This window comes from Levilactobacillus huananensis, assembly GCF_003946145.1.
In the GTDB taxonomy this organism is placed as follows: Bacteria; Bacillota; Bacilli; order Lactobacillales; family Lactobacillaceae; genus Levilactobacillus; species Levilactobacillus huananensis.
This window is the reverse complement of the sequence record NZ_RHOC01000002.1, coordinates 173,014-230,684: the sequence shown is the minus strand read 5'-3', so window position 1 is coordinate 230,684 and position 57,671 is coordinate 173,014. Positions and strand designations below refer to the sequence as shown.

Below are 57,671 nucleotides of genomic sequence, written 5' to 3'. Positions count from 1 at the left end.
ACATGGTCAGTTCCATCTATTCTCATTCGCACTGGGGACGGGGAGCAGCTTAGTGCCACTATTGACCTACTACGTTATCAGTCCTTACAATGTGCTCATCTTCCTATTACCAGCTGCGCAGTTGCCAACCGCCGTGGCCTTAATCATGATTTTAAAAATTAGTACGATCGGCCTCACAATGGCTATTTTTCTGCGGCGAGCCTTTCTTAAGAGTGGCTGGGCCCTCCTCTTGTTCTCGACGGCCTTCAGCTTGTGTGGCTTCGTCGCGATGTATGACTACGACATCATGTGGCTCGACGCTCTCATCATGTTGCCATTGGTTGCGCTAGGCTTGCACCGCATCGTCAGTGTCCATCACTTTGGCCTCTACACATTGAGCCTAACGATTACCATCTTAGCCAATTATTATCTCGGGTATATGACGTGCCTTTTTTCCGTCTTGTACTTTGCCTACCTCATCATCGAACATCAACGAACCGCCACTTCCTTCAAGGAAATCTGGCGTGTCCACCGCCCTGCAATCCGTCAATTCATTATCGGCTCATTACTAGCGGGAATGATGGCTATGGTCGTCTTGATTCCGACCGCCATGGGGATGCTCCGGACAGGTAAAGGCAACTTCTTTGTGACCAACTTCCTGCCAACCCCCCTCTTTGGCCCAGAAGTTCTGGCCCAATTTGGTCCTGGCACAACAACTTTCGTCTCACACCTATACCACGCACCGAGCTTATTTATGGGAACCCTGATGTTCCTGTTACTCATCGTGTACTTTGTCTCTCCCAAGGTCCAGTCAATCGAAAAGCACCGAGCGATGTGGCTACTGATCACGATGGGTCTTGGACTCTTCTTAACGCTATTCAATACCATCTGGCACATGCTCCAACAACCAGCCGGATTTCCATTCCGTAACGTCTACTTCTTCACTTTTCTCGCACTGATCATTGCCTACCGTGCTTGGCAAACGCACCCCGATCAGACCATGAATGATCCGCAAAAGGTCCTCGCGCTAGTCTGGGGAGCAGGCCTGCTCGTCATCGGATTTCTATCTGCTCGCGTCTTTCCACGGCTCTGGGCCTTCATGCTTCCTAGCTACGACGCCAGCCTCTATCAACAGAGTCAGCCACCCTTCCATCTGGTTTGGTGGGCCCTGGGACTGTTGTTACTCAACACCATGCTATTATTCATCAGTGAGTGGCGCCCTATTCGTATCGGTTTAATGGGCCTTCTAATCTCATGTGAGCTCGGGGGTAACCTTCTGGTGGCCAGTCGCGGCATGGACTTTGGATCCCAAACAAAATTTGAAAAATACTTTAAAGCCGACACGGCAACGTTGAAACAGTTCAACGCTTCCTCGACCAAGGCCAATTTCTACCGAACTGACTTCCTACATTCTCGGATCGGCAAAGCCTACGATGAGGCTTACAACCACTACAATGACCCCTTGTTATTCGACTACGCGGGACTGAGTTCTTATTCTTCAACCTTGGAGGAATCGGCCCGGGTCTTCCAAAATGACCTCGGTTACTTCAGTAGCAACGTTCGTCGAATCAGTGCTCAGGGTAGTACGAGCCTAACCGACACACTACTCGGCGTTAAATACCGAGTCAACGTCAACCGAGATCCCAAGGTCACAGAGCTCAACTCATTCGTAGGTATCGGCTTTGCCGTTCCAAAACAACTTATCAGTTTACAGCTTGATGATCAGAATGCCTTGGGTAACCAGCAACGCATTCTGACCGCCTTAGGCGCACCAAGTGACACTCTGGCTCATGCCTCTGTCCTCAATGTCTTTAATCGTCGCGCTACCGTCGATGACTTGCACCTCGTGCCGAAGAAGACCCTGTTGCCCCAACAACGTTACCAGCAGACGTTCAAGCTCAAGGTTAACGCAACGGGAACGCTTCATGGCTTCTCACCATCCAATACCTTAATCTACTCGACCTTACGCATTAATGGTCAAGCAGCTGGTCCCACAGTTCGTGCCGATGGTTACCGCTACGTTATGAATTTAGGCTACCATCACAAGGGAGATGTGCTGACGGTAAGCTACCTCACGCCGGCACCAGCCGCTGGTTACAGCAACGAATTCGTCTCGTTGAACCAAGCGCAATATCAAAAAGCCGTCACCCATCTAAGACGGCAACAGTTCCACCTCTCCAAGCAGAGCAGCGTGACCGCTTTATCTGGCACCGTTGTTGGGAGCACCCAACGATCTTACCTTTACCTCTCCGTACCGAATGCGCCAGGATGGCATGCCACCGTCAATGGTCGAGCGGTCAAGGTCCAACCGGCCATGCACGCCCAGTCGATCACGCCAGTCATTAAGAATTATCCGGGAATGATGGCCGTACCACTCAAGCCAGGCAGAAACCACGTTGTTTTCCATTACACGACGCCGGGCTTAAAGGCGGGAATCATCACGTCAATTATCGGTGTCGTCTTGTTTGGTCTCCTGTGGTTCGGGGGCGAATGGCGCCGCGTCGTTCGGCAACGTCATCAATAAATTTGTTTAGTGAGCGTTCGGTGCATCTTGCCGAACGCTTTTTATTTGGCGCTTGCTTTCCTCCTACTTAGTACTAACGAAATCTCTTCGATAATTTTCGCCTATTTTGGCGAGAAATCATACCATCCGATAAGATGATTAGGGGGTCTATCTGGGATCTCACCTCTTATGTGGAATGCCTCTCTCTCGCTTGATTTGAAGCCACACCCAGAACGCAAGTCTTCAAAGTCACTGTTCCAGGAACTGATAAAAAGTATCAGTTAACACTAGCGTCATCCCTGATCAGAGCGATCGTTAAATGCGTCATAATGGGCTATTCTTCCAGTGTCCACTTCAATCGGAATTTCACCACATCAAAAAATCCATTCTCTTGCTATTCATGCGGTAACAGCAAGAGAATGGATTTTTCGATTAAATATTACAGGAATTTCATTCAGTTTAAGCCAACAATTAACGGCTTTTAAGTACGTCTGTGTCAATCACCTTGCAATGTTCTTCCAATCGACTAGTCATGACCTTCTTTTTTTGAACAAGATGATTAGAAGCAACGTACACGTGATAAGCGGGCCAAATAGGATTAGTAAGGCACTCATCAATAGATGTTCACAGAATACGTAGATAAGACTAAAGATTTCACCAATACTTCGCGTACTCCCTACTGCGTATTGCCACGGGTACGACGTCATACCATTTGCTGTCAATTCTCTATTTTTATGTTTTACTGACTTACCTTGCCGATGCCGATCCATATCATGGGGGTCATACGATCCCTTTCTCTTATCATTCTTAATGAATAAGTAGCCTAATTTTTCCCTTAACCATGGATAACATAATAACCAACTAAAAAATAACCATGCTGTATATGGCGTTATCGAAACCGTCCAACCGTTTTTCGTGTTCCAAGTAAGTAGAATCACCATTGAAACTACCCCATAGAGCAAGAATAACAAATATCGCAACACTCTTTTCGCCATTTCAATCCCTCCCTCCAAAAAAAGATCACCTAATTTTCCGACATATCACATGCCATTTACCCATTTGGAAATATTTTTTAGTTTCTGCATCAATTCTCACACTGCTCTCAAATTATATCACATAGCAAATCATTCAATACTCGCCCCAAATACCAGACAAACCAGAAGGGGAACCACTTACTCTAGATTAGTTCTAGCCAGTTTCAATATTGGACTGATTAATGGTCCAACCAAAAAGGTCCAGCAACTACCCAAAATGGCTGGTTACTGGACCTCATGGTATCTTACTTTGAAAACTAACTTATTCTAAGCACTTGGACGCACCTTAGAGACATCCGCTTCGCCCTTACGAACCCGGTTAACGGTAACCCGTAACAAGAATGGCGCAACTAACGTGGCAATAATAATCGCCGCCACAATGGCCGAATAACGAACCGGTGACATAAGTTTGGCTTGGAATCCGATCTGGGCAATGATCAAGGCCATCTCCCCGCGTGAGACCATCCCGGCCCCAACAGCAGCCGAACTGTCCCAGGAATAGCCGGCCAATTTGGCCCCACCACCGGCCCCCAACAACTTGGTGAGAATCGCCACGATGGTCAGAACCACGATGAACCCAGTCTGATGACCCAAGCCATGGAAGTCCATGTTCAACCCAATGCTGACGAAGAACACAGGGATAAACAGCGCGTACCCAATGGGTTCAATATGCCGATCGACTGTGGACAAGGCTGACGTCTGCGCAATGGCGATCCCCGCGAAGAAGGCGCCCACGACGTCACTTAAACCGACAACTTCAGCCAAGAAAGCCATCCCAAAACAAAGGATAATGGCCATGAGCGTTTGACCCATTGGAATCAATAACCGTTCCCCAATCTTGGCCATGTATGGTGCCACCCAGCGAACGACGAAGTAAATAGCGGCAAAGTAGGCAATCTGTTCCAAGGTCGTGATAAGCAGGTCACTCGAGCCACCACTCCCACCCACAGCGGTCCCGGTCGTCGAGACTAGCACACTCAAGATGACCACAGCCAAAACATCGTCAACTACGGCGGCCCCAAGGATAGTGGTCCCTTCACGGCTACTCATGGCATTCATTTCCTTCAAGACCTCTACGGAGATGGAAACCGATGTGGCAGCGAAGATGACACTGATAAAGAGACTCTCGACCATGCCTAAGTTATAAACCATCCCCACGAGGTACGTTCCAATCATTGGGACGATGACCCCTAACAGCGCCACAAAGACGCTGGGCTTCAAATAACGTTTCAGAAGTTGCAGGTCACTTTCCAACCCCGCAATAAACATCAGGATAATAACCCCGATCTCCGCGTAGCTTTCCAACACATGGGTCAGGCTGACCCAGCCTAATACCGCAGGTCCAATGATAACCCCCACCAACAACTGTCCAATTACCGCTGGAATTCCAATGCGGGTACTATAGTGTCCCACCACAGTCGTTGCCAGTAGAATCAGTGTCAAGCTCATTAATAAGTTCACGAGTAGCCTCCTTTTCAACAAAAAAACGACCGCTTCAAAGATGGTCCCCCCAACCCAAGGGAAACACTATTCTTGAAAGCAGTCGCTTCAACCGTCTTTTAATTTAATTACAGCGTATTATACAGAAATCCCCTCGTATACGCAACCTCTCCGCCTTGTCACAACAATTATTTAACCGCTTACACAATCTTAACTACCGCAACACGGGTGCACGTGTTAAAATGGGTAATGATTGTGAGGTGACGCGTGTGAAGTGGTTTTTCTCTAACTTGATCGTGGTTATTTGGGCCGTTATTTTCGGTGAAATCATCGGCTATATTGGAAGTACGCTAGAAAAAATGACGTATGATTGGATAACTGTTGGTGCCATTACAGCCGTTGCAGCATTCGTTGCAGTGAACGGTATCTGGTTCATGAACCGCGAAGGCCGTAAGCAAGCTTCAAGTGCCAAGTAACGTCAATATAAACATGATCAACAAACCAGCCTTGGCACTTGCCAGGGTTTTTTATTTTGCGCTCAAAACTTGAGGCACAGCTGGGATTGCTAACTCCCCCCACTATTCGGTCGACCTGTCATTATCCGCTCGAATCTGGTTCTTAATCGCGTTCATGTCCTGATCAAGCTGGTGAACGAGTTCGGCTTTCGCCACTAACTCCTGACGCAGTTCATCCTGATGCGCGACATTCTTTTTGTAGTTGAGTTCGTGTTCCAATGATGCCCAGAAGTTCATGGCAATGGTTCGGATCTGAACCTCCACCGTAACCGCTTCGACCCCGGCATTTAGAAATACCGGCACAGCTAAAATCAGGTGCAGACTCCGATATCCATTAGCCTTAGGCTTGGTGACATAATCTTTACGTTTCAGAATCCGAATATCTGGTTGTTTTTCCAATCGCCGTTCCATCGCCACGATATCATCTTCAAAACGGACAATGATTCGAATACCAGCAATATCATGCATCTGGTCCGGCAGAGTCGCCAAATTAAAGTCTAAATGCTTGCGTTGCACTTTTTCCAAAATACTTTCTGGCGATTTGATCCGTGATTGAAGACTGTCAACCAGTGAATGCCCATGCTGGATCTGGTATTCCTGATCCAAGTATGTAATCTTCGTTCGTACCACCCGCACGGCACTCCGATAGTTCAACATTAATTGTCGAAACCGATCAACTGCCGCTAACGAGGTCGGGTCGTTTGGAAACGAGGTCGGTAAATTTTCGTTTGCCACTTATATTTCCTCCTATGCGTGTTGCTGCCGAAATTGACGAATCTCTGGGACCAACCACCACAACAAGCCAAAGTTCACAAGTAACGTGATAGCCGTAAAAATAAAGACCCCATTGTAGTTAAACATATTGGCAACAACGCCACCAAATAGGGAGCCAAACATGCTCCCCAGGGCTTGAAATGATTGATTCCAGCTAAAAACCGTTCCCGTCAAGGACTGCGGTGAATTCTTAGTCAATAAGGTTTGGACGGCCGGAAACAGCGCTCCGTCTGAAACCCCAATCATGAACCGTAAGATCCCTAGTAGCCAGACACTGCTGACAAAACCTTGCGGAAAATACATAAGGACCGCAAAAACATAGCCGAAAACCAAGACACGACTGGTTCCATGACGGTCACCGTATTCGCCTAATTTTGGCGCCGCTAACAAGGTCGATAGACCCGGTAGCGCCGCAACAATCCCAGCAACCAAGGTAATTGGACCGACGTTGTGCATCAACTGCTTCACATACAGACTAATAATTGGGGTAATGGAATTGTTTCCCATTTGAATAATCATCGTTGAAACCAGTAACACCAAAATTAACTTTGGGTTCTGAACTTGTTTCAGCCAGCTCCCCTGACGAGCCTGTTGTGCCCGACTCACTGGCGTAAAATGCTCGTGCACTAACGTCGCGCTAAGAAAGAAGACAATCGTTAAAAAAATCCCGGTCAGAATAAACGTCCAACGAATGGAGAAAACCTGTGCGAGAATACCGCCAAGAACAGGGCCAATCAAATTACCACTGACATAACCAGTCGTGAGAATTCCCAACGCGTTACCGCTCTTTTCTCGCGGCGTCTCCGACGCAATCAAGGCACTAGCGTTGGGAATATAGCCCGCAAAGAAGCCTTGCAAGAATCGCAAACCAATAAGTTGCCAAACAGTCGTTACAAATCCCATTAGTCCAATCACAACGGCCATCCCCAGAGAGGACCGTAGCAGCATCACTTTACGCCCCTTTTGGTCTGCCAGCTTGCCCCACAATGGGGACACCAAGGCAATGACGAAGAAGGTCACGGCATACGTGACCCCACTGTACATCGTCAATTGTCCCTGAGTAAATGTCCCCAAGCCATCTACATATAACGATAGAAATGGCATGATTTCACTAAACCCCATGCCAGCTATGAAGGTTCCTAGCCATAAAACAGCTAAATTTCGCCGCCATTGGTCATTCTTTTGTGTGCCCACGATGTCAATCGCCTCTCTACTTTTATCTCTCAAAACGCCTTGATACCCAGTTTAGCACACCTTTTTTGTTCCCGAACTTTTTAGCCATTTAAAAAATAAATGAAAAAAATTTACAAAATGACTAGCATTTTTGATCGTTTTGTTACATAATAGAGCCATAGACATGTGACAACATTCACTTACAATTCAGGAGGTAATTACAGATGGCTCATCGTTTAGATGGTAAAGTTGCAATTGTTACAGGTGGTACTTTAGGAATTGGGTTGGCTGTTGCCAACAAGTTCGTTGAAGAAGGCGCCAAGGTTATGATTACCGGTCGTCACGCTGACGTCGGCGAAAAGGCTGCTAAGAGTGTCGGCGGTTCTGACGTTATCCAGTTCTTCCAACACGATGCAACTGATGAAGACGGTTGGGTTAAGTTATTCGATGCTACGGAAAAAGCCTTTGGCCCCGTATCAACTATCGTTAACAATGCCGGTATGGCCGTTAACAAGAGTGTTGAAAACACGACGACTGCCGAATGGAAACAACAACTTGCCGTTAACTTAGACGGTGTATTCTTCGGTACCCGTCTTGGTATCCAACGGATGAAGAATAAGAACCTCGGCGCTTCAATCATCAACATGTCTTCAATCGAAGGCTTCGTTGGTGACCCTAACTTAGGAGCTTACAACGCTTCTAAGGGTGCCGTTCGGATCATGTCCAAGTCAGCCGCTATCGACTGTGCCTTGAAGGACTATGACGTTCGTGTTAATACTGTTCACCCAGGTTACATCAAGACGCCATTAGTTGACGATCTTCCAGGTGCCGAGGCTGCTATGTCAGCTCGTACCAAGACGCCAATGGGCCACATCGGTGAACCTAACGATATCGCCTACATCTGTGTTTACCTTGCCTCTAACGAATCCAAGTTCGCTACTGGTTCAGAATTCGTTGTTGATGGTGGTTACACCGCTCAATAAACCAATCATTTTAAATTTAAGGACGACCGTTCAATACGGTCGCCCTTTTTCTTTTTGAGATAAGTCTACTGGTTGCCGCGGTTTCTAGGACTGTCACCGGCTAGTTGCGCTGATTGAACTACCCGGTAAACTTGAACACCGACCCTCGAACTAGAGGTATTATCAGGTCATTTACCTCTAAGTCCCCGTATTTTAAAACAATCAAAATAAAAAGGCGTTGGCAGAGTTTTCCACCAACGCCACCGATTCAAATTTAATCGCCATGAACCCCGATAAACAAGGCAAAAAGTAAGATGAGCAGCACCAAAGTCGTAATCGCCACGTACAGATGGTCACGTTCCTTATAGAACGCATAGATGGAAACTATCACCCGCAAAACGGGTGTCAGGATCAAACAATACGTTCCCAACATCATAATGGCATAGGCCTTGAGATGCCAAGTACCGACTAGGATCGCTCCCATACTCAGCGGCATAGTGCTTCCGGGATAACCGGATTGGCCAGTTATCAAGAAGATGACTAGCCCAATCAACATCACAATAGCAGAAACAATGACCCCTACCTGAAGAATCCGACCAATAATCGTTTCAACCTGTGCCATCTCTTTAGCCGTTGCTGTTTGTTTTTCTTGCATTAGAAATGAACCCCCAATCCCTTAAAGAGCATCTGCAGCCCAATGTAGAGAATAATCGGAATGAACACGATTCGAATCCAACGGGATGGCAAAATCTGCATGACACGTGAGCCAATGACGGCTCCACCAAGAATTCCCAGTGCCATCGGAACTGCGATACCGGGCAAAATCGACCCGTTAAAGAAGTACACCGTTGCACTGGCCGCCGCGGTAACCCCCATCATCAGGTTAGACGTCGAACTCGACGGTTTCAAAGGCATCTTCATGAAGGTATCCATTGCCATCACCTTGAAGGCTCCGGAGCCGATTCCCAACAAGCCGCTGGCAACCCCGGCGCCAAACATCACGGTAAACCCAGCCGGCACATTTTCAACTTGATAATCCACGTTTTTCATTTCGGCTTTGTCGTAGTATGTTCCGTTGAGCTTCAGTTTTGTCGCAATTCGATCGGGTTCCACACGTTGGAGAACTTCCTGTCCGCGCCGCAATTTGCGATACATATTCCACCCGGAGAAAACCAACAAGCACCCAAACAACAGGTACAGGTACTTGGGATCCAAGACCCCCGTCAGTAAAGCCCCGGTAATGGCCCCAGTGGTCGTCGCAATTTCCAGAAACATCGCCACCCGTAAATTCAACACATTGTCTCGCAAATAGGCAATTGTCGACCCCGAACTGGTCGCAATGACAGCGATAATGCTGGCCCCAATGGCATATTTGATATTTAGACCCATTCCCAGGGTCAGGATGGGCGTGATAATCATCCCACCACCGATGCCTAAAATCGACCCGGCGATACCGGCAAAGATACCGACCCCCATCATAATTAAGGCTGTTTGGATCATGATCTCTATTTCCTCCTCGTCAATCAATCTACGCCCTTGATTATCAACTTTTATTGACGCCGAGGCAAGCCGGTGTAGCTGGCCTAGTGGCAACTTTAAGAATTATTTTCACAATATTTGTTCCTGACATTGAAGCATTTATACTACGTTACTCTTTTTCATTGTGATTAATCACTCAATCGAGTGTTACCACCCCTGATCACGATCCCCTAAACAGCCATTCCCCTAAAACCGTGGCACCACTTGAAATAAAACGGTTACAGATAAACACGGCACTTCCATACAAAATAAATATGGGAGTGCCGTGTAATTTGTATTTCAGATATGACTAATAACTGTCAATGAAGCGTTGAACTAGTGGGCTAGGCTCACGGTTAGCCGGCCAGACGACCTGAAGTGTCGTCCGCCATGGCCGATACTTTATCGGATAAATGGTCGTCTGCACCCCACTAAGCTGGTCCGCCACAGAACGAGGCACCAACGCCACCCCCATCCGGGCGTCTGCCCACTGAACGGCCGTCCGTGCATCATCACAGGTACAGGCGATGAAGGGTGTCAGAGCCTTCTCCGCGAAGGTTTTGTCAAAAATATGGGTAAAGCGCCGATAGATAATCAAAGGCACTTGCGCCACGTCTTCGACCCGCAGCGTTGCGGTCTGGAAATGGTCATATTTGCGCGGGACGACCGCTACCATGGCCTCACTAGCCAGCGGCTTGCTGGATAAATCTGGCGCACTGAAGGGTGTTCGAACGATAGCCACGTCGATCAACCGCTTTCGTAGCTGGTCCAAAAGACCATAGGTGTTATCCTCCACTAGGCGAATCTGAAGTTTGGGATAATGCCGTGTCAATGTTTGCAGCTTAGCATTGGGTGTAGCCCCAATGGATGAAGACACCATTCCAACTGCCAATGTCCCTGCCAGGCCTTGGCCCAAGGCCTTAACTTGGCTATCAGCCTGAGAACGCAAATCCAATAACTGTTGTGCATAATCCTGAAGCAGTTGCCCCGCTGGTGTTAAGGTCACCCCATTGACGGAGCGATTGAACAATGTCACTCCCAGTTCGACCTCTAATTGCTTAATCTGATAACTAAGTGGCGGCTGGGCGATATGCAACTGCTGAGCCGCAGACGTGATTTGACCGGCCTGTGCCACTGCCAAAAAATATGTGAGTTGTCGAAAATTCACCACCATCACATCCGTTTCGTTTTACAATTATTATACCAAAGTCTATGGCAGACCCGTTTCACCGGGATCTGAATTAGCATTCCGTGACTGTTTGGTCGGCGGTGTGTAGCGATCCTTAGCCGGCAAGACTTCTTGCAAGATGTACTGTCGAATCAGGAGAACAATTTGTCGATTTTGCGGCAGATCCGAATGCGTCGTATTATCCCCGGTCACTGTGATCTGGGTATAATGTGCAACTTGATTTTGAAAGACGTACTTGCCTTGGTTGACACTATTAGCCGGTACCGTGCCGTCACTCGAATACGTCTCAGAACCCGCAACGGAGTAGACAATTAGATTTTTAGGCAGGTTCTTGCGGCCATTAATCAAATCTTTTAAAATTGCTGTTTGTGTCGTCGTACTAGTCGACTCCATATTGTAAGGCGTCGCAATTGTCATGAGTTTATCGGCTGTGACTGACTTAATCTGAGGTAAATAATTTTCCATGAAAAGACTCAAGGCCAGTCCCCCATTGGAGTGACCCAATGCGGAGAAGTGATTAAACCGATAGGTCTTGACCAAGTCCTTAAAGGCTAGGTTCAACCAGGCGGCCTGCTTCACGATGTTCGTGTAACCATCGCGATTGTTCTCAAAGGCGATCACAATGAACGGCTGGTTATCGCCTCGTTTGATACTCCCAGTATAGGATAACTGACCGTCTTCCATGACCTTAACCTTAAGAACACTGTGTGGCACCTTAGTTTCTTGCCGCAACTGCGTAATCAACGTATCAAACCGATCTTGACTGGCACTTGATCCCGGCACCATAATGATGGGATTTAATGGCGTTCGATAATCTGATTTATATTGGCTGATCCGTTTGGATAGCCAGGCCTGACTAGGTACAAAGACCGCCACAATGACAATTGCTAAGACTAGCCAGCGCCACCAACTATGCCGCATGGTCCACACCCCCTTGCAGATTCAATAACCGGACGAATGGCAGGTAAATGAGGACGGATAAGGTCAAGCAGACCAGACTCAAGACCAGTGCTCGCCAGTCACCCCCCGTGCCCAGAAAAGCTACGAGTGGCCCCGGTGTCGTCCGTGGAACCGGATAGACGATCGGTGGCACTAATTTCCACGAAATCGCGGTCCAGGCCACCGCAATATTGACGGCTGGTGCCAGGACAAACGGAATCAACAAAATAGGATTGAAAAGTACCGGCAATCCCAGCAGGGTTGCTTCGTTAAGGTTCACTAAATTAGGCAATAGCGTCTGCCCAGCCACACGGCGATAACGTGCCTGATGTGATCCAATACCGATGGCAATAATGAGCGCCAAGGTCATCCCGGCACCCCCGAAGTTGGCATAAGCATCTCCTAACGTATGTAAGGTAATGGGATGTGGGGCTCCCCATCCAGAGCCATGCTGGATGGCATACGCCAAATTCTGTAGTGAGGTCACCGAACTGTTTCCGGCCACGTCAATGGGCCCAATCAGTCCTAACCACCACAGACCATTACTGATAGCCGTCACAGCTAAGATTCGCAGACCATGGTGTCCCAGGTTGGTATTTAAGGCCTGAAAAGTTAGATAGACCAAGGTATTCAAGCCACCAGTATTCAGCCAGCTCAGGGCGTACCCAATACTGACTGTGACCAGGAGAATGAGGCTGAGAGGCATCGCAATCCGTCCCGTCCACGACAAGGGGGTTTGACGATGGGCTAGCCACCAACGACCAAGGTTCTTCATCATATGGCTCGCTAGCCAGCCAACCACGAGACCAACGACAATCGCCAAAAAGATCCCTTGTGGCCCCAAGTTACCCTCGATAAATTGTGAGGGGCCCGTGGCACTGTTTCGATTGGGATCACCCAAAGCCATGTAATTCACGTTAAGTGTTAGAAACGCCAGCGCACTGGTCATACCAACCGCCAAGGCATCAGATTGGTAGGTCCGTGCCAAATAGTGCCCCGTGGTAAAGGCCACCATGACCGCGACTAACCCATTAATGACGATGCCAATCGCTTGGACTAGCTGTTGCCACAAATCAACGGCAGGTAGCCACTGTTTAACATGATAAATCTGATAGAAAAAACCGGTCTTCGTCAACCACCCCTGGCCCAAAAAGTCGAGTAAAGCCATGACTAATATAAACGGGTAAGCCACCCGCAAGGCTTCCGTGATGGCGCGCATGGCCCGCCATTGGTTGATTCGTTGATTCAAACGCCATAATACCCGCATTATTATTCCCCCTAAAGCGCCTTGATCACGTCATCGATAGCCACGATTTTCCATAACAACTATCGTTAACTTCCAATCAAAACGTTATCACGTAGTCCTTGATGACCACGCACCGTCCACTTTCTTTTTATTATACGAGCTTCATGCGACGATGGGGACTTCAACACCTATAAATTTTATTATATTAAGCCCATTCCACCTCAATAAGTCAAACGAAACACTGCTCAAATGGCAGTGGCAATGTTATACTGGCCCCGAGACAAACTGGTTGTCTACCAGTTTGTCTGGCATAACCTACCATAACTTAATCTCCACAAAAGAAGCCACCGGGATCTCTCGGTGGCTTCTTCTCGTTTATTTTGATTTTTTCTGGCCACCAAGTGGTTGGGACAGCACGACCGGTCAGACCGGGAGCACGGATAAGCACAGCTAGTCCTGCACTCTCATCCCAGATAATGGAAGTCTGGATCACGACCAACACGGTAGCACGCAAAAGATGCCGTCAATTCATTGTGAAAAGTCACCAAGATTGCAGGTGTTGCCCAAGTAGAAGCTGCCCAAAAAACGGTATCATCGGGCTCACGATTATCATTCGGGTAGCGATGATAACCGACTTCTTCATCCCAAATGGTTCCTTGCGTGTTGAGCCAGTCCTCGGCCAACCCAGCCTGAACAACCGCCATGACGTCTTGATTATCCCGAATCAAAGCCGCCAGCTGATCCCAGTCTAGTTGCCAGTCGTGTTCCTTAGGCGCCTGTCCCCGCGTACCTAGCGGTGTATGACGCAACGCAATCGGTTTCAGATCAACAAAATCCATCTGACTAACCTCCTCATAACTACCCCATCATACTGCATTTCCACTCGATACGCAGCGGATAGCGGCTAATTGCAATGTCTGATAACGCCCGGACGCTAACTGAATTACAATTTGGTCCTCATCCACGCCCGCGACTTGACCATCGACCGTCACTGCCACTTGATTAGCATCCCAGACATTTAGCTGGAGGTGAACGGACTTCTTGCGCCGCCAGGCAGTTGCTAAGCGCCGACTGACCTCATCCTGTGTTTGACGCGTCTGAAGGGGTTCGACCTGTTCAGCCGCGTGCATCTTCGTAAGGGCGCTTGTATGGTCTGACAGGTAAAAGCCACCCCATTTCAACATGCCTCGGTCGTGATAATCCCGTTGGAAAAAGGTATTCGCCAGCCGATCATTATCCACATGATGTAAGTACATCGCCTTTCACTTCCTCAACGGACCCACCGTTGACTCTCAGGCCAACGAACACGACCAAAGTTGACAAAATTCAATGACAGTTGCGTATGCTTTTTAAGTGCTACGACAATTCTTTCCAAGACAGCTAGATCCGTGGCGTGGACCGTATGCAGAGGAATCGACCGTTCCCGATGATCTTTGTGCCGAATATCCAAAAAAAAGTTAAAGGCTGACCCATATTGGTTGTTGACGATATCGATGCGATACTGGCAATGCCACTGTGCCGTGAATAACGGATCCAGCCGATCTGCAATGATACTGGCCTCTTGATCACAATTAATCAAAACTGTTCCCTCCATTATGACCGCCAACTAGGGAAGCCCGCCGTAACATGGTTCCCCCGGGCATCAAACTACTAGCTGGAATCACCGCGGTCTTCCCAAACTTATCGCGTAAACCATCGATGACCCGGTCGAATTGATCATTTTTAATCTGACGCTCAGGTTCCTGAAATAGGTCTAGCTGAAGATTCCGACAATCACTAAGTCGCGAGAGCCCCACCCCAATATTTCGCACCGGTTGATCCGCCCAGTTCTTCCGAAAAAGATGGCGCAGTGTCACCACAATTTCCTGAGCATTATCAGTGGGCGCAATCCGACAAGAATGATCAAATCCAGTTCGTCCATCATTCTCCGTGTCCGCTCGCGCAAAACCAATATACAGACTAACACAACCTGCTTGCTGGTGATGATGCCGCATCCGTGAGGTCACCTGCTGACCAATTTCTCTAATCACCAACTCAATCTCCGCTTGCACTCGATAGTCACGCGGTAAAACCTGCGAGTTACTCCAACTCTTCTCCTTGGGTGGCCGTATGTGATGAAGTTGGCTACGATCGATGCCCCACGCCAAAGCAAACAGTTGGGCCCCAATTGTCCCCATTTCAGATCGTAACTCATAAGGATTCACATGCGCCAGGTCATCCATGCTGTGAATGCCCAGTCGCTTCAGATGGGCAGCCGTGCGATGGCCAATGCTCCAAACCTTTTCTAAATTTGTAATTGGCCAGATATGTTCCGGAAATGAATCGTAGGTCAGCCGACCAATTAACTCATCGTCATGCTTAGCCTGTAAGTCTAACGCCAATTTGGCCTGAATTGGATTTTCTCCGATCCCAACCGTGGTATAGAGTCCCAGCTCGTGGCGAACCTTCACTTGAATCCGACGGGCAACCTCTTCCGGTGTTTTGCCAAACAACCGCCAGGAATGCGTCATATCCAGAATGGATTCATCAATTGAATAGGGAAAAAGATCGTCATCTGCGACGAACTGGCGAAAAATTTTATTAATCATCAGATTCTTTTGGATGTACAAATTCATCCTGGGGGGCACGACTAAAATTCGTGAATCATGCGGAACTTCATATTGGCGTGAAACGTTACTAATTCCAAATTCCTTTTTTGCCATTGGTGATGCTGCCAGCACCAACCCACTCCCTGTGTTGTCCGCCTCAGACATCACAATAAGGACTGATTTCAAGGGATTTAGCCCGCGTTCAACGCTCTCGACGCTAGCATAAAAGGATTTGTTATCAATCATCAGAAACATGCCATGCGGTTCTTGTCGGTAATCCATCGCCATCACCTCCCGTCAATAATTGCTTTTATTATACGAACGTTTGTTCGATAAAGCAAGCTCTTTTTCGAATAAATTCAGTGATAATCGGAAAATTAAGGCACCGCGCACACTTAGAGATGGTCAGCCAAAATCAGTCTCACTCTGTAAACTAGTTCACTTAACCAACCGCGGACAGGCTCCTCACAGTTCAGCCACTGAATCCTCTGATAACTTAATTAAAATAGTTTGGTTTAACAGGTAGCTTTTACCCCATCAACGTGATAGAATGTACTTGTGAAGTTAGCCCTAGTCAACTAGCTTCCTCAACTTTTTAAAAGCAGAAACAGTCTTGCCGCACTTAAAAACGGTTAGACTGTTTCTGTTTTTTGGTTAAAAATTAATTTATTACATATATGTTACATTTTATTGCAAGTGTAACTAAAATCTTATTGTTATCAGTTGTCGTACCGATTAATTTGGACATTAATTGTCGCGTTATCGCACATAAAAAGAACGGTCGGAAAAAATTTCGACCGTCCTTTTTAGCTACTGATTTAAACCGGCGTAAATGCCTGACGCATCTGAGTCACCGCTGCAACTGGATCCGTACTCCGCGTGAGCATGGTAATCACGGCTGCTCCTGCGGCACCAGTGTTTGCTACAGCCGGCATCGTGTCCACCGTCAGACCACCAATGGCCACGACGGGAACTCGGGATTGTTCGACTAACTTGGCTAACCCTGCCGTTCCAATCACCGGATCGACATCGGCCTTCGAGGTCGTCGGAAAGATAGGTCCACTTCCTAGATAAGCAATTCCCGCCACCCGATTGGCTGCCACAACTTCTTCGGATGTTGAACACGACAATCCCACAAACATGTCGCGCGGTTTAACCGCATCCAGGACCTGTTGAACCCCGGCATCGCTCTGACCCACGTGAATCCCATCGGCATGTAGTGCCAAGGCTAAATCCACATCATCATCCACAATAAAAGGCACACTCGCTGTGCGGCATTGCTCCCGCAGATCGCGACCCAAGGCAACCCGTTCCATTGCCGTTAAGGTACTGGCACCCTTATCTCTGAATTGAAAGGCCGTGATTCCAGCCTTAAGCATGGTTGCGAGCACATCTCGCAGATCCCGACCAGGAACATCTTGACTGCCCGCTACAAAATAAGCTCTTAATAATCCTGATTCGAACGTTACTGACATCGCTATTCAGCGCCTCCCTGCCGATAAGCCCAATGGTTCAATGGTCCGTGACCATTGCCAACCGCAATCGGATGAACAATGGCGGCCGTCACAAATTGTTTCGCAATTCGAATAGCCGTTTCAAAATCTTGGCCCTTTGCCAACTCCGCCGTAATACAAGACGATAATGTGTCCCCCGTTCCGTGTGTCCGAACGGTTTCGACGCGTGGCGCTTCCAACCAAAACGACCGACCATCTAAAAGTAAAACGAAATCACGGGCAACGCTAGCATCCCCATGACCACCCTTAATCACGATATTCTTGGCCCCTAGATTCCGCAGAGCGACTGCAGCAGCTTCCATGTCCGTCTCATTGTCAATCGTCAGCCCTGTCAATCGTTCAGCTTCCGGTAAATTAGGTGTTAACACATCAGCCAATGGAAGCAATTCATCACGAACCGTTGCCACGGCATCGTCAGCCAATAACGCTGCACCACCCTTAGCAATCATTACTGGATCGACCGTTAGTGGCCCAAAGTCAAATTTTTTTAAATTTTCCACCACACCATGAACGTGGCTGGCATCCGCCAGCATCCCCGTCTTGCAGGCACGGATTTTCAAATCCGCAGCCAATGACGTAAATTGTTCATCAATTAGTTTCTGGGGGAGTGCCATGAAGTCCTGAACCCCTAATGTATTCTGCGCGGTCACCGCAACAACGACAGCGGTCCCAAAGACGTTGCGCTCTTGCATCGTCTTAAGATCGGCCATGACACCGGCCCCGCCACCACTGTCCGTTCCTGCAATCGTCAGGGTCTGTGGAAATTCATTTGCCATACTAACTCATCCCTTCTCCAACTGGTAGGCCGCGATCTCTTCAATCTCGGCCACTGTTGTCATTTGTAACCCGTCCATCAACTGAACGGTAAAGCTACCGGCCGCCACTTGGGGCTGCCGGTGGACCACTAACTGGCCGATGGCCGCGAAGACCATGCAGGCTGTTTGGGCCGCTTCAAAATAATCTGAGGTCACGGCACAGAAAGCCGCAACGATACTTGATAGCATATCGCCAGAGCCCACGTGGACCTGGAATAAAGACGTGCCATTCATCACTTTAACTACCCGATCACCATCGGTAATGACGTCGGTAGGTCCTGAAAGAATCACGACACAGGCTAACTTCTTTGCGCAAGCCGTAGCGATGGCAACAAGATCGCCATCACCCTCACCAGCATCGATTCCCTTAGCCTGCCACGCAACACCGGCTAAGGCCGCAATTTCCCCAGCATTTCCCCGAATGACATCCGGGTGGAAGTCAGCTAACAGATCCTCAGCGACCTCTCGACGATAGCTGATTGCGCCTACAGCCACCGGATCAATCACGAGGGGTTTGCGTTGCTGATTAGCAATCCGACCCACGGTACGAATCTGTTCGATCTGTCCCTGCGTGAACGCCCCTAGGTTCAAGCAAACGGCTCCAGCCAAGCCGACCATTTCTTCGGCCTCAGCAACCTCCTCAGACATAATGGGTGATGCCCCCAAGGCATTCAACCCATTCGCGACGTCCTGAACCGTAACAAAATTTGAAATATTAAACACAATTGGATTCTGTTGACGCAGCGTTTCTAGCAAGGCTAATTTCATAAGTCTTGTTCCCCCTTAGGTCTGATCGGGCCACTCCTTACAACTCGTCCTTAGAGATCTAAAAGACGGGTTACCAGCTCACAATGTGGGTGAACCGGTGACCCGTTACGGTATCACGACACATTCCCTTCGCAAGTGTGAACTTGACAGGTTCCAAGGGATCGCGTGCAACACGCATCTCAGCCCAACTCGTGGACACCCCTAGTGTTCTGGTTACTTCCAGCATAACAGGAAATGCACAATCGTCAACGCTTCTTAGATCACCGGATGACTTGTTTGGCGGCAATACTAATTAATCCCCACATCCGATCGATGGCGCGATCCGAGAGAAAACGACGAACAAATAGGATCTGACTCCCGGCCCCCGCTGAGTAACGCGTCTTAGGTCGCCGTGACAAGGCCGCACGATCAACTAGTCTCGCAATCACGCGTGGTTCACTGGAAAAACGTTTGACGACTTGTAGAATCCGTCCCGCATCCGCAGCAGCCTCTTGATAAGGCCCGTTCGCAGAAGTTTCTTTGAGGTGGTCGGTAGCGATATCCGCCCAAGCCGACTTGATCGCCCCGGGTTCGATGACTGATACATGAATCCCCTTAGGCGCTAGCTCTAAGCGCAAGGTATCTGAGAGCCCCTCTAAGGCGAACTTAGACGCAACATACCACCCAGCTAAGGGCTGCGCCACTCTGCCGTCTACCGACGTCACATTGATAATCCGACCAGAATGTTGTTGACGCATCATCGGTAACACTGACTGAATCAACCGAGCGACTCCAAAGAGATTTACCGCAAATTGGTCTTCTGCTTGTTTTAAGGGAACATCTTCCACCGCCCCCATCAGCCCGTATCCAGCATTGTTAACCAGAATGTCGATTCGACCGGTTTCACTAACGATTCGATTGACCACGGATGCTACACTCTTCGCGTTCGTCACGTCTAGTGACAGTGTCGTGATGCCCAAATCGTCCAGATCATTCATGCGGCTAACTCGCCGTGCTCCGGCATAAACAGTGACACCATTTCGATGGAAACTCCGGGCAATGGCCTTGCCAATTCCCGATGACGCTCCGGTAACCAGTGCTACTTTTCGATGTGTCATAACTTTTACACCCTCCTAATTTGATGGAACTTGTAACTGTTTGCGTTCATTATAGAAGCCACGATAGGCCCAGTAACAGGCCAGAACCGATCCAATACTCGTCGCTGACATGAGCATAAAGGTCACCATAATTTGATACTTGATCGCCCTGACCGGATCGACACCGGCAAAGATTAAACCAGACATCATCCCCGGTAGACTCACGATCCCCACCGTTTTAGCGGAATCGATCGTGGGCTGCATGCCTGTCTTGATGCTCGCCCGAACGATATCTCTCGAAGCATCCTTCAGATCAGCTCCTAAAGCCAGTTTTTCCAGCACTGCCTGCCGTTCCTGCTTGAATTGCGCATTAAGGTTACGGTAACACAGTCCGATCGCCACCATGGAATTCGACGCAATCATGCCGGAGATCGGAATCATTTGCGACGGAATAAATTTAATCGCCCCGGCCAGCATCAATACGCCCAGCGTGACGCTAGTACTAATGAGGATTGCCCCGACTGAAATGGGTAACGCCTTAGGAATACCACCACTCCGTTGCTTGGCATTATAACCGGCATTAAAAATAATAATGAGAATCAAAATCGCCGTGAGCCAGATGTTGGCAATCCGAAAGACATACTTGAGCAAATATCCCACCACGAAGAGTTGGATGACTGCCCGTACAACGCCAATAATCATATCACGATCAATCCCCAGCTTCTCTTTCCAACCGATCACTAGGGCAATCATGACTAATCCCAGCGCCAATACTAAAGATTGATTATTCACCGCAAGGTTCATGAGGCACCTCCTGGAACAATTTGACCGTCGACAATGGTGACCAATCGCTTAGCTGCTACAATTTCGGACTGATCATGTGTGATCGTGAGAATCGTGATGCCATCGTCTTGGTTAAAGTGATCGATTAAGGACCAGACAAACGCCTTGTTCTCAGCGTCCAACCCAGCCGTCACCTCATCCAAAATCAGCACTTCAGGATAAATCATGACATTACGCAAGAGTGCCACCCGCTGTCGTTGCCCCCCCGAAAGGTCAATCACAGCCTTATCCAAATCGGCCGCTACGAGACCCACGTACTCGAGGGCCGTGTCCGCCCGCTGCTCATCGAAAGGAAGCTGACGAATCTGATAAGGAAAAGCCAGGTTATCTCTAACCGTCTCCCCGAATAGTGTGGGTTGTTGAAATCCATAAGAGACCCGTCGCCGATAGGCAATCGGATCATAGCTATCGATCGACTGACCATCAAAGATCAAGTCCCCACTGGTGCGGCTTAAAAGTGACGCGATGATCCGCGCCAAAGTAGACTTACCACTACCAGATGGTCCGGCAAAAGTTACCCACTCGCCAGCATCAATGTTCAAGCTGATATCCCGCAAGATCTGCTGTTTTCCTACCTGATAGCCCACATTTTTCAAGGTCAATAGACTCAAAGTTAACGCTCCTTTCATCTAATAGTCACTGCATACCATTATTGTACTCAAATCCTATAGCCTTGCCTATGGAAGCGACTTCATTTTCGCCGAAATTTCAGGGACCCCCGAGACCCTCTAAAGTTTGGTATAATGTTCAGGACCGTATTCATTCGGTAAGGTGGCTTTTAGCCACCTTAAGCAGATCAAGTCAATGGCTAGTTAGCCATCACCCAAGACAACCTTTATAGGAGAAAATATGGCAAATTACGAGTCACAAAATCATTCTAACCGGTACCATCAAAATAACCATCGTCAGCGTCAGGAAGAACCCCGTGTACAGGTTGAGGTTGGTCAACGCTTCCCTCTAACCATCAAACGCATGGGTATCAACGGAGAAGGGATTGGCTATTACAAGCGAATGGCTGTCTTCATCCCCGGTGCCCTAACCGGCGAAGAGGTCGTCGCTGAAGTTACCAGTGTCGCTCAACGTTTCTTACGTGCTAAGATTCACCGGATTCGTTTAGCCAGCCCCCATCGAGTTGACCCCCGCGACAGTTATGCCGATGAGGTCGGTGGCTTCGAGTTAGAACACTTGGCCTACCCTGAACAATTGAAATTCAAACGCGATATCGTCGCCCAATCCCTGGAACGGTACCAACCTGTTGGCTTTAAGCATTTCGACCTCCGCCCAACTTTAGGTATGGCCGATCCTTACGGTTACCGTAACAAGGCCCAATTCCAAGTTCGCCGTAACGCCGACGGTCAGATCGAAGCTGGACTGTACGCCGAACGGAGCCATGATTTGGTCGATCTCCCAACCTGTTCCGTTCAAATGCCGGTCGTGATGACCGTTATGCGAGCCGTAGTCGCGATGCTTCAAGATCTGGACATGCCCATCTATGACGAAGAACAATCGTCTGGTATCGTAAAGACGCTAGTTGTTCGAGCCGCTGCCAATACCAACGATGTGCAGTTGGTCTTCATTACCAACTCACAAAAGCTCCCTCGTAAACGGGAATTGTTAGAACGGATCGCTAAGGAATTACCGCAAGTCACTTCCGTCATGCAAAACATTAATCCTGGTAAAACCTCACTCATCTGGGGCGAAGAAACCAAACATTTGGCAGGGGCCGAAGCCATCACTGAAAAGCTAGATGGCTTGTCCTTCAAGCTTTCCGCACGCGCCTTTCTACAACTTAACCCTGCTCAAATGGAAGTGCTGTACGCCGAAGCCAAAAAAGCCTTGAACTTACAACCTGGTGAAACGGTTGTTGATGCCTATTCTGGAATTGGAACGATTGGACTATCATTGGCTGACGTCGCCGAAGAGGTTCGGGGGATGGATGTCATCCCTGAAGCCGTCGATGATGCCAATGCTAACGCCGAAGCCAACGGCATCACCAATGCCCACTATGAGGTAGGCACGGCTGAAGACCTTCTACCCAAGTGGATTATGACCGGTTTCCATCCGGATGCCATCGTGGTTGATCCCCCCCGTACTGGCCTTGATGACACACTGATTGAGACCATTTTAGCGGTTCGTCCGCCAAAACTGGTTTACATCTCCTGCAACCCATCCACGCTAGCTAAAGACTTAGTGGCATTAGTTCACGATTACCACGTCGACTATATTCAGTCGGTCGACATGATGCCACAGACTGCCCGTTGTGAAGCCGTCGTGAAACTCACCCGGCGTCAATAGATTAATAGGCAGGTCCCGATTTTCGTGTTAGACTTTTAACTAACGATAAATTGGTTTTTAATTCTGTAGAAAGTTGGCAAATGACATGCAAGATCCTTTCAAGGGCTTTAACGATGATGATCAAAATAACCAAAACGATAACGGCCCTCAAGGACTGCCGTTACCACCGAACTATGCAACCGTCGTTAACCCAGAGACGGGGAACATGCGAATTGCCAAGGTTGGCTTTTCTTGGACTATGTTCTTCTTCCCCCCGTTTCCGACGATCTTTCGGGCCGACTGGTATAACCTGCTATGTATCATGGGAATTGAACTCGGAAGCGCGATGATCCTGACCATGCTGCTAACCCCCGCGCAACTCACCGAGTTCGTGGCGATCGGCTGGCCTATTGTTCGTAGTGTTCTTTGGGGGTCCCTGTACAACCTCATGTACTTCAAGCACCTGTTCAATCGTGGCTTTGTTCCAGCTGACGAGCGATCTCGTGATCTCCTAAGTCGGGCCCACTACTGGTCTCAACCTAAAAAATAAAGATGACCTTTGACCCTCACCAGATCATGGTGAGGGTTTTATTTTAGAAAGAACAAGAGGGTCTAAGAGCTGGTTTTACCCTCGCTATACGGTAGGGCCAGCTCATCCAACCTAACTGGGCTCGTTAAATCGACGCTATTTACCCCTCAATCTTTTTCAAAGCCTAGTTCTCACCTCAAAACGTATTCAGTCCAAAAAGACCCGCGATCTGAAAAGATCGTGGGTCTTTTTGAACGGTTACTTAGGCTTGTTTCGTAGGATAAATCGTAAATTCATTAACGTTGACTTCGGCTGGCTGATCAATCGCAAAGTTGACCACACGCGCGATGGCATCTGGGGTAATTCCGACGGCATCGTACAGCTGATCCATGCCCTGCTTGGCATCTTGATCCGTAATCGTGTGAAGCAGTTCCGTGTTGATGGCCGCCGGGTAGAGCGTGGCTGTCCGGATATTAGTCCCTTCTTGAGCACTCTCCATGCGGATAACTTCCATCAAATTACGTACAGCAAATTTTGTCGCCCCGTAGACCCCGGAACCCGGGAAACTCTTAATCCCAGCAACGGACGACGTCGTCACAATTTGCCCGTGTTTCTGCTTCGTAAAGGTAGGCATAACCGCTGCGACACCGTTGAGCACCCCGCGAAGATTGATATCGATCATGTCATTCCACTCACGAACGTGTAGCGCGCTGATGGGAGAACTTGGCATGATACCGGCGTTGTTGAAAATGACGTCCACCCCACCAAATGTGGACTGAGCGAGATCAACTAAGCCTTGAACCTCGGCAGCATCCCGCACATCTGTCACCTGGTAAGTGGCTTGGCCGCCAGCGGCCTTAATCTCATCAACTAATGTTTGCAAGCGTTCTTCACGACGAGCTCCAAGAACCACCCTAGCGCCATTGCTGGCTAATAACTTTGCGGTCGCTTCGCCAATTCCGGAAGAGGCCCCTGTAATCACGACAACTTTATCTTTAACTGCCATTTAAAATCGCTCCTATCCAATTGAATAGACCCAGTTTACCTGCTTAGAGTTACGCTAAGTCAAGATAACTTGCTCACTTTTTTCAAGTTATCCTTAAGGTTTTGACCCAACATTCTGATTTAGTTGCCTTTTCCAGTGGGATTTGCTAATTTGAAAGCTAACGACTACCCCACACAAAAGGAGAGCCATATGCCAACAACTCGATCCGACACCCCGATGAAACGATTCTTCAAGGGCGTGATTATTGCGTTAGGTTTTATCCTCCCCGGTGTTTCTGGTGGCGTTCTCGCTGCCATCCTGGGAATTTATGAACGTCTATTAGGTTTTATGGCCCATTTCCGCCAAAATTTCAAACGTGATTTCTGGTATTTTGTCCCAGTCGGCATCGGCGGTATCGTCGGCATTGCCTTGCTGTCCGCTCCGCTGGAGTTTCTCTTAGCACACGCACAAGTCGTGGTTCTCTGGGGATTCGCTGGCGCCATTATTGGGACATTACCGGCGTTGACCCAGACGGCCAGCGCCAAGACGCCTCGTGATAGCATCGACTTAATCTGGTTTTTCGCGACACTGATCATTAGTGGCGGTCTCTTATACTTCATGAGTGATATTTTTGGCCCCTTATCCGCCAACTTTGGGGGCTTCATGGTGGCTGGGGCTCTGATTGCTTTGGGTGTCTTAGTCCCAGGATTGAGTCCCTCTAACTTATTGTTGATCCTCGGACTCTTTACCCCCATGCTCACCGGTTTTAAAAATTTGGATCTACTCGGCGTCTATCTCCCGATAGCCCTCGGGGGAATTCTCTCGATGGCCCTCTTCTCTAAAGGAATGGACTACCTGATCCACCATTTTCACTCCCGCGTGTACCACTTCATTTTAGGTATTGTCGTGGCCAGTACCCTCCTGATCCTGATTCCCAACAACCGCGCCGCGGAAAGCATCTCTTATGCGGGGGCGACCACTGGAACCTTGCTCGCTAGTGCAGCAGCCCTTGGAGTTGGTGTCGCCTTAGGGTATTGGATGAGTCAATTAGAAGCTAAATATAAATAGATCAAAAATCAGCTTTTTCAGAAGGACTTTCTTCTGAAAAAACTGATTTTATTTTTTCTACTATAGTGTCGAAACGTGCGCCACAAGGCAGTTTGCTGCGTTTAACCCGAGACCAGGCATAGCCCCCTGTTTCCACGTTAATGCTCGCAAACCAACCGCCTGATGTCCCACTCTTTTATTGTCTAAGTTCATTTTATAAATTGGGTTTAAAGGCTCGTGTCGCCGCCACGGCCTGTTGCCAGCCAGCGTACAGTCGTGCGCGACGGTCTTCAGTCATATTCGGCGTGAACAAACGGCCGGCACTTCTGATTTCTTTAATCTCATCGAGACTCTGCCAAAAGCCCACGGCTAGTCCGGCAGCAATGGCCGCACCCATGGCTGTGGTTTCTTCGTCGGCAGCCCGTTGTACAGGTGTCGCCAAGATATCGGCTTGAAACTGCATCAAGTAGCGGTTCCGTGAAGCCCCACCATCAGCCATCAATTCTGAAATATCAATCCCGGTATCCTGCTTCATGGTATGAAGCACGTCTCGCGTTTGATAGGCAATCGACTGAAGTGTCGCCTTCACGAAATCATTTCGATTAGTTCCCCGCGAGAGACCAAAGACGGCTCCCTTGGCATCAGGATCCCAGTAAGGTGCCCCAAGACCGTTAAAGGCTGGTACCACATATACTTCATCGTTATCCGTGGAAGCCATCGCCGCTTGCCGAGATTCTGGCACATTATTGATAATCTGCATACTTTCATGCAACCAAGCCAACGCGGTGCCGGCAACTAAAATTGACCCTTCAAGCGCGTAGGTAACCTCGCCATTCATCTTATAAGCAATCGTCGTCAATAAGTTATGCTCAGAGGTTTGCGGCGCCTTCCCGGTATTCATCATGACGAAGGCCCCATCCCCGTAAGTATTCTTCACCTTGCCGGGTTCGATAGCCAGTTGTCCCAAGAGTGCAGCTGATTGGTCACCGATAATTCCGGCGATTGGCACTTCTACCCCGTAGAACTGAAAGTTTTGGGTGACACCATAGACTTCAGAGCTGGATTTCACCGTTGGTAACATGGCTGCTGGAATGTTGAGCCAATTCAAGATATCCGTATCCCACTTTAAGTCATGAATATTAAAGAGCATGGTCCGGCTGGCATTGCTGTAGTCAGTAACGTGAATCTTACCACCAGAGAGCTTCCAAGCCAGCCAACTATCAACGGTCCCAAACAACAGGTCACCGTTCTCAGCGCGCTCCTGCGCCCCCGGAACGTGGTCGAGAATCCAACGTACCTTGGTCGCACTGAAGTAGGCATCAACCACGAGCCCTGTCTTATCCTTAATAGCTTCGGCCTTACCTGCCGCAACCAGGTCCTTGGCCATTGTTGCCGTCTGTTGACTTTGCCAACCGATGGCATGATAAATAGGTTCACCCGTAATCTTATCCCAAACGATTGTGGTTTCCCGCTGGCTACTAATCCCAATAGCCTCAATGTTTTCGGGGTGAATGGAGGCGTCGATCAAGGCGCTGGCAATCACCGACAGGACACTGTTCCAAATCTCATTTGCATCGGATTCAACCCATCCTGTATGCGGATAGTATTGCGGAACTTCCTTGTAGGCCTCGATAACCTTACGGCCGGTATGATCGAAGATAAGTGCTCGGGTGCTACTCGTCCCTTGGTCAATCGCCAAGAGATAATTTTCTGGCTGTTTTAATGCCATATGTAATGTCTCCCTCCAACTAAAACACCGCTAAAATCGAAAGCGGTTTCAATTTCAATGCACTAATCATAGCATGTTCCCCGCCAAAACCCGCCAATTTTGCCCACCCACAGCTAGATTTGGCAGATTCTTAAGCTTTAAACGCTAAGATGTTGACCAGCTAAGAAGGATTGTTCGAAATCTGATGAGGATTTAATTTGTTTACCGAATTCATCGATCAGCGCATGAAATTCCTGAAAATCTGTGAGGGTAAAATCCAACTGTGGCAGAACCTTGCGCTGAAAGGCCGAATAGGTTTTAGGCATGGTTGTCCCCAACCAAGTGAAGAGTCTACGGGCATAAGTATCCACCATAAAGGTCCCGTGATCCAGCGTGTACATCAAAATATAATCCGCCGTTTCGTTGCCGATCCCAGTAATGGCTAACAGCTCTTCGCGTAAGCTGTCCCCATCACGCCGGCGCAATGCCATCAGATCATCATTAGCGCTTCCCAACCAATCAGCCAGGGCCAAAATAGCTTCGCTCTTGCGGTGGTAAAACCCGCTACTTTGAATCAATGGGACCAAGGTTTCCGGTGTATACAGTCGCAACTTTGCTGGCTCAAATTGTGTAGCCGCCTTGATCTTAATCAGCGACGGTTCTACGTTACGCCAGTTCGTATTCTGAACCAGAATCGCACCCAACATAATTTCCACCGGTGTTTCCGCCCATGGTGTCCCCGGTCGCAGCCAAGGTTGCGGCCCCATTTCGTTAGCCATCAAGTGATAGAGTTCCATAAGCGTCATGTACGGATCTCCTTCCCAAATAAAAAGGTCAGCCACCTTCGTGACCGGCCATTAACTTCTCATTCTGTGACGCCTAGCTCCGCTTGATGACCAAACGGATATCACCGTCGCCATCAGGGTTCATGTCTTCATGATAATCGAAGTTCGCACTCTGGAAGTATTTCTTGATCTCTTCGTTGAGTGTTTCGATTGGCCGCACGTCTTTGTCTTGTTTCTTTAATAAAAGCGTGTATTCCTTAGAGTCTTCATCGACGTTTTCAAAGCTGTATTCAACCGCTTCGGAATTCAAAATTTCTTGAATCAATTGCCGTTCTGTCATCTTGTTTACCTCGCTTTATTTTATTCCACCTCTCTACTATAAGATTAAACTCAGATTTTGTGAACTATTTCGTCAAGGTTAGGTGACTCAGTGATGACAAGTACCTAGTGAAATGGGTATACTGGGCGGTAAACAACTGTCTGAAAGGAAGCGACGCCATGCGCCCACGAATTGCTTTACCCGCCGACACCCTCGACGAGGCTACCAACATCATTAACGAACGAAATGCTGCCTTTGCCCCTCGACCAGCCGTCGAGGCCATCGTCAAAGCCGGTGGCTTACCCATCATTCTTCCTAGTGTCGATCCCAGTGACGTCGCTGATTACTTGCCCCTATTCGATGGTGTGGCTTTTCTCGGCGGATTCGATGTCGACCCTACCTTCTATCATGAGGAGCCTCACCTACGACTGGGAAAAACCTACCGGAAGCGTGATCTTTTTGAGATCGAACTCTTGCGCCAATCCGTCGCCCAGAACAAGGCCATTCTCGGCATCTGCCGCGGGCTCCAATTGATCAATGTCGGATTGGGTGGCACCCTTTACCAGGATCTCAGCGAAGATCCGACTGCAGAATTAAAGCATAGCCAGGCTGCTATGGGCAATCAACCCAGCCATCACATCACCGTCGATCCAACCAGCGTTCTGAGTGACCTGATGGGCGTTCGACCATACGTTAACTCCCGACATCATCAAGCTGTCAAAGACGTGGCCCCAAGCCTGACCGCAATTGCCAAGGCCGATGACCAGGTCATTGAGGCCCTGGAGTCCACTAATAGCGACCAAATCGTGGCTGTGCAATGGCATCCAGAAAACATGTATAAGCACCACGAAGAGTCCCGTCAGATTTTCGTGAATTTCATCCAGCGTGCCGCCAAGCGTACCCCTAACTTATAAAATTGCAGTAAAGGGCTTTCACTTCCCGTCAACTTCCTCTACACTAGAACATAGACTGAAGGAAGCGAGGGTGAGCTTGTGGCAAAGATGAAGGATTATGGCCAACGAATGCGTTTTTTAGGATTTTCCATCCTATTGAACTCTGCCGCGAACGCACTGACCATCTCTACTAACCTGGGAAGTGCCGTTTGGACCGGGTCGTCGGTCAATCTGTCGAACTGGATTCACGTGCCACTGGGAACCACCCTCTTCCTATATGGCATCGCTGTGACATTACTGAATCAAGCCTTATTAGGTAAATTCGACCGGCGTCGTTTCATCTCCAACCTGCTGTACATTCTGCCTTTTAGTTATTTGGTTGAATGGTTTGGTTACTTCTGGAACTGGCTGGGTGTCAATCAGCTCAACCTGACCGGTCGTATCATTGTCGATATCATTGGCCTTTTTGGGGTCGCCTTCGCCGTATCGATCTATCAACGATGCAATATCATCATGCATCCCAACGACGATCTGGCCTACATCCTGCGATTTAAATACCTGCGGGGATCGGCGGTTCTAGCCCAATGGGTGAGCTACTTGCCACCGCTGACAATTATCGTGCTAGCCTACCTATTTACCGGTGACCTACACGCCATCGGCTTTGGGACGGTCTGGGCGCTCATTACCCAAGGGATTGTCATGGCCTGGGCAGACTTCCACGTCTTCCCTCGCCTAAAACACCACGTGGATGTTTAACCAAATGCGATTGAAAAAGCCATCCGGAATCTTTTCCGGATGGCTTTATTTAGGTTAATTCAATTTTCCCGTCAACACGAACTGCTTAATCTCTTTCAACGTTCGCTTGGTCTCCGGCAAATGGGGCCAGAGAATATAATCGTGAAGCATGGACGCCATGACGTGTGCGGTAAAGGGTGTGCCCTCTGCAGCCGAAAGCTTCTGTAACAGTCGTTCGTCATCGGCTTGGAGTAGCTCATTCGTGCCAAAATACAGCTTAATCTTTCCTAAGTGATCGAAGTTGCCATAGATGGGGCTAACCAAGGGATCCGTGACCGGATATTTGCCAGCGTACTCGTAACCAATGCGTTTCAAGGTTTCCAACGTCAGGAACGGATCATGCTTGGCTGCGGCCGTTAAGTCAGGATTCATCATACTCAGGTCTGTCCACGGCGAGATCAAGATAGTTCCGGCTGGCAGCGGTTCGTCACGTAACGCTAGTTGTTGTAGTAACGTTAACGCTAGTCCACCGCCAGCAGAATCCCCCATTAGAAAGAATTCATCGTCTGGGTATTGTGCACGCAGGTAGCTATAAACGGTCATGACAAACACCACGGTTTCCTCAACTGTGGCTTCCGGTACTAGAGGGTAATCCACATAGGTGATCCGAACATTAGCCTGTTCGATCAGGGACACCATCATTTGTCGATGGCTCGTGGTCCCCTCCATAGTATACGCACCACCATGAAACAGCATGATGTGCTGCGGTTGTGGTGCACCGGACCCCGCGGTCAAGAGACGGCCACCGAAGATGGTTCGCTCCTTAGTTACAATATTAGCCGGAAACTTTTGGGGAACAACGGCCTGATTGCGCCGACTAGGCTGTAAAAATGCCTGCTGCATCTGTTGCTTGAGTTGACTGTGTTTGGTTTTGAAAAGTAGCCATTTTCCACGCAAACTCACGCCTATCACCCTTATCTTTAAACCTTCATCAATTCTCGAAACTCTCTCGTCTAATCCTGTCTACTGGCAAGGCTTAATCCCTGCCAACTAGCCGTGAGCGATCTATTTTCTCAGTCTCATCACGACCAAAATTTAGCCGAACACATAGTGTCAGTATACAGCGTTTGGGGACAAAACGCCTCCCTCAGAATCAATTACTAGGTAATTTCTTGAAAAACCGGTAGAATAGGACGGGTAACAAACAATATTTGAAAGGGTGGGAACACATGACAAATAATCGAATGCTAGATGTGACCGGAGGGATTAACTTCCGCGAATTGGGAGGGTACCCCACAATTGATGGGCACACCGTTAAATGGCATAAATTAGTTCGAACCGCCGGCTTAGCGGACCTCACCCCCGCTGACCAACAACACCTCAGTGATTATGGGGTTATTACCGACGTTGATTTCCGTTCCAAGGATGAGCAACGTCAGGCACCCGATAAGGTCCCGGCTGGTGTCACCTACCGCTTTCTGCCGGTCTTCCCAGCTGATGATGAAACCGACGCATCGGCTAGTCAAGAAGAGCTGGCCGCCCGTTTCTCGAAGAACGATCAGGCCGGTCACCTGCACATGCTGGATGTTTACCGCCAGATGATTACCCTGCAGACCGCCCAAGAAGCCTATCATGATTTCTTTGCGACTTTGCTAGCTAACGAGCAACTTGACCAGTCCGTCCTCTTCCACTGTACAGCTGGTAAGGACCGGACCGGGATTGGCGCCTTCTTTGCAATGAGTGCTTTAGGCGTCGACCCTCAGATTATTCGTCAAGACTACCTATTGACCAATCAGGCTGTCGCTCCTCGCGTGAACCGTCAGGCTGCCGAGGCCAAAGCTCAAGGCTTAAACGAGACCTTTGTCACCAATATGCGCGCCCTGTACACTGTAAATGCAGACTACTTTGATTCTGCTATGAAAATCATCAACACGCAGTACGGTGGGACTCAGGATTATTTACATGACGTCCTCAATGTCTCCAATGGCGACATCAAGGATTTGAAGAAACTCTACCTAGACTAAGTGAGCGCCAGACTACCCGTCAAACACGGTTAGTCTGGCTTTTTAACCCCTTACCAGAAAGGACCTGATTAGATGAAAAAGAAAACATTGACTTGGGCACTGCCCCTTGTCGGATTGGCTGCAACCTCTTTAATTGCCAGTGAACGCCTGTTTAACTTTGCCTTCAAGCGGGTCAACTACGTTCCTGAGACCTCCGCTGATAAGCAAAAATACGCAGATGCCTACTATGCCTACGTTGATTGGTTTCAGCAGGTTAAGAAGGAAAAATGGTATCTCCACGAACATGATCCTAAAAACAGAATGGTTGCCGAATATATTCCGGCCGAAACGCCTAGCCATAAAACAGTTATTATCTCCCATGGTTATAAGGGAAATGGCGAAACCATGGCGAACTTCGCTCAGATGTATCACCAGTTAGGCTTTAACGTTCTTCTGCCAGACGACCGTGGGCACGGTGAGAGTGCCGGCAAGTACATCAGCTTCGGTTGGCTTGACCGCTTGGATTATCTACAATGGATCCAACAAGTCATCGACCGTGCTGATGCGAACGTTAAGATTCTTCTATTTGGTGTCAGCATGGGGGGCGCCACGATGGAAATGCTCTCTGGCGAAACATTGCCTGATCAGGTCAAAGCAATCATCGCTGACTGTGGCTACTCTAGCATCGAAGCGGAGCTCACCTATCTGCTCAAACGCCAATTTCATTTACCCAAGTATCCGATCGAGCCATTGGTCAGCACCATTTCTAAACGACGCCTCGGCTATTATCTAGGGGATGTCACCGCCACCGATCAATTAAAGAAAAATAAACGACCGATTCTCTTTATTCACGGGGAACGGGACGTCTACGTTCCTGTGGGGATGGCCTACGAGAACTACGCCGCTACCCACGCGCCAAAACAACTCTGGATCGTTCGCAACGCCTCACATGCTGAGAGTTTCTGGATCAACCCAGACCGTTATCGCGCTCACGTGACCGAGTTTTTAAAAACCTACTTTGACAGTTCCGTCGAAGAAAAATCACAGGTTTAGACTTCCTTTAACAAATGATCTAAAAGTCGTCACAGTCTGACCCCTTTTCTCGTCACAAAGTCCGGGTATAGTTATCATCATAGTAATTAGCCAATAGCTGTTACTAGTCAAATTCTATATCCAATCCCTTTTAGATTCTCTCCCCCAAAGAGAATCTGATCATGGGTTAGGTTCCCTCAAGCCTAACCACTCCTCTAACTGAGCGTCACTCCCCCTAAGTGACCTCACTCCTCAATCAAAAACCACCGCATCCTCCTCCCCGGAGTGTGCGGTGGTTTTTGGCTCGTCCAGTAGTATACCTAACTTATCATTTAAGTAAATCGTTATGAGGCAAAGTTAATTAATGGCCATCTATCGTAGATGAGCTGAGAAAGGCCTCGATTCAGCCGTATAAAGCCTAGCGGGCAGAACCAATTTCTTTTGGCACACGTTTCAGCTATATCAACTTGCAGACGTAAAGCGGTTTCGGAATACTTCCGGATTTCAAACAAAAAGAACTCCTAATGAGTTCTTTTTGTTTTGTCCTCATAATTTTGGAATTAATTTAAGCCAAGCCGTTTAAAAATCAAATCAATTCGCCGCAAATGGTAATGATAGTCAAAAGCATCGGCGATCTGATCCGGCGTCAGCCGTGCAGTAATGTCTGCGTTAGCCTCAACTAATGGCCGAAACTGAACCTGTTGATCCCAAGCTTGGGCCGTCAACGGTTGAACCAGGTCGTACGCGTCCTCACGACTCAACCCAGATTCAATTAACTTCAACAGTAGCCGTTGACTGTAAATCAGACCATAAGTGCGATTCATATTTGCCAGCATCGTCTCTGGAAAAACATCTAAGTTGGTCAAAATACGATTGATTCGATGCAACATGTAATCCAGTAACGTTGTACTCTCCGGTAAAATCATACGTTCTGCGGAAGAATGAGAGATGTCACGTTCATGCCAGAGACTGACGTCTTCATAAGCTGTCACCATGGTTCCCCGCAAAACCCGTGCCAAACCCGTCACATTTTCAGAACCAATCGGGTTACGTTTGTGTGGCATCGCTGAGGATCCCTTCTGGCCGGGGTTAAAATGTTCTTCAACCTCATGAATCTCCGAACGTTGCAGGCCACGAATCTCAGTGGCAATGTTCTCTACACTCGTCCCAATCAGAGCTAAGGTCGCGACATAATCAGCATGGAGATCGCGTGGTAAGACCTGACTAGCAATGGGCTGTGGCGTTAGACCTAAGTTCTCACAAACGTAGGTTTCAACCTCAGGTGGTACGTTAGCAAACGTCCCGACGGCCCCACTGATTTTACCGGTCTCGACGCCAGCTGTCACTCGATCAAACCGATCCAAGTTACGTTGCATCTCCGCGTAGAAGCGAGCAATCTTCAAGCCAAACGTTGTCGGTTCAGCTTGAACCCCATGGGTCCGGCCGATCATGACCGTATCCTTATATTGTCGCGCCATATTGCCAAGTGTTTCAATCAATGTCGTCAAGCTCTGTCGAATTTGCGTATTCGCTTGCTTTAACCGAACCCCCTGCGCCGTGTCTACGACGTCGGTACTCGTAACCCCAAAGTGAATCCACTTGCGTTCAGCCCCGAGAGATTCTGAAACATTTCGCGTGAAGGCAACCATATCATGATGGGTGACCGCTTCAATTTCAGCGATGCGGTCAACGTCAAATGTCGCGTGTTCGCGAATCTTCTGGGCATCGGCGACTGGTACCTCACCGACCTGAGCCCAGGCTTCATCAATGGCAACTTCGACAGCCAGCCAGGATTGATACTGATTTTCTAATGACCAAATTTGGCCCATTTCCGGACGGGTATAACGTTCTAACATGCGTTTCCTCCTATATCAGAAAAGAATTAAAAGACGAACATTAATTTTATAGTTAGTGTATTACGCCATTGGCTATCATATCATAGTTCATCCCATTTTAGCCAGCATCCAACGACTATTTAAGGGGATAATTCGTTTCTTCGCTGAATATTCAGAACTTTTATCACTATTTATTTAAAAATAGTTCGCATTTCGCTTGATTTTTAAATCCGAACTTGGTACACTGAATCTTGCTGGGCGTTCGGCTCAGTAAAATAAAGCGATGAGGTGTTGTTATGTCATCAACAGTAGTAGTTGGTAGTCAATGGGGCGATGAAGGTAAAGGAAAGATCACGGATTTTCTAAGTGAGAAGGCTGATGTCATTGCCCGCTACCAGGGTGGTGATAACGCCGGTCATACTATCGTCTTTAACGGTCAGACTTTCAAATTACGCTTGATTCCTTCTGGAATTTTCTACGCGGATAAATTGAGTGTCATCGGTAACGGTGTTGTCGTCAATCCAAAGTCACTGATTGAAGAACTGACTTACCTCCACGAAAATGGCGTCTCGACCGACAATCTTCGGATTTCTGATCGCGCTCACGTGATTCTGCCCTATCACATCTTGTTAGATCAGGCTCAAGAAAAGGCCAAGGAAAACAAGATTGGTACCACCAACAAGGGAATCGGTCCAGCTTATATGGATAAGGCCGAACGAATCGGAATTCGAATTGCGGATCTATTGGATCACGACATTTTCGCCGATAAATTACGTCAAAACTTAATTGAAAAAAATAACGTGTTAACCAAACTCTACAACGTCGCACCACTCGATTTTGACGACGTCTTCAATGAATACTACGCCTTGGGTCAACAAATCAAGAGTCACGTTACCGACACATCCGTGGTCATCAACGATGCCATCGATGCCGGTAAGAATGTCCTGTTTGAAGGTGCTCAAGGGGTCATGTTAGATATCGATCACGGGACTTACCCATTCGTGACGTCCTCAAACCCGGTTGCAGGTGGCGTAACTATTGGTGCCGGTGTTGGCCCAACTAAGATTGATCACGTCGTCGGTGTCTGCAAAGCTTACACGTCTCGCGTCGGTGACGGCCCATTCCCAACCGAATTATTCGATGAAATCGGCGACACTATTCGAGAAACCGGCCACGAATACGGAACAGTTACGAAACGTCCTCGTCGAATTGGTTGGTTCGACAGCGTTGTCCTTCGCCACGCCAAGCGTGTTTCTGGACTGACAACCCTGTCCCTCAACTGTCTCGATGTCCTGACCGGTCTCAAGACTGTCAAGATCTGCAAAGCTTACAGCTTGAATGGCGAAACCATCTATCACTACCCAGCTAGTCTAACTGCCTTAGCCGCCTGCGAACCCATTTACGAAGAACTCCCAGGCTGGACTGAAGACATTACCCAGTGCAAGTCTATCGAAGACCTGCCAATCAACGCACAAAACTATGTGAAGCGCCTGACCGAACTCGTCGGTGTCGACATTGCAACTCTGTCTGTCGGTCCCGACCGTGAACAAACTAATGTGCTCCAATCCGTTTGGAACGCCTAACCTTATCAAGGAGTGATTGCCATGCATCCAACCGAAGTGTTTGACTACGAAGATATTCAACTTGTTCCCAACAAATGCGTCATCGATAGTCGTTCTGAAGCCGATACCAGCATCGAATTTGGGCCCCATCGGTTCAAAATTCCAGTTGTTCCGGCCAATATGGAAACGGTCATTAACGAACCGTTAGCCATTTGGCTTGCACAAAATGACTACTTCTATGTGATGCACCGTTTCCAGCCCAAAGAACGGCGGGGTTTCATTGCCCGGATGCATGCCAAGTCACTCTTTGCTTCCATCAGTGTGGGGGTTAAACCCGATGAACAGACTTTCATCGATGAACTGGCAGAAGCCGACCTAATTCCCGAATATATCACGATTGATATTGCCCACGGCCACAGTGATGCCGTCATCCGAATGATTAAGAAGATTAAGACAACCATGCCCTCGACCTTCTTGATTGCCGGTAATGTCGGTACACCTGAAGCCGTGCGCGAACTGGAAAACGCTGGCGCAGACGCCACTAAGGTTGGTATTGGACCTGGTAAGGCCTGCATCACCAAGCTCAAAACTGGTTTCGGTACTGGTGGCTGGCAATTAGCCGCCCTGCGACTCTGTGCCAAGGCCGCTCGCAAGCCCATCATCGCCGATGGTGGGATCCGTTACAACGGTGATATCGCCAAGTCTGTGCGCTTCGGCGCCAGCATGGTGATGATTGGATCCATGCTCGCCGGTCACGAACAGTCGCCTGGTAACCTTCTAACCATTGACGGCCGGACCTTCAAGCAGTACTGGGGTTCTGCTTCTGAAAAACAAAAGGGTGCTTATCGTAATGTAGAAGGTAAGCAGATGTTAGTGCCATTCCGTGGTGACATTGCCAATACCCTGAATGCCATGCACGAAGACCTGCAATCTTCTATTTCTTATGCTGGTGGACGCAATCTGCTCGACATTCGGACGGTGGATTATGTCATCGTGAAGAGTTCCATCATGAATGGTGACAGCTACTAACGCTTAATTTAACGAAAGTCCCACGAGGATCCTGGTGATCTTCGTGGGACTTTTTTTATTATGTCGCCCAAATAACCACAATCCGCTTTAATGCCGCACCACCATCACGGAAACTGGGGCATATTTTGCCATGTACGCCGCCTGACTTCCGAAGTGACGACTAACACCCTTCTTAGCCAGCGACCCAATAATTAAGAGATCAGGTTTAACGTCTGGAATGACATCTTTCACGATGGTCTCGCCGGGTTCCCCTTCTGCCACCATCATACGAACATCGGCGACGCCAGCCGATTCGGCAGCCTTCTGGTAGTCACGCACGTGTTCCTCAAGCTCATCGAATTCGCCATGAATATAGTCCTTATCCAGGGCCTCATAAATATTCATCTTATCGGCCTCGAGTACCGATACAATCACAAGTTCCGCATCATCACGTTTCGCCTGTTGAATCGCGTAACGAAACGCTAACAAGGCATCTTCCGAATCATCGACCCCCACCAAAATCCGTTTAAATATGGTTGTCATGACAATCCCCCCTACTCTAAAATCACTAACGATACCCACATCCTTAGTTAGCCACAGTGTACCGTATTATTACCTACGAACCATTAATTCTGGTTCTGTTACGTCAGGCGTTTAATTATCCTCCAATACAAAAAAAGGCCCTCGCAATCGCGAGGACCTTGCCTTAACAAAATTTACTTTGGCTTAACGCACAACCATTACAGAAATCTTGGCGTACTTTGCCATATAGGCCGCCTGGCTCCCAAAGTGCCGGCTGACACCCTTCTTGGCAATTGAACCGATAACCAATAAATCTGGTTCCACGTGAGGAATGACGTTCTTCACGATCGTTTCCCCAGGTTCACCTTCTGCAACGACAACCTTAAGAGCAGTCAAACCAGCATCTTCGGCTTGCTTCTGATAGGTCTTGATGTGCGCCTTCAGCGCATCACGTTCGCCATGGATGTAGTCACTATCCAGGGCCTGATAAATGTTCATGTCATCGTTTTCCAACACGGACACAATCACCAATTCCGCTTGGTCACGCTTGGCTTGATGAATCGCATAGTCGAACGCTAGAAGAGCGTCTTCGGAGTCATCCACACCAACTAAAATTCGTTTAAAAGTGGTTGCCATTATTTGGCCTCCTTGTCGGTTGTGCCTTTAGCATCAGCAGCTAATTGGGCCTCTAACCGCTGACTACCAAGGTGAAGTTCCCAGATCGTCCAAACTAACAAGGCCAGAATTGCAGCATCCAGGCCGTAGGCAATGCTATTGGCAACTGCCATCTGACTTGTCGTAATACCATCCCCATAAAAGGCTTGAACTGAAGCCGGCATATTAATCAGATTAAGACCCGTTAGCAAGAGGACGGAAATCCATCCCAAAATCTTGATCCACAATGAGTTCTTAAACCGTTGCCCCATCTCAACCTTGCTGTCCGTCATCATCAGCAACGGCAGCATCGAGAACGGTAAAGCAAAGGCTAAGAAGACTTGCGAATTATTCATTAAATCGTTTAACGCTTCATGTTCATCAATTGCACTCTTCCCACTAGTCAACAGAACACAGATAATTACTGGAATTACAGATATCAACCGGGTGACCAAACGGCGTAACCACAGTGGCATTCGCATGTGAACAAAGCCTTCCATGATGACTTGCCCAGTCAAAGTTCCCGTAATTGTTGAATTCTGACCTGAAGCCAGCAAGGCGACAGCAAATAGCGTTGAGAGGACACCAGTCCGTGCAACACTGGCCAGGACACCGTTACTCATGGTGCTAGTGTCAGACAAGGCTTGGAACAAGCCGAAGAATGAAGGATCCTTGACAGACCCACTCTTGAACACAGCAACCCCCATGACCAAGAGGAGAGCATTAACAAAGAAAGCCAGTGTCAGTTGGATGTTGGAATCCCAGCTGGTAAAGCGAACCGTTCTTGCCACATCTTCCTCGTCATTATGGTCAATCTCACGTGTTTGTGAGATGGCGGAGTGCAGGTACAGGTTATGTGGCATTACCGTCGCCCCAATGATCCCTAAGGATCCACTAAGTGGCGTTTGTCCCCCAATGTGTGGCGTAGAAGAAATTGTCTTCATGCTTGGAATCAATCCGGCAAAGACGCCACCCCAGTTAGGTGATGACAAGGCCACTTCGTAGGCAAAGACGACCAGGATCACCAAAATTAAACAAACCACAATGGCTTCGATCTTCCGAAACCCAATCTTGGTTAATAACAATAAGAGCAAAACATCTAAAACCGTAATAAATACCGCAATAATTAACGGAATGTGGAACAGCAGATACAGAGCAATTGCGGCCCCAATAACTTCGGCAATATCAGTTGCCATGATGGCAAACTCCGTCATGATCCATAAAACGATCCCGAGGGATTTGCTGGTTCTGGCCCGAATGGCTTGGGCCAAATCCATCTGACTCACGATACCAAGTTTAGCTGCCATGTATTGCAGTAACATCGCAATCAAACTTGAGATCAAGATAATTGACATCAATAGATATTGAAAGTTTTGACCACCGGTAATTGACGTAGACCAGTTACCTGGATCCATGTATCCCACTGCGACTAATGCGCCAGGCCCCGAATACATAAATAATGTTTTCCAGAACCCCTTACCCTTCGGTACTTTGACGGTACCGTTGATTTCTTCGAGTGATCGCCCGTTGGCGTACTCAATGAGCTTATGTTTCTTTGGTGTATCGCTCATAACTAAAACCCCCTTCTATCTCCTACACAGATCATTGTACCTTAATGTTCAGACAAATCAAATAGAATTTTAGGGTGACATAACATTTATTTGTCCGGATATTAATAAATTTATGCTTATATATAGCGCTTTCATATTGATTTCCCGCCAATCTAGCCGCCATGCTATCTCGATACAATTTCGATCAAATATTCGAAAATTTTAATAACAAACGCTACTCTATCAACATTTTCGTTTTGAACAATCGAATTTCCCCAAATAGATTTAGCCTCTTAAAAAAAGGGTTGCTTTTTCACACAGCAATCGTTAAAGTTCTAAATGAGAACTAATTTTTTAGGCACACTTAAACTTTCAACAACTTTGGGGAGTTGATGACCATGTTACGTCAACAAAATAAATACCTGCGAATCATTGCCGAGTGTAACTTTGCTCGACCGCGTGTCAGCAATAAACAAGTCATTCGTTTCGCTCAGGTATCACCCGCATCCGTCACGGAGATGACTCGCCACTTACAACGAGCCGGCTGGGTCCATCGCCGGCGTTACACTGGGGTGACTCTGACCACCAAAGGCCGTCATCTGGCAGGAAAACTTCTCATCCGCTACCGTCTCTGTGAAGTTTTCTTAGCACAACAACTCAACCTACCATTACCGCTAATTCCTAAGCAAGCCTGGGCGATGTCGGCAACTCTGACACCAGAAACCACCACGGCTCTGGCAACTTTCTTGGATCACCCACAGACCAGTCCCTTCGGTGGCAGTCTCAACCCCACCGAAGTTCTAAATGACTCGCAGATGACTCGACTCAGTGAAGTCAATCCTGATACAACGGTTGTCTTTCACCACTATTTAGAGACACCGGATATGATCACCTACCTAGAACATTTAGCGCTACCATTAGGCCAACCCATCCATCTCATCAAGCAAGATCCAGCACTCAATCTGCTCTACATTGACTGGCCCGATCACCCTGCCATTTCACTGGATCTCGCCGCTGCAGACTATATCTACACCCAAGTACCAGCCGACTAAAAAAGCCCGAGATAATATCTCGAGCTTTTTTGCTAATCATTAAATTTTAACGACCACTCGCCGCCATCGTTGCGGATGTCGTACTCTGATCGTCTGAGGCAGGTAGCCGCTTTAGACCAACACCGGTAAACCCACTCAGGATAGAGAAGACTGGGGAAAGTAGACTGAAGAAACAGAATGGCAAGTAGGCTAACGTGGAAACCCCCAACGTGTTGGCAGCGAAGACGGCCGCAACACCCCAAGGAACCAAGTAATTAATCACAGTTCCGCCATCTTCTAAGACTCGGCTCAAGGCAAGGTTGTCCAAGCCATGGTCGTTGAAGGTCTGCTTGAAGGCCTTCCCAGGTAAGATAACGGAGAGGTATTGTTCCCCAACAAAGATGTTAACCCCAATTCCGGAGAGAATAGCTGCCGTTACCACAGCCCCCGTTCCCTTCAAACGCTTGGCCAATGGCACCATGGCAGTCTGAATGATGTTAAACTTCATCAGCAGGCCTCCTAAGGTCAAAGTCAGAATAATCAGGGATACGGTCGACATCATGGCACTGATCCCACCACGAGTCAGTAAGGCATCAACACTAGCGTTTCCGGTTTTAGCGACGAAACCAGATTCGATCATGGTTGCCACACTCTTCAGTGACGTACTTGGTTTTTCAATAAAGATCATGACGACACCTAAGACGACGTTCAAGAACAAAGTCGCAATGGCCGGAATCTTCCGCCAAGCGCAGACAAACATCACAATGATAGGTAAAGCAGCCCACCAGGTAATCGTAAAGTGCGTATTTAACGTGGTAATCGTTGAATTAATCTTGCCTAAGGCGTTCGTATCTGAGGCACCACTTCCCATGAAGAAGTACAGGATAAGCGAAACAATGAAAGCGGGAATCGTTGACCACATCAGGTTCTTGATGTGCGCGAAGAGTTCAGACTCGGCAATCGCTGAAGCCAGGTTGGTTGAATCAGACAAGGGTGACGTCTTATCCCCAAAAATGGCACCAGAGATGATGGCCCCAGCAACTAAGGCTGGATTGAATCCCATTGTGGTCCCCATCCCGAAGAGCGCAATTCCAATTGTAGAGATGATGGTAAAGGCACTTCCGATAGAAGTTCCGATGATAGCACAAACTAGAAAGACGGAAGGAACGAACCACTGAGCGGAAATCAAGTGGAACCCAAAGACCATCATAGAAGGAATAATGCCAGCAGCAATCCAGACACTGATTAGTGCCCCGATTAACAGAAAGATGAAGATGGGAATAATCCCCGTCTTAATACCATCGATAATCCCATTATGGATATCATCCCATTCTGCCCCTCGTAGCTTTGCCCAAAGCATAACTAAGGCAATCACCAGGAGCACGGGCGTCATGGGAGAAAGACCAAATTTAATGACACCCAGTCCCATCACCAATAACATTACTAATAAAATCGTTAGGGCTTCGCCAAAGCTAACAGCCCGCCATTCTTTTTTGTTTTCTCTCATCAAAATCGCTCCTCTTATGAATTATGCTGAATTTAAAGTATAAAAAAATCGCCCCCGCTGCAATCATCATTGCAACAGGGACGATTAGACTTCAACCGTGGTACCACCCAGCTTGAGAGACTGGTTCTAGACCCAGTCAACTCCACTCACTAGAAGGTAACGGTTCTAGTTATTCTCCGCCTGCCGTAACAGGACATTCCACTGTATTTCGTCGTAATCACCCTGATCGGTTCGCAGCAACCACCGACTTTCTGACCCACAGATGACACGCTACTTGGTAATGGAAATTAGCGTTCGTTATTTGATTGATTTGATAATAGCACGATGAGAAAAGACCGTCAACCTCTAATCCAAAATTTAGTTAAAGGCAGCTGGGTATTCCAACATACCACCAACATGGGCCAGAGCCCCGGGGGTCAAGGGCTTAATCAAACTGTTCCCCATAGGAACAGGTAACGTGTTATGAATGGCAAAATCTTCTGCCATGACATAGCCACGACGACCATAATAGGTCGTGTCACCGACAACACTGACGGCTCCAAAACCAGCTTGACGAGCCCGTGCCTCCAGCTCACTCAAAAGTTCACTGCCGATCGCTTGTCCTTGCCAGTCCGGAGCAACGGCTAAGGGGGCCAAGGCAACAATCGTTGTCGTGTGCCAGTTTCCCCGAATCGTGACGGGACTCAATAAGCCATGAGCCACCACATGGTCAATTGAAGGCTTGGCTACAACCTCTAGGCTTGGTTGATAATCATAGGTATCGCGGATTCGATGAATCAGATCGACCTCGTTCCCCGTACTTTCAGCAACGGGAGCGAAAGCGGCGGCAACCACTTGGTCTACCTGATCGTAATCCATCGGCTGAATGGTTTCAAAACTCAAATTCAATTCGTCACCCTCTCAATCTCTAAGCAATTTTCATCTGCGCTTACTATCTTTACTGTGATTAATGTATCTGCAGCTAAAATCAGCATTCATGTATATATTCACTAAATTTGAATAAAATCAATTACACGATCCATTAATCAATTAATCCGGTAACGGACAAGGCCCAATCGCCTCGTATCCGCCAATCCGTGACCACAAATACCCGGTCACATCTAACAATACTGTGTTATTATACACGTCTAGGCCTTCAATGGGGAAAGTTTACTAGACCATTTAATAAAATCGCTTGAAATTCACCTGATAAACCACGTAAGATTAGACCAAACCAAACGAGAATTGAGGAACCTATTATGACACATAAACAAACCTGGGCTATCGTCTCAACTGTGATTTACGTCGCCTTTATCTTAGCTGCTGTTCTCACTGGCTTTTTAAATCCCAGCCAAATTGGCCTTGAATGGACCATCTTTTGGGTCGTCGTTGTGGCCGGCCTTTGCTACTATTTTTATTTTAAAAACGTCAGCTATCGCGAAGTCATTTACTACGCAAAAAAACTAGGTTATCACAAGGATGACCTAGTCGCTTTAGTTCCTAAATTAAAGGAGACCCAGGACGTTCCCGACCCAGATCATCCTCATTTTTTTAGTCCCTTCGCCGGGATTCCTCTAGCAGTGACTAATCGACTCACTGAACAATTGGAACCCCTCGCCAAGAAACAACAGATTCCGCCTTACCGATAATTACTTCCGGCCGTCGTAAGTCTGAGACTGCTTTAACCATGCCTCATCCGCTGGATCGGGACCAACTCGTTTGCCAGCATCGAGGGCACTGATGGCCCGCATTTCATCCTCATCCAAACCAAAGGCAAAGATGTCGCGGTTCTGTTGGATGCGATCCTTATGCGTTGACTTAGGAATCACAATTTCTTCCCGTTGCACGTGCCAACGTAAGATGATCTGAGCGGCACTCACATCGTGAGCCGCTGCTAACTCATTGATAACTGGGTCCGTCAGTGCGTTGTTACGACCACCACCGAGTGGACTCCAGGCTTCATGCAAGATGCCTTGTGTCTCCAGGTAGTCATGCAATTCCTTCTGCTGGAAGTACGGGTGCGTCTCAATCTGATCGACCACTGGCTTAACTGTGGCGGTCTCCATCAATTTCTCAATGTGTGAGCGGTTGAAGTTTGAGACCCCAATATTCTTAATCTTACCGGCCTTGTAGAGGTCTTCCATAGCCCGCCAGCTTTCAGTAAAGCCGGGTGCTGGCCAATGAATTAGGAACATATCAAGATAGTCAAAGCCCAACTTGTCCAGGGTCCGTTGGAAGGCCGCCTTGGTCTCATCGTAACCCCGCTCGTTGTTCCAAAGCTTAGACGTCACGAAGATATCCTCACGTTTGACATCACTCTCGCGAATCGCCTCACCAACCCACTGTTCGTTACCATAGTATGCAGCGGTGTCAATGTGGCGGTAGCCCGCAGCCAGGGCCCATTTAACGGCATCCTTGGTATCTTCGGCGTTATCCACCTGGAATACCCCTAATCCCAATTGGGGAATGCGGTTATTGTTATTTAAAGGTAATACTGGAATTTCATTGTGCAAAATTAAAACCACCTTTCAAACTTTGATCCACTCCTATCATACAATACACGTCCCTTTTTCGGTGGCCAAAAGATTAGAAATGTGGCAAATGAGACGTTAACATTTTCTTCTGATCACTTTTTGAGGTACTATGGAAGGTGTGGTAGTTTGTCGTCTCGGCGACAAGCTTGTTTTTTCACACCGTTCTGGACATGGAGGTTTTTCAGTTGAACAACCAAGAACCAAAATCACGCGTACAACGGTATAATTTTAATCAGGACCCCGAACACCCTACGCGGCAGCGACGTAAGCGTCCTCGTCGTTGGTGGCCCTGGGTTATGACACTAATCACACTGGCAATCGCCATTCTGTTAGTCCTGGCCATCTCACATCATAACAACTCAGCTTCGAACACCGCCGCTTCTTCTAGCGACAGTGCCTCGATTGCCGCTAAGTCGTCTTCCAACTCGGAACAGACGGCCTACGACATTTTTAAGAAGAAGTATGACGCGTACAACGATAATGGCCTTACCGTCACTCAGAAACAAAAATTACAAGACATTATCAACGACGAATCAAATGACGCCGTTCAAGACCGCGAGCAACAGCTCCTCGATCGGGCATCGACCAAATCATCCGAAACCAGTTCCTCTAAGGAAAGTAGCGGTTCGAATTCCTTCGATGACGTCCACACCTTCTCCTCGGTTGCCGACGCCCAAAATTGGGCACAGGCTTCCAAGAATCAATGGCTTCAAGCCGGCTATACGACATATACCATTACGTCTGATGGACAAGGCAATTACAATTTACAGTTCATTCATTAGAATCTAAAACGAGTCTAGGCAACTGCCTAGACTCGTTTTTTAGTTGCTCGTTGTTTCGTATTTCTCGACCCCGTCACCAGACCTTGCCGGCGCTGTTTTTTTAGTTTTCTTGGACGTCGCTCGTTTCTTAGTCTGCTTATTCAGCCGGTTAACCGTCGTTTGTAGGCGATCAACCTTCGACGTGAGTGTACGAATCTCTCCCATCAACTCGGCCATATCATCTTGTTGCTGTGTATCCTCACTCGCTGCGACACGGTTGTTGACGAAATCAACAATAGTACTGGTCAATAACCCAATAAAGCCAACCCCGCCGACCATCAGGATAGCCGCGATAATCTTTCCAAATGCTGTCTGCGGCGTCACATCCCCGTATCCAACGGTTGTAGCGGTCGTAATCGCCCACCAAAGGGAATTAGCCAGTGACTGCTTCTCGGTCAGTGAGAAAAGAAAGGCGCTTAACACAATAATAGCCACACTAATTGAAAAGAGATAAATAAAACCTGTTTTATAAATGAAGCGGTGAAAGGCCTTCGTCCACCTGCCGGAAATTCCCAGGCGCCAAAAAAGATGGTGAAATCGAATTAATCGAACCAACCGACTCAGCCGAAAGAGCGCAAAGACCGGGTGCATGGGAATAATTCCCAGTAGATCGAAAGCCGCATGAATCAGAAAGATTTTTCGATTCTTGGTGGTGATCAGCCGGACAAAGTAGTCGAGGGCAAAAACCACCAGCAAGCCGTTGGCAATTCCCATTTCTAGGGCATAATTTCCAATTTTGAAAAGGAGGCCTCCCAGGTTGACAACCGACCAGAGTGTCAGAATTGTCACGATCCAATGATAGACAATCAGCCACTGATGATGTCGTTTCTTTTCCATATGAACCCGCTCCCCATCAATGATTTAATGATTAATATAAGCCGTTTCGATCGAATTGCCAAGACTTCTGATCAATCTTAATCAGTTTGCTAATTTTAATGGCCTAACTGAATGATAAAGCCCCGCAACTCCTCTTAAATTAAGCGGATTGCGGGACCTATTTTACTGGGGTTGTCATTGGTCAAAAAACGCTGATACTAGTTTTTTATAAACTGTGATTGCTTGTAAGTATTCGGTAATCGAGATATATTCATCGGCTTGATGGGACGTGTCACTTCCCGGCCCCATTTCGATGCTGGTAAAGTCGGCCTTGGCTCGTAAAAATTCGGCACCATCGTTGGCTCCACCAGATCCCACGACATGAACTGGTCGTTGGCAAACCGCTTCACTGATTTGCTTGGCCAGTTGAACCAATGGTGCATTGGGATCACCCGGAATAGCCTCCTCAGGATAGCTATAGGTTAATTTAAGATCGACGCCGTCCTGTTGATTCAATTTGGCAATCAAGCTCTCTAGCTCATCATAGATGACCTGGTTGGGAGTGGCCGGAATTGTCCGCATGTTTGCCATCAATTCGGCATGCGCCGGAATCGAGTTAATCTGCTCGCCACCGGAAATCAGATCGACGTTGTGTAACAGGTGGCCTAAGACCAGATCTTCCTCGGTATGCTGCGCCATCAACGGCCCCACAGCGTTATAGAATTGCATGAGATTATCAATAGCATTGATGCCTTTTTCTGGTTCGGCACTATGACTGCTCTTACCAGTCGACACGACCTTGTAATCAATGACGCCCCGCGCCGTATAGACGACCTGATCCAGACCACTGGGCTCAGCAATTACCAGGCCGTCAAGTTGATCGGCATAACCAGCATCGGTCAGTGTCGCTGCGCCATATTCCCCAGTCTCCTCACCCACCGTGGCCAGCAACCGAACGCTCCCTTTGAGCGCCGTCTTCTGTTCCAAAAGCTCCAGCATGGCAATCGTAATTGCCGCTAAACCACTCTTCATGTCGGAGGTGCCGCGACCAAAGAGCTGGTCGCCGACAACCTCACCCCCAAATGGATCGTGATGCCAGGCCGAAACATCACCGGGGGCCACAACATCCATGTGGCCGCTCAACCCCAACTGGGGTCCAGCGCCACCGATCGTTACGACCAGATTATCTCTTCCTGGTGCGTAAGGCACTTTTTCCACCTGAGCCTGCGGATACGGAGCAAACAGGCTGGCTAAGTAATCTGCCACCTCGGTCTCGTGATCATTGACCGAAGGAATCTGAATCAAATGTTGTAAAATTTCAATTTTCTGCTGGGGTGTCATGGGCATCTTCCTTTCACTGAGTTCATCATGAGTCTTAGGATACGCCATTCTATCCAAATAACAATCTTTTTTGAAACTTTATTAGTAAAAAGCCACTCATACGTATCTTTATACATCACAAATGCATATTCGCGTCGTTTTTCTCCCTGCGGTATAATGAAGTTAGGTTTCATTTAGGAGGGATTCGGATGAAGATTTCAGTACCAACCGAACAGGGCGGCTTTCTGGCTGCCGAATATAGTAAGCAGGCGACGGGGGCTAACGTTTATGGTGGTAATCCCGTTAAGTCGTTTCCGATCAGCCTCACGGATGTGCCAGCTGGCACTAAAACACTGGCATTAAGCCTCGTCGACTTCGACGCCGTTCCCGTCTGTGGTTTCCCTTGGATTCATTGGATTGCTGCTAACTTTCCTGGCATGACACGCGAGATTCCGGCCGATGTATCTCGAACTAACCAGATTGCTCACGTTCACGGTCGCAACAGCAATGCCGGCTCATTAGTTGGGAACACTGATCCACAGATTTTCCAAAATTACACAGGGCCCTTCCCACCCGACGCCGATCACGATTACACCCTGACCGTCTACGCTCTGGACCAGACCCTTGATCTACCGGAAGGCTTCTGGCTAAATGATCTCATGCACCACGCAGCCGACCATACTCTGGCCACCGCCACATGCACCTTACGTGGACGCGCCTAGCGGTCATCATCGGCAATAGGAGGGTTCATTATGGAAATTGAACACGATTATCAACGCATCTTGGTCCCAGTCGATGGCTCGATTCAAGCTGAACTGGCCTTGAAGAAAGCTGTCACCGTGGCGCAACAGAATCACGCGACGATTGACCTACTCAACGTCCTCCGAATTAACCACTACGGCTTTTATGCCAGCGGGTCCATGCCGGGTGACGTTATCCATGAATTGGCAACCGACGCGACATCTTACCTGACTTCATTGGTTGAAACGACTTCAGCAGCCACCGGTTTCAAGGATCTTAACATTCACGTTCGCTTTGGAAATCCCAAAACCGTCATCGCCCACGAATTCGTTCGCGACCATGGAAATGATTTAATCATGCTGGGGGCTACTGGGATGAGCGCTGTTGCCCGGATGGTCGAAGGTTCTGTCACGGCATATGTCAGCCGGATGGCCGATATCGATGTCTTTGTTGTCCGCACTTCAGTAGCAGGCACGCCAATCGATCCCAAGAAACTCGTTCAAAAAAATCAGGAACAACCCAAATTCTAAAATAAGACAAGGAGGACCGGCAGATGGCCGGTCCTCCTTGTCTTATTATTAATAGGTTAAATACAACCACAAGTTTTACTTGTGGGGGTGAAAAAGGCTTTAGCCCAAAACACCCTTTCGATATACTATTTAACGGCTACCAACCAAAAATAGTATCGAAAGGGTGTTTTACATGTCTAAGAAGTCCAAAGACGATAGTAGCTTAGCACATACTAGATGGAATTGTAAGTACCACATAATCTTTTGCCCCAAGTATCGGCGAAAAGTTATTTTTGGAGAGTTAAGAGCAGATATTGGCCATATATTAAGAAGATTGTGTGAGTTAAAAGATGTTGAGATTATTGAAGCGCATGCAATGCCAGACCATATCCATATGCTGGTTAGAATTCCACCTAAGATGAGTGTCGCTAGTTTTATGGGGTATTTGAAAGGGCGAAGTGCCGTGATAATTCATGAGCGCCATGCGAATTTAAAGTACAATTATGGAAATCGAAGTTTTTGGGCTCGTGGATATTACGTGAGTACAGTTGGTTTGAACCAAAAGACAATAGAAAAATATATTCGCAATCAAGAAGCTGAAGATCGTGTAAATGACAGTATGACGAAGCGTGAATATCGAGATCCATTTAAGAAGTAAAAAAACTACCAAGGAAACGAGAGTCAGCGGTTGGTAGTCTTTTGCTGGGCCCCTTTAAGGGGCTTTTTGCGTGTGATAAGCCCTTCTAGGGCGGATACAAAGCCACCAGCTACGCTGGTGGATAATTACTTACGCCAAAACGTCGTACAATCGGCCTTATCCGCAATGTTAAAAGCAATGATCTGGTGGAGCAACTCGTAATCGACGTCCTGCGTCCATTTGATCCGGCCAAACTTCTTACCTGGATTATACTTGTCAGCAGCAATCTCCGCCGCAAAGCGTTCCATGGCCACGCCCTCTGGCGCAAAGGCCAGGTGTGGTTTGGCCACACTGAAGCCAATGATAAAGGTCCCATGATCGGTAAACATCGGTTGATTCCAAGCATATCGCTGTTTCAACTGTGGAAATTCCGATTGAACCCATTCCAATACGTGCCGCATCCGCACTTGATGGTCCGGGTTCTCAATCTTATCAACGAATTCTTCGAAGTCTTGGATCATGTGAACACCCCTTAACGATTCTTGAACTTAGTTGTCATTAGTATAGCATGGTATGTCGAAACCACTCGAATCTATTCTCCGGTCCTCGAGATAACAAAAGAGCCGTCCTCACAGGAACGACTCCAAAGATTAAACTCCTTATTTTGTTGCTAAATCTGCGGATTCGTCACCAGCTTTGGCCCGCAAAGTAGCTTCGATATCTTCCAATGAACGGTTTCGAGTCTCGAAGACCTTCTTCTGGACGAACCAGATGGAAACGAAACACAAAATACCATATCCGATAAAGAGGCTACCAGTTCCAAAGAAATCCAACAATGAGGGAAACGTTAGGGAAACAATCATATTCGCCGTCCAGTTAATTACGGAGGCAAATGAATTCCCTAGTCCCCGAATGTTCAATGGGAAGACTTCCCCAATCATGACCCACATCACAGGACCCCAAGTTGCGGAGAAAAAGGCAATGTAGATGGTTAAAGCAATTACAGAGATAATAGCCGCAACTTGCGACCCACCAGAAAATTTCATCCCGAAACTCATAATGAACAAGGAGATTCCCATTCCCACAGCCCCGATAGTCAACATTTTCTTTCGGTCAATCTTATCCATGATAGATACGGCAACCGCCGTGACAATCACGTTAAAAACCCCAATTCCAATGTGGGCCAGGAGTGCTGCACTAACACCGAAACCAACATCCGTGAAAATGGTTGGCGCGTAATAAAGCACCGTATTACACCCCATGACTTGTTGGAAGATAGCCAGTCCAACCCCAATCACTAGAGAAGGCCGGGCCATCTTACCAAAGAGTTCGGACCAACCCCCACTGACAACTTGCGCCTGTGATTGAATTTGTTCAACTTCTCGGTTCACGATTGCCGTGTCATGTTTGTTCATGGTATCAAGAACGGCACGGGCTTCATCGAGGCGGCCCGTTCGAACTAAGAAACGGGGACTCTCCGGTAAGATTAACCCACCAAAGAAAAGTAAGGCTGCTGGCACTGCGGCAAAGCCGAGCATCCACCGCCATCCGGTGTAAATGCCTGCAAACCCATAGTTTGTGATGTAGGCTAATAGAATTCCGGTCATCACCATCAGTTGGAACAAACTGGCAACTGTTCCCCGCTTATCGGCAGGTGCTAATTCAGCCAAGTAAGTTGGAATTAAGGCCGATGCGGCCCCCACAGCCATCCCAAGAATGACCCGAGAAATAATCAGTGTCCAAAATTCCGGCGAGAAAGCTGACCCCAAGGCACCAATAAAGAAGATGACAGCTGACAATAAGAGTAGTTTACGACGACCATATTTATCAGACGATGGACCAATAATAGCGGCTCCTAGAATGGCCCCCAGTAGAACGGCACTTACAACCCATCCTTGTTGCCATGAGCCTAGGTGCATTTGCTTCTGAATAAAGAGGATGGCTCCTGAGATAACCCCAGTGTCATACCCAAAGAGCAACCCACCTAGGGCGCCGAAGAAGTAAACAAATCCCGTTGAAACTTTTCGCATTTTCTGACTTCCTTTTGTCGGTTCATCGCCGTAGTTTTTTGAAGTTTTTTGTAAGTTGGCTAGTCATTAGGTTAGTTGATTGTCACAACCAACCATGATATTAGAATAACACTTTCCTCATCCTGTTGGAAGCGTTTTCCAAAAATAAAAAGCCGAGAAAATTCTCGGCTTCAAACCAAATTCATTTATTCTGTAGCACTAATAGCAGCTGGTTCGCCAGCCTTACTTCGTAAGGTTGCTTCAATTTCTTCCAATGAACGGTTTCGAGTCTCAAAGACATGCTTCTGAACGAACCAAATGGCCACGAAACAGAGCACGCCATAACCGATAAAGAGACTCCCCGTTCCAAAAAAGTTCAATAATGCAGGGAAAGTCAGAGAAACCACCATGTTTGCTGTCCAGTTAATCACGGACGCGAAGGAGTTCCCTAATCCTCGAATATTCAGTGGGAAAACTTCTCCAATCATGACCCACATCACAGGACCCCAGGTTGCAGAGAAGAAGGCAATATAGATTGTCAGGGCAATCACGGAGATAATGGCCGCTGCTTGTGACCCATCGGAGAACTTCATTCCGGCACTCATGACAAACAGAGAAATCCCCATCCCAACGGATCCAATATTCAGCATCTTCTTTCGGTCGACCTTGTCCATAATCATCACGGCAATCGCCGTTACAATCACGTTAAAAACCCCGATACCAATGTGTGCGAGTAACGCTGCGTTGACTCCAAAACCAACATCAGTAAAGATAGTTGGCGCGTAGTACAAAACCGTATTGCAGCCCATGACTTGTTGGAAAATCGCTAATCCGATTCCAATTGTTAGTGATGGCCGCACCATCTTACCAAAGAGTTCGTTCCAGCCACCATTTTTCATCTGAGCCTGCTCCTGAATCTGGCTCAGTTCAGCCTCGACGGCTGCCGTATCATGCTTGTTCATCGTATCTAAGACCGCTTTAGCCTGATCAACATGCCCAGTCTTCACTAAGAAACGCGGGCTTTCAGGTAAAATTAATCCCCCTAAAAACAACAGTGCAGCAGGAATTGCGGCAAATCCTAACATCCAACGCCAGCCGGTGTAAATATCCGCCCAGGCGTAATTAGTGATGTAGGCCAATAGAATCCCCGTCATCACCATCAGTTGAAACAAACTAGACACCGTTCCCCGCTTATCGGCAGGTGATAATTCTGCGAGATAGGTCGGAATTAGAGCGGAAGCCGCCCCCACTGCCATCCCTAAGACTACTCGAGAAATAATGAGTGTCCAGAACTCTGGTGCCATCCCAGAACCTAATGCCCCGACAAAGAAAATAATAGCCGATAATAAGAGGAGCTTCCGCCGCCCATATTTATCAGAGGACGGTCCAATGATGGCAGCCCCAAGAATGGCACCCAGCAGAACGGCACTCACGACCCATCCCTGTTGCCATGAACCCAAGTGCATCTGCTTTTGAATAAATAAGATAGCACCAGAGATAACCCCGGTATCATAACCAAAGAGTAATCCCCCAAGGGCTCCAAAAAAATAAACAAATCCGGTCGAAACTTTACGCATAGATATCGCTCCTTATACGGCTCACGCCATAAATTCTAAAAAGTGCAGTATGTGGAAGTTGTGCTGAATTGTAAGTTGGTCAATTTTTGAGTTGGTTGAGTTATACAACCAACCATGACGATAGCATAGCATGTTTAGTTTAATAATGGAAGCGTTTTCTAAATCTTCTCTAAAAAAACTCGGATCACCCGAGTTTTCTGTAAAGGAAATCTAAAGAGACGCCAATTCCGTCCGCCGGTAGTCCAACAACTGAGCACTAATCGACTTCGTTTGTTGGTAAACCTGGCTGTAGATCGCGTGCATCTTGGCATATTTTACAACGTTCTTAGGGTTTGGGTCGTAAGCCTTCCCGAAATGAACGAAGGTCTCGGCACAGTCCTGAAGCGAGTCGAACCAGCCCAGACCGGTAGCCGCAATCATGGCGGCACCCAAGCCAGGACCTTGTTCGTTCTTCAGACTGACCACTTTACGATTAAAGATATCCGCTTGCATCTGCAGCCAGAGAGGACTCTTCGCCCCACCCCCGATGGAAACGACCGTATCAAAGTCACCACCGTTTTCTTCATAGATATCAAAGAGGTCTTTAAAGGAGTAGACGATCCCCTCTAAAACAGCTCTAACAAAGTCGTAGCGCTGGTGGGTCCCATCAATTCCGGTAAAGCTTCCCCGAATGTCCGCGTCAGCGTAAGGCGCCCGCTCACCGACGATATAGGGGGTGTACAACAGCCCATTGGCCCCGACCGTTGATCGACCCGCACTCGCCACCACGTCCGTAAAGTCCTCTGCTGGTGCGAAAGTCTTCTTGAACCAACTCAGCGAATAGCCAGCAGCCAGCGTCACACCCATCGAATAGTACTTATTGGGAATGGCATGATCTTCAAATTGAACCACACCATGATAATTCACGTCGGCGTTATCTTCATACTTTAAAACGACCCCGGATGTTCCGATGCTGGATAGCACCATATTAGGGTGCAAGATCCCTGCGCCAACAGCACCAGCAGCATTATCGGCAGCCCCACCATAGACCTTAGTGGCCGTGGTCAGACCTGAGAATTCGGCATAGGCCGGCGTGACCGTGCCAGCGAAGTCAATCGACTGAATCAGCGGTGGACAGAGGCTCAGTGGAATAGCAAAGGCCTCACAGACCTCCTGACTCCATACACCCTTAGCCACGTCCAATAAGACTGTCCCGGTCGCGTCAGAGTAATCCATCGCCAGATTACCCGTCATCCGGTAGCGCACATAATCTTTGGGTAAGACAAAGGTCTTGGCCTTCGCCCAGATCTCAGGCTCGTTTTCTTTCACCCACAGTAGCTTCGTCAGTGTAAACCCTTCTAATGGTTGGTTACGGGTGATGTCGACAAATCGATCGCCCATCTTAGCTTCAATCTCTTCGCGTTGCGGTGTACTCCGCGTATCGTTCCAGAGAATTGACGGCCGCAGGACTTTATTATTTTCGTCAAGCAAGACCAACCCATGCATCTGGCCAGAGAAGCTCAGGCCCTCGATATCCTCGGCTGCCAGGTGATCATTCAAAATCAGTCGAACAATCGCCACAGTTGTGCCGGATACCCAATCCTCTGGATTCTGTTCGTTGTAACCGGGTTGTTTCTGAATCAAATCATAGTCAAAACTCTCTTGCGCAACGATCTGTCCCGCATGGTCAACGGCAGAGACCTTTACGGCACTCGTGCCCAGATCGACACCAAGTACATACTTACCCATCGGTCATTCCTCCTCAATCGACGGAATTTTCCGCCTAGTCATGATTTACAAAAGGGACGAACGAACTCTCGTCCGTTCGTCCCTTATTACTCATTATTTGCTTAACGTTTCAACGATGTAGTGGTTAATCGTGTCCTTAACTTGTTCCAAGTGATCGGAGTGCGTTGCACCAACCAAGTCAGCTTGGGTCTTGTCCAAGGCATAGTCTTCCAAACTCTTCAAGTCAGCCTTGCCGCTTTCGATATCGGCACCAATACCAGACTTGTATGAGCTGTAACGGTCAGCCTTCAGGTTATCCAGGAAGCCGTCTTCCTTCATAGCCGCTGCGATCCGCAAGCCGGCAGCGAAGCTGTCCATCCCTACGATATGACTTCTGAAGAGATCATTCGCTTCGAAGGATGAACGACGAGGCTTTGCATCAAAGTTTAACCCACCATGAGGCCCGATGCCACCATTTTCGATAACTTCATACATTGCGGCCGTAGTTTCGTACAAGTTTGAAGGGAATTCATCGATATCCCAACCGATTAACTTGTCCCCTTGGTTGGCATCCAAGGAACCGAGTAAACCAGCTTCACGCGCAACACGAATTTCATGTTGGTAAGTATGACCAGCCAAGTTGGCGTGGTTTCCTTCCAAGTTCAACTTGAAGTCTTTATCCAGGTCGTATTCCTTCATGAAGGCGATCGTGGTTGCGGCATCGAAGTCGTATTGGTGGGTGGTTGGTTCCTTAGGCTTTGGTTCTAACATCATCTGAGCATCGAAGCCGATTTCATTAGCGTAATCCTTAGCCAAATGGAACAACTTAGCAGCGTGTTCTTGTTCTTGCTTCATGTTGGTGTTCCAAAGTGATTCGTAGCCTTCACGACCACCCCAGAAGACGTAGTTCTCGGCACCAACCCGCTTACCGATTTCTAAACTGTGCTTGAGTTGAGCGGCACTGTAAGCAAAGACATCAGCGAATGGTGACGTTGCGGCACCATCAACGAAACGAGGGTTGGAGAACATATTAGACGTGTTCCAGAGAACCTTCATCCCGGTTGTTTTTTGATAGTCAACGATCTTGTCAACCACTTTATCGAGATTGGCGTTGGTTTGACGTAACGTATCACCTTCGGGGGCTAAGTCCCGGTCATGGAAACAAAGGTAATCAACACCCAACTTGTCATAAAATTCAAAAGCAGCATCCACCTTAGCCAAAGCTAAGTCCATTGGATCTGTGTAGTTATCGTATGGCCGTTGTGCGGTCCCATCACCAAATGGGTCCACTAAACGTTGGTCAAAGGTGTGCCAGTAGGCAACAGAGAACCGTAACCAGTCCTTCATCTTCTTGCCAGCAATCACTTCTTCAGGATTGTAGTATTGAAATCCAAAGCTTGACTTTTTATCTTGATGACCGACGTATTGGATCTTGTCGATCCCATTCCAGTAATTTGTTTTCGTGTCCATAATTTATTAAACCCTCCCGGTTAGTTCGTTGCGACAACCAACTCACAAGGTTCATTATACAGAGTTGTTTTATTTTTGCAAGCGTTTTCTAAAACGGACTTTCTTTTTAGATCAAAAAGACCTGAGAACAAGTTCTCAGATCTTTCGTTAGGTGAATTCAGCTAATGACTTTCAGTCTGTTCTTCAGTTGGTTGCGCAAAGTTCAGTTCATACCCATCCAGTTCTAATACCCGGTGTGTAATGAGCGAACAGCCCCCCAAAACTGTGGCCAGTCTGGCATTAGGTGTAATTGCTATACTCAAATCATTTGACGCCAGTTGTTGATACGTTGCTTTAATCGACGCTAATAAGACTGGTAATTCCTCTACTAACGGTGAGTTCAGGTAAAAAGCATCTGGGTCCAAAGTACGCATTGTATTGTAAATGAGCCCTGCAATTGCTGTCGTAAAAGACTTTAGGATTGCCGTCGTTTCCGGATCACCAGCTCGGTAAAGCTTGACAATCGCTTGGCGATTAAGATCTTTGAGCCCTTTGCGTTCTTCTACCTGACGGATAACAGCATCCTCTGAACTCACATCTTCCGCGTGCACCGGATGTGAGTCTCCAGCACCGTCCATCTGAATGCTAGCCACTGATCGTCCAATTTCACCCGCGTCCCCGTGTTCGCCACGAAAAAGATCGCGGTGCAGAATAATT

At 48.0% G+C, this 57,671-nt stretch carries 56 protein-coding genes and 1 riboswitch (2 of these 57 only partly in view); of the genes, 18 read left to right on the top strand and 38 right to left on the bottom strand.

Going from position 1 to position 57,671, the window contains the following annotated elements:
* A protein-coding gene (locus tag EKM71_RS03105; protein ID WP_125573210.1) for a YfhO family protein crosses the window boundary here: on the top strand, positions 1 to 2,503 show its 3' portion. The gene continues 200 nt to the left of window position 1, outside the view; only the last 2,503 of its 2,703 coding nucleotides appear in the window; its start codon lies off the left edge, out of view; it ends in the stop codon at positions 2,501 to 2,503.
* 1,280 nt (positions 2,504 to 3,783) lie between these two features.
* On the opposite strand, the gene EKM71_RS03100 is transcribed toward EKM71_RS03105, so the two are convergent.
* Positions 3,784 to 4,977, bottom strand: a complete 1,194-nt coding sequence (locus EKM71_RS03100; RefSeq protein WP_125573209.1) for a cation:proton antiporter — start codon at positions 4,975 to 4,977, stop codon at positions 3,784 to 3,786.
* Positions 4,978 to 5,225: 248 nt separating this feature from the next.
* Here EKM71_RS03100 and EKM71_RS03095 point away from each other — a divergent pair, with 248 nt between their 5' ends.
* Positions 5,226 to 5,432: a DUF2929 family protein gene (locus EKM71_RS03095; protein WP_125573248.1), complete on the top strand. Its 207-nt coding sequence runs from the start codon at positions 5,226 to 5,228 to the stop codon at positions 5,430 to 5,432.
* Between the two features lie 102 nt (positions 5,433 to 5,534).
* On the opposite strand, the gene EKM71_RS03090 is transcribed toward EKM71_RS03095, so the two are convergent.
* Positions 5,535 to 6,206 (bottom strand): GTP pyrophosphokinase, encoded by a 672-nt coding sequence (locus tag EKM71_RS03090; RefSeq protein ID WP_125573208.1) that lies wholly within the window; start codon positions 6,204 to 6,206, stop codon positions 5,535 to 5,537.
* 12 nt (positions 6,207 to 6,218) lie between these two features.
* Positions 6,219 to 7,439, bottom strand: coding sequence for a multidrug efflux MFS transporter (locus EKM71_RS03085; RefSeq protein ID WP_125573247.1), 1,221 nt, complete (start codon positions 7,437 to 7,439; stop codon positions 6,219 to 6,221).
* Between the two features lie 203 nt (positions 7,440 to 7,642).
* Between EKM71_RS03085 and EKM71_RS03080 the strand changes: the two genes are divergently transcribed.
* Entirely contained in the window at positions 7,643 to 8,401 is a 759-nt protein-coding gene (locus EKM71_RS03080; protein WP_125545074.1) for an SDR family oxidoreductase, read from the top strand.
* A gap of 253 nt (positions 8,402 to 8,654) precedes the next feature.
* Here EKM71_RS03080 and EKM71_RS03075 read toward each other — a convergent pair whose 3' ends face one another.
* The 15 genes from EKM71_RS03075 to EKM71_RS03005 all read right to left on the bottom strand — a co-directional run bounded on the left by EKM71_RS03075 (position 8,655) and on the right by EKM71_RS03005 (position 21,487).
* Positions 8,655 to 9,035 (bottom strand): DUF1634 domain-containing protein, encoded by a 381-nt coding sequence (locus tag EKM71_RS03075; RefSeq protein ID WP_125573207.1) that lies wholly within the window; start codon positions 9,033 to 9,035, stop codon positions 8,655 to 8,657.
* On the bottom strand, positions 9,035 to 9,880 hold the full coding sequence (locus EKM71_RS03070) for a sulfite exporter TauE/SafE family protein (protein ID WP_125573206.1): 846 nt from the start codon (positions 9,878 to 9,880) through the stop codon (positions 9,035 to 9,037). The genes EKM71_RS03075 and EKM71_RS03070 overlap by 1 nt, the downstream gene beginning before the upstream one ends.
* A gap of 328 nt (positions 9,881 to 10,208) precedes the next feature.
* Complete coding sequence (locus EKM71_RS03065; RefSeq protein ID WP_125573205.1) at positions 10,209 to 11,066, bottom strand: LysR family transcriptional regulator; 858 nt, start codon at positions 11,064 to 11,066, stop codon at positions 10,209 to 10,211.
* Between the two features lie 42 nt (positions 11,067 to 11,108).
* Positions 11,109 to 12,008, bottom strand: coding sequence for an alpha/beta hydrolase (locus EKM71_RS03060; RefSeq protein WP_125573204.1), 900 nt, complete (start codon positions 12,006 to 12,008; stop codon positions 11,109 to 11,111).
* Complete coding sequence (locus EKM71_RS03055; protein ID WP_125573203.1) at positions 11,998 to 13,293, bottom strand: PTS transporter subunit EIIC; 1,296 nt, start codon at positions 13,291 to 13,293, stop codon at positions 11,998 to 12,000. Before EKM71_RS03055 ends, EKM71_RS03060 begins: the two co-directional genes overlap by 11 nt.
* A 443-nt stretch (positions 13,294 to 13,736) precedes the next feature.
* Positions 13,737 to 14,111: a hypothetical protein gene (locus EKM71_RS03050; RefSeq protein ID WP_125573202.1), complete on the bottom strand. Its 375-nt coding sequence runs from the start codon at positions 14,109 to 14,111 to the stop codon at positions 13,737 to 13,739.
* A gap of 27 nt (positions 14,112 to 14,138) precedes the next feature.
* A complete protein-coding gene (locus EKM71_RS03045; RefSeq protein WP_125573201.1) occupies positions 14,139 to 14,528 on the bottom strand; it encodes a hypothetical protein in 390 nt (129 codons plus the stop codon).
* Positions 14,529 to 14,542: 14 nt separating this feature from the next.
* Positions 14,543 to 14,851: a hypothetical protein gene (locus EKM71_RS03040; RefSeq protein WP_225417981.1), complete on the bottom strand. Its 309-nt coding sequence runs from the start codon at positions 14,849 to 14,851 to the stop codon at positions 14,543 to 14,545.
* Complete coding sequence (locus EKM71_RS03035) at positions 14,844 to 16,148, bottom strand: Y-family DNA polymerase (RefSeq protein WP_191986162.1); 1,305 nt, start codon at positions 16,146 to 16,148, stop codon at positions 14,844 to 14,846. The genes EKM71_RS03040 and EKM71_RS03035 overlap by 8 nt, the downstream gene beginning before the upstream one ends.
* Positions 16,149 to 16,678: 530 nt before the next feature.
* Positions 16,679 to 17,335 carry a thiamine phosphate synthase gene (gene thiE / locus EKM71_RS03030; protein WP_125573198.1) on the bottom strand — a complete coding sequence of 219 codons (657 nt, stop codon included), beginning with the start codon at positions 17,333 to 17,335 and terminating at the stop codon, positions 16,679 to 16,681.
* Between the two features lie 2 nt (positions 17,336 to 17,337).
* Complete coding sequence (thiD, locus tag EKM71_RS03025; RefSeq protein WP_125573197.1) at positions 17,338 to 18,150, bottom strand: bifunctional hydroxymethylpyrimidine kinase/phosphomethylpyrimidine kinase; 813 nt, start codon at positions 18,148 to 18,150, stop codon at positions 17,338 to 17,340.
* Between the two features lie 6 nt (positions 18,151 to 18,156).
* Entirely contained in the window at positions 18,157 to 18,957 is an 801-nt protein-coding gene (gene thiM / locus EKM71_RS03020; RefSeq protein ID WP_125573196.1) for a hydroxyethylthiazole kinase, read from the bottom strand.
* Positions 18,958 to 19,063: 106 nt separating this feature from the next.
* Positions 19,064 to 19,170: riboswitch (TPP riboswitch) on the bottom strand.
* 47 nt (positions 19,171 to 19,217) lie between these two features.
* Entirely contained in the window at positions 19,218 to 20,054 is an 837-nt protein-coding gene (locus tag EKM71_RS03015; protein WP_125573195.1) for an oxidoreductase, read from the bottom strand.
* A gap of 15 nt (positions 20,055 to 20,069) precedes the next feature.
* A complete protein-coding gene (locus EKM71_RS03010; RefSeq protein WP_125573194.1) occupies positions 20,070 to 20,837 on the bottom strand; it encodes an ABC transporter permease in 768 nt (255 codons plus the stop codon).
* Positions 20,834 to 21,487 (bottom strand): ABC transporter ATP-binding protein, encoded by a 654-nt coding sequence (locus EKM71_RS03005; protein ID WP_125573246.1) that lies wholly within the window; start codon positions 21,485 to 21,487, stop codon positions 20,834 to 20,836. Before EKM71_RS03005 ends, EKM71_RS03010 begins: the two co-directional genes overlap by 4 nt.
* 238 nt (positions 21,488 to 21,725) lie before the next feature.
* Here EKM71_RS03005 and rlmD point away from each other — a divergent pair, with 238 nt between their 5' ends.
* Positions 21,726 to 23,171: a 23S rRNA (uracil(1939)-C(5))-methyltransferase RlmD gene (gene rlmD, locus EKM71_RS03000; RefSeq protein WP_125573193.1), complete on the top strand. Its 1,446-nt coding sequence runs from the start codon at positions 21,726 to 21,728 to the stop codon at positions 23,169 to 23,171.
* A gap of 85 nt (positions 23,172 to 23,256) precedes the next feature.
* Positions 23,257 to 23,700 carry a DUF2628 domain-containing protein gene (locus tag EKM71_RS02995; RefSeq protein ID WP_125573245.1) on the top strand — a complete coding sequence of 148 codons (444 nt, stop codon included), beginning with the start codon at positions 23,257 to 23,259 and terminating at the stop codon, positions 23,698 to 23,700.
* 241 nt (positions 23,701 to 23,941) lie between these two features.
* Here the strand turns inward: EKM71_RS02995 and EKM71_RS02990 are convergent, their stop codons facing one another.
* Entirely contained in the window at positions 23,942 to 24,685 is a 744-nt protein-coding gene (locus EKM71_RS02990) for an SDR family oxidoreductase (RefSeq protein WP_125573192.1), read from the bottom strand.
* Between the two features lie 189 nt (positions 24,686 to 24,874).
* Between EKM71_RS02990 and EKM71_RS02985 the strand changes: the two genes are divergently transcribed.
* Entirely contained in the window at positions 24,875 to 25,732 is an 858-nt protein-coding gene (locus tag EKM71_RS02985; protein WP_125573191.1) for a DUF368 domain-containing protein, read from the top strand.
* Between the two features lie 193 nt (positions 25,733 to 25,925).
* Here EKM71_RS02985 and glpK read toward each other — a convergent pair whose 3' ends face one another.
* The 3 genes from glpK to EKM71_RS02970 form a co-directional block, all read right to left on the bottom strand.
* Positions 25,926 to 27,440: a glycerol kinase GlpK gene (gene glpK, locus EKM71_RS02980; RefSeq protein WP_125573190.1), complete on the bottom strand. Its 1,515-nt coding sequence runs from the start codon at positions 27,438 to 27,440 to the stop codon at positions 25,926 to 25,928.
* Between the two features lie 137 nt (positions 27,441 to 27,577).
* On the bottom strand, positions 27,578 to 28,225 hold the full coding sequence (locus tag EKM71_RS02975) for an endonuclease III domain-containing protein (RefSeq protein WP_125573189.1): 648 nt from the start codon (positions 28,223 to 28,225) through the stop codon (positions 27,578 to 27,580).
* A gap of 73 nt (positions 28,226 to 28,298) precedes the next feature.
* Entirely contained in the window at positions 28,299 to 28,544 is a 246-nt protein-coding gene (locus EKM71_RS02970) for a hypothetical protein (RefSeq protein WP_057878311.1), read from the bottom strand.
* A gap of 158 nt (positions 28,545 to 28,702) precedes the next feature.
* Here EKM71_RS02970 and EKM71_RS02965 point away from each other — a divergent pair, with 158 nt between their 5' ends.
* A complete protein-coding gene (locus EKM71_RS02965) occupies positions 28,703 to 29,437 on the top strand; it encodes a gamma-glutamyl-gamma-aminobutyrate hydrolase family protein (RefSeq protein WP_125573188.1) in 735 nt (244 codons plus the stop codon).
* Positions 29,438 to 29,515: 78 nt separating this feature from the next.
* Entirely contained in the window at positions 29,516 to 30,172 is a 657-nt protein-coding gene (locus tag EKM71_RS02960; protein ID WP_125573187.1) for a YczE/YyaS/YitT family protein, read from the top strand.
* A 54-nt stretch (positions 30,173 to 30,226) separates the two neighbouring features.
* On the opposite strand, the gene EKM71_RS02955 is transcribed toward EKM71_RS02960, so the two are convergent.
* Complete coding sequence (locus EKM71_RS02955; protein WP_125573186.1) at positions 30,227 to 31,114, bottom strand: alpha/beta hydrolase fold domain-containing protein; 888 nt, start codon at positions 31,112 to 31,114, stop codon at positions 30,227 to 30,229.
* Positions 31,115 to 31,380: 266 nt separating this feature from the next.
* Here EKM71_RS02955 and EKM71_RS02950 point away from each other — a divergent pair, with 266 nt between their 5' ends.
* Together EKM71_RS02950 and EKM71_RS02945 are read left to right on the top strand one after the other, a co-directional pair.
* On the top strand, positions 31,381 to 32,175 hold the full coding sequence (locus tag EKM71_RS02950; protein ID WP_125573185.1) for a tyrosine-protein phosphatase: 795 nt from the start codon (positions 31,381 to 31,383) through the stop codon (positions 32,173 to 32,175).
* 72 nt (positions 32,176 to 32,247) lie between these two features.
* A complete protein-coding gene (locus tag EKM71_RS02945) occupies positions 32,248 to 33,207 on the top strand; it encodes an alpha/beta hydrolase (protein ID WP_125573184.1) in 960 nt (319 codons plus the stop codon).
* A gap of 539 nt (positions 33,208 to 33,746) precedes the next feature.
* On the opposite strand, the gene purB is transcribed toward EKM71_RS02945, so the two are convergent.
* On the bottom strand, positions 33,747 to 35,042 hold the full coding sequence (gene purB / locus EKM71_RS02940; RefSeq protein ID WP_125573183.1) for an adenylosuccinate lyase: 1,296 nt from the start codon (positions 35,040 to 35,042) through the stop codon (positions 33,747 to 33,749).
* 275 nt (positions 35,043 to 35,317) lie between these two features.
* Here purB and EKM71_RS02935 point away from each other — a divergent pair, with 275 nt between their 5' ends.
* Positions 35,318 to 36,604, top strand: coding sequence for an adenylosuccinate synthase (locus EKM71_RS02935; RefSeq protein ID WP_125573182.1), 1,287 nt, complete (start codon positions 35,318 to 35,320; stop codon positions 36,602 to 36,604).
* A 21-nt stretch (positions 36,605 to 36,625) separates the two neighbouring features.
* Positions 36,626 to 37,612 (top strand): GMP reductase, encoded by a 987-nt coding sequence (locus EKM71_RS02930; protein WP_125573181.1) that lies wholly within the window; start codon positions 36,626 to 36,628, stop codon positions 37,610 to 37,612.
* An 87-nt stretch (positions 37,613 to 37,699) separates the two neighbouring features.
* On the opposite strand, the gene EKM71_RS02925 is transcribed toward EKM71_RS02930, so the two are convergent.
* From EKM71_RS02925 to EKM71_RS02915, 3 genes are all read right to left on the bottom strand, one after another.
* Positions 37,700 to 38,134, bottom strand: coding sequence for a universal stress protein (locus EKM71_RS02925; RefSeq protein WP_125573180.1), 435 nt, complete (start codon positions 38,132 to 38,134; stop codon positions 37,700 to 37,702).
* A gap of 183 nt (positions 38,135 to 38,317) precedes the next feature.
* Positions 38,318 to 38,749 (bottom strand): universal stress protein, encoded by a 432-nt coding sequence (locus tag EKM71_RS02920; RefSeq protein WP_125573179.1) that lies wholly within the window; start codon positions 38,747 to 38,749, stop codon positions 38,318 to 38,320.
* On the bottom strand, positions 38,749 to 40,338 hold the full coding sequence (locus tag EKM71_RS02915) for an Nramp family divalent metal transporter (RefSeq protein WP_125573178.1): 1,590 nt from the start codon (positions 40,336 to 40,338) through the stop codon (positions 38,749 to 38,751). Before EKM71_RS02915 ends, EKM71_RS02920 begins: the two co-directional genes overlap by 1 nt.
* A 377-nt stretch (positions 40,339 to 40,715) precedes the next feature.
* On the opposite strand from EKM71_RS02915, the gene EKM71_RS02910 reads away from it, so the two are divergent.
* Complete coding sequence (locus EKM71_RS02910; protein ID WP_125573177.1) at positions 40,716 to 41,369, top strand: metal-dependent transcriptional regulator; 654 nt, start codon at positions 40,716 to 40,718, stop codon at positions 41,367 to 41,369.
* Between the two features lie 46 nt (positions 41,370 to 41,415).
* On the opposite strand, the gene nhaC is transcribed toward EKM71_RS02910, so the two are convergent.
* Together nhaC and EKM71_RS02900 are read right to left on the bottom strand one after the other, a co-directional pair.
* A complete protein-coding gene (gene nhaC, locus EKM71_RS02905; protein ID WP_125573176.1) occupies positions 41,416 to 42,855 on the bottom strand; it encodes a Na+/H+ antiporter NhaC in 1,440 nt (479 codons plus the stop codon).
* A 357-nt stretch (positions 42,856 to 43,212) separates the two neighbouring features.
* On the bottom strand, positions 43,213 to 43,743 hold the full coding sequence (locus EKM71_RS02900) for a GNAT family N-acetyltransferase (protein ID WP_125573175.1): 531 nt from the start codon (positions 43,741 to 43,743) through the stop codon (positions 43,213 to 43,215).
* 350 nt (positions 43,744 to 44,093) lie between these two features.
* On the opposite strand from EKM71_RS02900, the gene EKM71_RS02895 reads away from it, so the two are divergent.
* A complete protein-coding gene (locus EKM71_RS02895) occupies positions 44,094 to 44,483 on the top strand; it encodes a hypothetical protein (RefSeq protein WP_125573174.1) in 390 nt (129 codons plus the stop codon).
* On the opposite strand, the gene EKM71_RS02890 is transcribed toward EKM71_RS02895, so the two are convergent.
* Complete coding sequence (locus EKM71_RS02890) at positions 44,484 to 45,347, bottom strand: aldo/keto reductase (RefSeq protein ID WP_125573173.1); 864 nt, start codon at positions 45,345 to 45,347, stop codon at positions 44,484 to 44,486.
* A 206-nt stretch (positions 45,348 to 45,553) separates the two neighbouring features.
* Here EKM71_RS02890 and EKM71_RS02885 point away from each other — a divergent pair, with 206 nt between their 5' ends.
* Positions 45,554 to 46,150: a hypothetical protein gene (locus EKM71_RS02885; protein WP_125573172.1), complete on the top strand. Its 597-nt coding sequence runs from the start codon at positions 45,554 to 45,556 to the stop codon at positions 46,148 to 46,150.
* Positions 46,151 to 46,189: 39 nt separating this feature from the next.
* On the opposite strand, the gene EKM71_RS02880 is transcribed toward EKM71_RS02885, so the two are convergent.
* Both EKM71_RS02880 and EKM71_RS02875 read right to left on the bottom strand, forming a co-directional pair.
* A complete protein-coding gene (locus EKM71_RS02880; protein WP_125573171.1) occupies positions 46,190 to 47,026 on the bottom strand; it encodes a potassium channel family protein in 837 nt (278 codons plus the stop codon).
* 174 nt (positions 47,027 to 47,200) lie between these two features.
* A complete protein-coding gene (locus tag EKM71_RS02875) occupies positions 47,201 to 48,346 on the bottom strand; it encodes an ArgE/DapE family deacylase (protein WP_125573170.1) in 1,146 nt (381 codons plus the stop codon).
* A gap of 188 nt (positions 48,347 to 48,534) precedes the next feature.
* Between EKM71_RS02875 and EKM71_RS02870 the strand changes: the two genes are divergently transcribed.
* The 3 genes from EKM71_RS02870 to tnpA all read left to right on the top strand — a co-directional run bounded on the left by EKM71_RS02870 (position 48,535) and on the right by tnpA (position 50,233).
* Entirely contained in the window at positions 48,535 to 49,047 is a 513-nt protein-coding gene (locus EKM71_RS02870; RefSeq protein WP_125573169.1) for a YbhB/YbcL family Raf kinase inhibitor-like protein, read from the top strand.
* 30 nt (positions 49,048 to 49,077) lie between these two features.
* Positions 49,078 to 49,596: a universal stress protein gene (locus EKM71_RS02865; protein WP_125573168.1), complete on the top strand. Its 519-nt coding sequence runs from the start codon at positions 49,078 to 49,080 to the stop codon at positions 49,594 to 49,596.
* A 172-nt stretch (positions 49,597 to 49,768) separates the two neighbouring features.
* Positions 49,769 to 50,233 (top strand): IS200/IS605 family transposase, encoded by a 465-nt coding sequence (gene tnpA / locus EKM71_RS02860; protein ID WP_125573167.1) that lies wholly within the window; start codon positions 49,769 to 49,771, stop codon positions 50,231 to 50,233.
* Positions 50,234 to 50,358: 125 nt separating this feature from the next.
* On the opposite strand, the gene EKM71_RS02855 is transcribed toward tnpA, so the two are convergent.
* From EKM71_RS02855 to EKM71_RS02830, 6 genes are all read right to left on the bottom strand, one after another.
* Positions 50,359 to 50,733: an iron chaperone gene (locus EKM71_RS02855; RefSeq protein ID WP_191986160.1), complete on the bottom strand. Its 375-nt coding sequence runs from the start codon at positions 50,731 to 50,733 to the stop codon at positions 50,359 to 50,361.
* A gap of 138 nt (positions 50,734 to 50,871) precedes the next feature.
* Positions 50,872 to 52,242: a sugar porter family MFS transporter gene (locus tag EKM71_RS02850; protein ID WP_125573166.1), complete on the bottom strand. Its 1,371-nt coding sequence runs from the start codon at positions 52,240 to 52,242 to the stop codon at positions 50,872 to 50,874.
* 185 nt (positions 52,243 to 52,427) lie between these two features.
* The gene (locus tag EKM71_RS02845) at positions 52,428 to 53,798 is read right to left on the bottom strand and encodes a sugar porter family MFS transporter (protein ID WP_125573165.1); all 1,371 of its coding nucleotides are present in this window, start codon (positions 53,796 to 53,798) and stop codon (positions 52,428 to 52,430) included.
* 210 nt (positions 53,799 to 54,008) lie between these two features.
* Positions 54,009 to 55,526: a xylulokinase gene (gene xylB / locus EKM71_RS02840; RefSeq protein ID WP_125573164.1), complete on the bottom strand. Its 1,518-nt coding sequence runs from the start codon at positions 55,524 to 55,526 to the stop codon at positions 54,009 to 54,011.
* A 93-nt stretch (positions 55,527 to 55,619) separates the two neighbouring features.
* Positions 55,620 to 56,975, bottom strand: a complete 1,356-nt coding sequence (xylA, locus tag EKM71_RS02835; RefSeq protein ID WP_125573163.1) for a xylose isomerase — start codon at positions 56,973 to 56,975, stop codon at positions 55,620 to 55,622.
* A gap of 161 nt (positions 56,976 to 57,136) precedes the next feature.
* Positions 57,137 to 57,671: the 3' end of an ROK family transcriptional regulator gene (locus tag EKM71_RS02830; RefSeq protein WP_125573162.1), read on the bottom strand. Its footprint extends 665 nt past the window's final position; 535 of the gene's 1,200 nt are visible here — the last part of the coding sequence; its start codon lies beyond the right edge, outside the window — the gene reads right to left on this strand; the stop codon is at positions 57,137 to 57,139.

What these genes read in the sequence shown, in the direction of transcription:
- EKM71_RS03080 (WP_125545074.1), top strand. Translation starts at nt 7,643, where the DNA reads ATGGCTCATCGTTTAGATGGTAAAGTTGCAATTGTTACAGGTGGTACT.
- EKM71_RS03075 (WP_125573207.1), bottom strand. Translation starts at nt 9,035, where the DNA reads ATGCAAGAAAAACAAACAGCAACGGCTAAAGAGATGGCACAGGTTGAA.
- EKM71_RS03070 (WP_125573206.1), bottom strand. Translation starts at nt 9,880, where the DNA reads ATGATCCAAACAGCCTTAATTATGATGGGGGTCGGTATCTTTGCCGGT.
- EKM71_RS03060 (WP_125573204.1), bottom strand. Translation starts at nt 12,008, where the DNA reads ATGCGGCATAGTTGGTGGCGCTGGCTAGTCTTAGCAATTGTCATTGTG.
- EKM71_RS03055 (WP_125573203.1), bottom strand. Translation starts at nt 13,293, where the DNA reads ATGCGGGTATTATGGCGTTTGAATCAACGAATCAACCAATGGCGGGCC.
- EKM71_RS03050 (WP_125573202.1), bottom strand. Translation starts at nt 14,111, where the DNA reads ATGGATTTTGTTGATCTGAAACCGATTGCGTTGCGTCATACACCGCTA.
- EKM71_RS03045 (WP_125573201.1), bottom strand. Translation starts at nt 14,528, where the DNA reads ATGTACTTACATCATGTGGATAATGATCGGCTGGCGAATACCTTTTTC.
- EKM71_RS03035 (WP_191986162.1), bottom strand. Translation starts at nt 16,148, where the DNA reads ATGGCGATGGATTACCGACAAGAACCGCATGGCATGTTTCTGATGATT.
- thiE (WP_125573198.1), bottom strand. Translation starts at nt 17,335, where the DNA reads ATGTCAGTAACGTTCGAATCAGGATTATTAAGAGCTTATTTTGTAGCG.
- thiD (WP_125573197.1), bottom strand. Translation starts at nt 18,150, where the DNA reads ATGGCAAATGAATTTCCACAGACCCTGACGATTGCAGGAACGGACAGT.
- thiM (WP_125573196.1), bottom strand. Translation starts at nt 18,957, where the DNA reads ATGAAATTAGCCTTGCTAGAAACGCTGCGTCAACAGAATCCAATTGTG.
- EKM71_RS03015 (WP_125573195.1), bottom strand. Translation starts at nt 20,054, where the DNA reads ATGACACATCGAAAAGTAGCACTGGTTACCGGAGCGTCATCGGGAATT.
- EKM71_RS03010 (WP_125573194.1), bottom strand. Translation starts at nt 20,837, where the DNA reads ATGAACCTTGCGGTGAATAATCAATCTTTAGTATTGGCGCTGGGATTA.
- rlmD (WP_125573193.1), top strand. Translation starts at nt 21,726, where the DNA reads ATGGCAAATTACGAGTCACAAAATCATTCTAACCGGTACCATCAAAAT.
- EKM71_RS02995 (WP_125573245.1), top strand. Translation starts at nt 23,257, where the DNA reads ATGCAAGATCCTTTCAAGGGCTTTAACGATGATGATCAAAATAACCAA.
- EKM71_RS02990 (WP_125573192.1), bottom strand. Translation starts at nt 24,685, where the DNA reads ATGGCAGTTAAAGATAAAGTTGTCGTGATTACAGGGGCCTCTTCCGGA.
- EKM71_RS02985 (WP_125573191.1), top strand. Translation starts at nt 24,875, where the DNA reads ATGCCAACAACTCGATCCGACACCCCGATGAAACGATTCTTCAAGGGC.
- glpK (WP_125573190.1), bottom strand. Translation starts at nt 27,440, where the DNA reads ATGGCATTAAAACAGCCAGAAAATTATCTCTTGGCGATTGACCAAGGG.
- EKM71_RS02975 (WP_125573189.1), bottom strand. Translation starts at nt 28,225, where the DNA reads ATGACGCTTATGGAACTCTATCACTTGATGGCTAACGAAATGGGGCCG.
- EKM71_RS02970 (WP_057878311.1), bottom strand. Translation starts at nt 28,544, where the DNA reads ATGACAGAACGGCAATTGATTCAAGAAATTTTGAATTCCGAAGCGGTT.
- EKM71_RS02965 (WP_125573188.1), top strand. Translation starts at nt 28,703, where the DNA reads ATGCGCCCACGAATTGCTTTACCCGCCGACACCCTCGACGAGGCTACC.
- EKM71_RS02950 (WP_125573185.1), top strand. Translation starts at nt 31,381, where the DNA reads ATGACAAATAATCGAATGCTAGATGTGACCGGAGGGATTAACTTCCGC.
- EKM71_RS02945 (WP_125573184.1), top strand. Translation starts at nt 32,248, where the DNA reads ATGAAAAAGAAAACATTGACTTGGGCACTGCCCCTTGTCGGATTGGCT.
- purB (WP_125573183.1), bottom strand. Translation starts at nt 35,042, where the DNA reads ATGTTAGAACGTTATACCCGTCCGGAAATGGGCCAAATTTGGTCATTA.
- EKM71_RS02935 (WP_125573182.1), top strand. Translation starts at nt 35,318, where the DNA reads ATGTCATCAACAGTAGTAGTTGGTAGTCAATGGGGCGATGAAGGTAAA.
- EKM71_RS02930 (WP_125573181.1), top strand. Translation starts at nt 36,626, where the DNA reads ATGCATCCAACCGAAGTGTTTGACTACGAAGATATTCAACTTGTTCCC.
- EKM71_RS02925 (WP_125573180.1), bottom strand. Translation starts at nt 38,134, where the DNA reads ATGACAACCATATTTAAACGGATTTTGGTGGGGGTCGATGATTCGGAA.
- EKM71_RS02920 (WP_125573179.1), bottom strand. Translation starts at nt 38,749, where the DNA reads ATGGCAACCACTTTTAAACGAATTTTAGTTGGTGTGGATGACTCCGAA.
- EKM71_RS02915 (WP_125573178.1), bottom strand. Translation starts at nt 40,338, where the DNA reads ATGAGCGATACACCAAAGAAACATAAGCTCATTGAGTACGCCAACGGG.
- EKM71_RS02910 (WP_125573177.1), top strand. Translation starts at nt 40,716, where the DNA reads ATGTTACGTCAACAAAATAAATACCTGCGAATCATTGCCGAGTGTAAC.
- nhaC (WP_125573176.1), bottom strand. Translation starts at nt 42,855, where the DNA reads ATGAGAGAAAACAAAAAAGAATGGCGGGCTGTTAGCTTTGGCGAAGCC.
- EKM71_RS02895 (WP_125573174.1), top strand. Translation starts at nt 44,094, where the DNA reads ATGACACATAAACAAACCTGGGCTATCGTCTCAACTGTGATTTACGTC.
- EKM71_RS02880 (WP_125573171.1), bottom strand. Translation starts at nt 47,026, where the DNA reads ATGGAAAAGAAACGACATCATCAGTGGCTGATTGTCTATCATTGGATC.
- EKM71_RS02875 (WP_125573170.1), bottom strand. Translation starts at nt 48,346, where the DNA reads ATGACACCCCAGCAGAAAATTGAAATTTTACAACATTTGATTCAGATT.
- EKM71_RS02870 (WP_125573169.1), top strand. Translation starts at nt 48,535, where the DNA reads ATGAAGATTTCAGTACCAACCGAACAGGGCGGCTTTCTGGCTGCCGAA.
- EKM71_RS02865 (WP_125573168.1), top strand. Translation starts at nt 49,078, where the DNA reads ATGGAAATTGAACACGATTATCAACGCATCTTGGTCCCAGTCGATGGC.
- tnpA (WP_125573167.1), top strand. Translation starts at nt 49,769, where the DNA reads ATGTCTAAGAAGTCCAAAGACGATAGTAGCTTAGCACATACTAGATGG.
- EKM71_RS02855 (WP_191986160.1), bottom strand. Translation starts at nt 50,733, where the DNA reads ATGATCCAAGACTTCGAAGAATTCGTTGATAAGATTGAGAACCCGGAC.
- EKM71_RS02850 (WP_125573166.1), bottom strand. Translation starts at nt 52,242, where the DNA reads ATGCGAAAAGTTTCAACGGGATTTGTTTACTTCTTCGGCGCCCTAGGT.
- EKM71_RS02845 (WP_125573165.1), bottom strand. Translation starts at nt 53,798, where the DNA reads ATGCGTAAAGTTTCGACCGGATTTGTTTATTTTTTTGGAGCCCTTGGG.
- xylB (WP_125573164.1), bottom strand. Translation starts at nt 55,526, where the DNA reads ATGGGTAAGTATGTACTTGGTGTCGATCTGGGCACGAGTGCCGTAAAG.
- xylA (WP_125573163.1), bottom strand. Translation starts at nt 56,975, where the DNA reads ATGGACACGAAAACAAATTACTGGAATGGGATCGACAAGATCCAATAC.